The organism is Microbacterium sulfonylureivorans (assembly GCF_003999995.1).
GTDB classification, from domain to species: Bacteria; Actinomycetota; Actinomycetes; order Actinomycetales; family Microbacteriaceae; genus Microbacterium; species Microbacterium sulfonylureivorans.
This window is the reverse complement of the sequence record NZ_RJAD01000004.1, coordinates 110785-165021: the sequence shown is the minus strand read 5'-3', so window position 1 is coordinate 165021 and position 54237 is coordinate 110785. Positions and strand designations below refer to the sequence as shown.

Annotated in this window: 59 protein-coding genes (2 of these 59 cut by a window edge); 30 read left to right on the top strand and 29 right to left on the bottom strand. The window is 71.9% G+C overall.

The window, feature by feature from the left end:
• Positions 1-470 carry the 3' end of a carbohydrate ABC transporter permease gene (locus EER34_RS16665; protein WP_127476753.1) on the top strand. It extends 502 nt beyond the left edge of the window, so only the last 470 of its 972 coding nucleotides appear in the window; its start codon lies beyond the left edge, outside the window; it ends in the stop codon at positions 468-470.
• Positions 471-583: 113 nt separating this feature from the next.
• On the opposite strand, the gene EER34_RS16660 is transcribed toward EER34_RS16665, so the two are convergent.
• Entirely contained in the window at positions 584-1258 is a 675-nt protein-coding gene (locus EER34_RS16660; protein ID WP_127476747.1) for a DUF305 domain-containing protein, read from the bottom strand.
• An 8-nt stretch (positions 1259-1266) separates the two neighbouring features.
• Positions 1267-1983 carry a DUF3105 domain-containing protein gene (locus EER34_RS16655; protein WP_127476745.1) on the bottom strand — a complete coding sequence of 239 codons (717 nt, stop codon included), beginning with the start codon at positions 1981-1983 and terminating at the stop codon, positions 1267-1269.
• A gap of 298 nt (positions 1984-2281) precedes the next feature.
• On the opposite strand from EER34_RS16655, the gene EER34_RS16650 reads away from it, so the two are divergent.
• Complete coding sequence (locus tag EER34_RS16650) at positions 2282-3634, top strand: multidrug effflux MFS transporter (protein WP_127476744.1); 1353 nt, start codon at positions 2282-2284, stop codon at positions 3632-3634.
• Between the two features lies 1 nt (position 3635).
• Here the strand turns inward: EER34_RS16650 and EER34_RS16645 are convergent, their stop codons facing one another.
• Positions 3636-4142 carry a nitroreductase family deazaflavin-dependent oxidoreductase gene (locus EER34_RS16645; RefSeq protein WP_127476742.1) on the bottom strand — a complete coding sequence of 169 codons (507 nt, stop codon included), beginning with the start codon at positions 4140-4142 and terminating at the stop codon, positions 3636-3638.
• An 89-nt stretch (positions 4143-4231) separates the two neighbouring features.
• Between EER34_RS16645 and EER34_RS16640 the strand changes: the two genes are divergently transcribed.
• Genes EER34_RS16640 through EER34_RS16630 form a run of 3 tightly spaced genes read left to right on the top strand, consistent with a single transcriptional unit; the run spans position 4232 to position 7555 of the window.
• Positions 4232-4897, top strand: a complete 666-nt coding sequence (locus EER34_RS16640) for a phosphatase PAP2 family protein (protein ID WP_127476741.1) — start codon at positions 4232-4234, stop codon at positions 4895-4897.
• A gap of 4 nt (positions 4898-4901) precedes the next feature.
• Complete coding sequence (locus EER34_RS16635; RefSeq protein ID WP_127476739.1) at positions 4902-6866, top strand: helicase HerA-like domain-containing protein; 1965 nt, start codon at positions 4902-4904, stop codon at positions 6864-6866.
• Positions 6867-6922: 56 nt separating this feature from the next.
• The gene (locus EER34_RS16630) at positions 6923-7555 is read left to right on the top strand and encodes a DUF305 domain-containing protein (protein WP_127476737.1); all 633 of its coding nucleotides are present in this window, start codon (positions 6923-6925) and stop codon (positions 7553-7555) included.
• Between the two features lie 55 nt (positions 7556-7610).
• Here EER34_RS16630 and EER34_RS16625 read toward each other — a convergent pair whose 3' ends face one another.
• Complete coding sequence (locus EER34_RS16625; RefSeq protein ID WP_164743600.1) at positions 7611-8357, bottom strand: IclR family transcriptional regulator; 747 nt, start codon at positions 8355-8357, stop codon at positions 7611-7613.
• The gene (locus tag EER34_RS16620) at positions 8354-9793 is read right to left on the bottom strand and encodes an APC family permease (protein ID WP_127476734.1); all 1440 of its coding nucleotides are present in this window, start codon (positions 9791-9793) and stop codon (positions 8354-8356) included. Before EER34_RS16620 ends, EER34_RS16625 begins: the two co-directional genes overlap by 4 nt.
• Before the next feature lie 241 nt (positions 9794-10034).
• Here EER34_RS16620 and EER34_RS16615 point away from each other — a divergent pair, with 241 nt between their 5' ends.
• The 8 genes from EER34_RS16615 (at position 10035) to EER34_RS16580 (ending at position 18235) form a co-directional block, all read left to right on the top strand.
• On the top strand, positions 10035-10859 hold the full coding sequence (locus EER34_RS16615) for a hypothetical protein (protein ID WP_127476733.1): 825 nt from the start codon (positions 10035-10037) through the stop codon (positions 10857-10859).
• Between the two features lie 17 nt (positions 10860-10876).
• Positions 10877-12787 (top strand): copper amine oxidase, encoded by a 1911-nt coding sequence (locus EER34_RS16610; protein WP_164743599.1) that lies wholly within the window; start codon positions 10877-10879, stop codon positions 12785-12787.
• Positions 12788-12864: 77 nt separating this feature from the next.
• Entirely contained in the window at positions 12865-13554 is a 690-nt protein-coding gene (locus EER34_RS16605) for a DUF305 domain-containing protein (protein ID WP_127476730.1), read from the top strand.
• Entirely contained in the window at positions 13551-14171 is a 621-nt protein-coding gene (gene lepB / locus EER34_RS16600) for a signal peptidase I (protein WP_127476728.1), read from the top strand. Before EER34_RS16605 ends, lepB begins: the two co-directional genes overlap by 4 nt.
• 83 nt (positions 14172-14254) lie before the next feature.
• Positions 14255-16708 carry an FdhF/YdeP family oxidoreductase gene (locus EER34_RS16595; RefSeq protein ID WP_127476726.1) on the top strand — a complete coding sequence of 818 codons (2454 nt, stop codon included), beginning with the start codon at positions 14255-14257 and terminating at the stop codon, positions 16706-16708.
• Positions 16709-16872: 164 nt separating this feature from the next.
• Complete coding sequence (locus EER34_RS16590) at positions 16873-17352, top strand: MogA/MoaB family molybdenum cofactor biosynthesis protein (protein WP_127476724.1); 480 nt, start codon at positions 16873-16875, stop codon at positions 17350-17352.
• Positions 17352-17780 carry a molybdenum cofactor biosynthesis protein MoaE gene (locus tag EER34_RS16585; protein WP_127476722.1) on the top strand — a complete coding sequence of 143 codons (429 nt, stop codon included), beginning with the start codon at positions 17352-17354 and terminating at the stop codon, positions 17778-17780. Before EER34_RS16590 ends, EER34_RS16585 begins: the two co-directional genes overlap by 1 nt.
• Positions 17780-18235 (top strand): GNAT family N-acetyltransferase, encoded by a 456-nt coding sequence (locus EER34_RS16580; protein WP_127476721.1) that lies wholly within the window; start codon positions 17780-17782, stop codon positions 18233-18235. Before EER34_RS16585 ends, EER34_RS16580 begins: the two co-directional genes overlap by 1 nt.
• Before the next feature lie 10 nt (positions 18236-18245).
• Here the strand turns inward: EER34_RS16580 and EER34_RS16575 are convergent, their stop codons facing one another.
• Genes EER34_RS16575 through EER34_RS16550 form a run of 6 tightly spaced genes read right to left on the bottom strand, consistent with a single transcriptional unit; the run spans position 18246 to position 22269 of the window.
• The gene (locus EER34_RS16575; protein ID WP_127476719.1) at positions 18246-18479 is read right to left on the bottom strand and encodes a MoaD/ThiS family protein; all 234 of its coding nucleotides are present in this window, start codon (positions 18477-18479) and stop codon (positions 18246-18248) included.
• Positions 18479-18751, bottom strand: a complete 273-nt coding sequence (locus EER34_RS16570; protein ID WP_127476717.1) for a DUF6457 domain-containing protein — start codon at positions 18749-18751, stop codon at positions 18479-18481. Before EER34_RS16570 ends, EER34_RS16575 begins: the two co-directional genes overlap by 1 nt.
• Positions 18748-19389: a molybdenum cofactor guanylyltransferase gene (gene mobA, locus EER34_RS16565; RefSeq protein WP_127476715.1), complete on the bottom strand. Its 642-nt coding sequence runs from the start codon at positions 19387-19389 to the stop codon at positions 18748-18750. The genes EER34_RS16570 and mobA overlap by 4 nt, the downstream gene beginning before the upstream one ends.
• Positions 19386-19868, bottom strand: coding sequence for a cyclic pyranopterin monophosphate synthase MoaC (gene moaC, locus EER34_RS16560; protein ID WP_127476714.1), 483 nt, complete (start codon positions 19866-19868; stop codon positions 19386-19388). Before moaC ends, mobA begins: the two co-directional genes overlap by 4 nt.
• On the bottom strand, positions 19865-21112 hold the full coding sequence (locus EER34_RS16555; protein ID WP_240642461.1) for a molybdopterin molybdotransferase MoeA: 1248 nt from the start codon (positions 21110-21112) through the stop codon (positions 19865-19867). Before EER34_RS16555 ends, moaC begins: the two co-directional genes overlap by 4 nt.
• Positions 21109-22269, bottom strand: coding sequence for a HesA/MoeB/ThiF family protein (locus EER34_RS16550; protein WP_127476712.1), 1161 nt, complete (start codon positions 22267-22269; stop codon positions 21109-21111). The genes EER34_RS16555 and EER34_RS16550 overlap by 4 nt, the downstream gene beginning before the upstream one ends.
• 121 nt (positions 22270-22390) lie before the next feature.
• Between EER34_RS16550 and EER34_RS16545 the strand changes: the two genes are divergently transcribed.
• From EER34_RS16545 to EER34_RS16520, 6 genes are all read left to right on the top strand, one after another.
• Entirely contained in the window at positions 22391-22783 is a 393-nt protein-coding gene (locus EER34_RS16545) for a TOBE domain-containing protein (protein WP_127476710.1), read from the top strand.
• A 2-nt stretch (positions 22784-22785) separates the two neighbouring features.
• Complete coding sequence (gene modA / locus EER34_RS16540; RefSeq protein ID WP_164743598.1) at positions 22786-23595, top strand: molybdate ABC transporter substrate-binding protein; 810 nt, start codon at positions 22786-22788, stop codon at positions 23593-23595.
• Positions 23592-24410, top strand: coding sequence for an ABC transporter permease (locus EER34_RS16535; protein ID WP_127476708.1), 819 nt, complete (start codon positions 23592-23594; stop codon positions 24408-24410). Before modA ends, EER34_RS16535 begins: the two co-directional genes overlap by 4 nt.
• Positions 24407-25507: a sulfate/molybdate ABC transporter ATP-binding protein gene (locus EER34_RS16530; protein ID WP_205791783.1), complete on the top strand. Its 1101-nt coding sequence runs from the start codon at positions 24407-24409 to the stop codon at positions 25505-25507. The genes EER34_RS16535 and EER34_RS16530 overlap by 4 nt, the downstream gene beginning before the upstream one ends.
• Positions 25508-25565: 58 nt before the next feature.
• Positions 25566-26165 (top strand): GNAT family N-acetyltransferase, encoded by a 600-nt coding sequence (locus EER34_RS16525; RefSeq protein ID WP_127476706.1) that lies wholly within the window; start codon positions 25566-25568, stop codon positions 26163-26165.
• Between the two features lie 108 nt (positions 26166-26273).
• Positions 26274-27917: an SDR family oxidoreductase gene (locus EER34_RS16520; RefSeq protein ID WP_127476705.1), complete on the top strand. Its 1644-nt coding sequence runs from the start codon at positions 26274-26276 to the stop codon at positions 27915-27917.
• Positions 27918-27944: 27 nt separating this feature from the next.
• On the opposite strand, the gene EER34_RS16515 is transcribed toward EER34_RS16520, so the two are convergent.
• The 6 genes from EER34_RS16515 to EER34_RS16495 are packed head-to-tail and all read right to left on the bottom strand — an operon-like array spanning position 27945 to position 34617.
• Positions 27945-28496: a GNAT family N-acetyltransferase gene (locus EER34_RS16515; protein WP_127476703.1), complete on the bottom strand. Its 552-nt coding sequence runs from the start codon at positions 28494-28496 to the stop codon at positions 27945-27947.
• Between the two features lie 49 nt (positions 28497-28545).
• Positions 28546-28716, bottom strand: a complete 171-nt coding sequence (locus EER34_RS17585; protein WP_164743597.1) for a VOC family protein — start codon at positions 28714-28716, stop codon at positions 28546-28548.
• Between the two features lie 16 nt (positions 28717-28732).
• Complete coding sequence (gene cydC / locus EER34_RS16510) at positions 28733-30403, bottom strand: thiol reductant ABC exporter subunit CydC (RefSeq protein ID WP_476738922.1); 1671 nt, start codon at positions 30401-30403, stop codon at positions 28733-28735.
• The gene (gene cydD / locus EER34_RS16505) at positions 30400-32070 is read right to left on the bottom strand and encodes a thiol reductant ABC exporter subunit CydD (RefSeq protein ID WP_127476702.1); all 1671 of its coding nucleotides are present in this window, start codon (positions 32068-32070) and stop codon (positions 30400-30402) included. The genes cydC and cydD overlap by 4 nt, the downstream gene beginning before the upstream one ends.
• 59 nt (positions 32071-32129) lie before the next feature.
• Positions 32130-33161: a cytochrome d ubiquinol oxidase subunit II gene (gene cydB / locus EER34_RS16500; RefSeq protein WP_127476700.1), complete on the bottom strand. Its 1032-nt coding sequence runs from the start codon at positions 33159-33161 to the stop codon at positions 32130-32132.
• 10 nt (positions 33162-33171) lie between these two features.
• Positions 33172-34617, bottom strand: a complete 1446-nt coding sequence (locus tag EER34_RS16495; RefSeq protein WP_127476699.1) for a cytochrome ubiquinol oxidase subunit I — start codon at positions 34615-34617, stop codon at positions 33172-33174.
• Positions 34618-34883: 266 nt separating this feature from the next.
• Between EER34_RS16495 and moaA the strand changes: the two genes are divergently transcribed.
• Both moaA and fdhD read left to right on the top strand, forming a co-directional pair.
• Entirely contained in the window at positions 34884-35936 is a 1053-nt protein-coding gene (moaA, locus tag EER34_RS16490; protein ID WP_127476989.1) for a GTP 3',8-cyclase MoaA, read from the top strand.
• A 4-nt stretch (positions 35937-35940) separates the two neighbouring features.
• Positions 35941-36831, top strand: a complete 891-nt coding sequence (fdhD, locus tag EER34_RS16485; protein WP_127476697.1) for a formate dehydrogenase accessory sulfurtransferase FdhD — start codon at positions 35941-35943, stop codon at positions 36829-36831.
• 15 nt (positions 36832-36846) lie between these two features.
• Here the strand turns inward: fdhD and EER34_RS16480 are convergent, their stop codons facing one another.
• Both EER34_RS16480 and EER34_RS16475 read right to left on the bottom strand, forming a co-directional pair.
• A complete protein-coding gene (locus EER34_RS16480) occupies positions 36847-37452 on the bottom strand; it encodes a helix-turn-helix transcriptional regulator (RefSeq protein ID WP_127476696.1) in 606 nt (201 codons plus the stop codon).
• A 47-nt stretch (positions 37453-37499) separates the two neighbouring features.
• Positions 37500-37862: a hypothetical protein gene (locus EER34_RS16475; RefSeq protein ID WP_240642460.1), complete on the bottom strand. Its 363-nt coding sequence runs from the start codon at positions 37860-37862 to the stop codon at positions 37500-37502.
• Between the two features lie 101 nt (positions 37863-37963).
• Here EER34_RS16475 and EER34_RS16470 point away from each other — a divergent pair, with 101 nt between their 5' ends.
• The gene (locus tag EER34_RS16470) at positions 37964-39202 is read left to right on the top strand and encodes an MFS transporter (protein WP_127476692.1); all 1239 of its coding nucleotides are present in this window, start codon (positions 37964-37966) and stop codon (positions 39200-39202) included.
• Between the two features lie 25 nt (positions 39203-39227).
• Here EER34_RS16470 and EER34_RS16465 read toward each other — a convergent pair whose 3' ends face one another.
• Complete coding sequence (locus EER34_RS16465; protein WP_127476691.1) at positions 39228-40175, bottom strand: phosphotransferase family protein; 948 nt, start codon at positions 40173-40175, stop codon at positions 39228-39230.
• 89 nt (positions 40176-40264) lie between these two features.
• Positions 40265-40855, bottom strand: coding sequence for a Dps family protein (locus EER34_RS16460; RefSeq protein ID WP_127476689.1), 591 nt, complete (start codon positions 40853-40855; stop codon positions 40265-40267).
• A gap of 190 nt (positions 40856-41045) precedes the next feature.
• Between EER34_RS16460 and EER34_RS16455 the strand changes: the two genes are divergently transcribed.
• Positions 41046-41609 carry an NYN domain-containing protein gene (locus EER34_RS16455; RefSeq protein WP_127476688.1) on the top strand — a complete coding sequence of 188 codons (564 nt, stop codon included), beginning with the start codon at positions 41046-41048 and terminating at the stop codon, positions 41607-41609.
• 83 nt (positions 41610-41692) lie between these two features.
• Positions 41693-42175 (top strand): VanZ family protein, encoded by a 483-nt coding sequence (locus EER34_RS16450; protein ID WP_127476686.1) that lies wholly within the window; start codon positions 41693-41695, stop codon positions 42173-42175.
• Here the strand turns inward: EER34_RS16450 and EER34_RS16445 are convergent.
• Genes EER34_RS16445 through EER34_RS16435 form a run of 3 tightly spaced genes read right to left on the bottom strand, consistent with a single transcriptional unit; the run spans position 42158 to position 45527 of the window.
• Positions 42158-43288 carry a sensor histidine kinase gene (locus tag EER34_RS16445; RefSeq protein WP_127476684.1) on the bottom strand — a complete coding sequence of 377 codons (1131 nt, stop codon included), beginning with the start codon at positions 43286-43288 and terminating at the stop codon, positions 42158-42160. The genes EER34_RS16450 and EER34_RS16445 overlap by 18 nt on opposite strands.
• On the bottom strand, positions 43275-43952 hold the full coding sequence (locus tag EER34_RS16440) for a response regulator transcription factor (protein ID WP_127476683.1): 678 nt from the start codon (positions 43950-43952) through the stop codon (positions 43275-43277). The genes EER34_RS16445 and EER34_RS16440 overlap by 14 nt, the downstream gene beginning before the upstream one ends.
• Positions 43953-44009: 57 nt before the next feature.
• Positions 44010-45527, bottom strand: a complete 1518-nt coding sequence (locus EER34_RS16435) for a SulP family inorganic anion transporter (protein WP_127476681.1) — start codon at positions 45525-45527, stop codon at positions 44010-44012.
• A 164-nt stretch (positions 45528-45691) separates the two neighbouring features.
• On the opposite strand from EER34_RS16435, the gene EER34_RS16430 reads away from it, so the two are divergent.
• The 3 genes from EER34_RS16430 (at position 45692) to EER34_RS16420 (ending at position 47329) form a co-directional block, all read left to right on the top strand.
• Positions 45692-46438: a sulfurtransferase gene (locus EER34_RS16430; RefSeq protein ID WP_127476680.1), complete on the top strand. Its 747-nt coding sequence runs from the start codon at positions 45692-45694 to the stop codon at positions 46436-46438.
• Entirely contained in the window at positions 46435-46842 is a 408-nt protein-coding gene (locus EER34_RS16425; RefSeq protein ID WP_127476678.1) for a DUF3054 domain-containing protein, read from the top strand. Before EER34_RS16430 ends, EER34_RS16425 begins: the two co-directional genes overlap by 4 nt.
• Positions 46843-46963: 121 nt before the next feature.
• Positions 46964-47329, top strand: a complete 366-nt coding sequence (locus EER34_RS16420) for a cupin domain-containing protein (protein ID WP_127476677.1) — start codon at positions 46964-46966, stop codon at positions 47327-47329.
• Positions 47330-47341: 12 nt separating this feature from the next.
• Here the strand turns inward: EER34_RS16420 and EER34_RS16415 are convergent, their stop codons facing one another.
• Entirely contained in the window at positions 47342-48433 is a 1092-nt protein-coding gene (locus EER34_RS16415) for a serine hydrolase domain-containing protein (protein WP_127476675.1), read from the bottom strand.
• 63 nt (positions 48434-48496) lie between these two features.
• Between EER34_RS16415 and EER34_RS16410 the strand changes: the two genes are divergently transcribed.
• The gene (locus tag EER34_RS16410) at positions 48497-49015 is read left to right on the top strand and encodes a PadR family transcriptional regulator (RefSeq protein ID WP_164743596.1); all 519 of its coding nucleotides are present in this window, start codon (positions 48497-48499) and stop codon (positions 49013-49015) included.
• Positions 49016-49075: 60 nt separating this feature from the next.
• On the opposite strand, the gene EER34_RS16405 is transcribed toward EER34_RS16410, so the two are convergent.
• Genes EER34_RS16405 through EER34_RS16390 form a run of 4 tightly spaced genes read right to left on the bottom strand, consistent with a single transcriptional unit; the run spans position 49076 to position 52244 of the window.
• Positions 49076-49990 (bottom strand): ABC transporter substrate-binding protein, encoded by a 915-nt coding sequence (locus EER34_RS16405; RefSeq protein WP_127476671.1) that lies wholly within the window; start codon positions 49988-49990, stop codon positions 49076-49078.
• Positions 49991-50017: 27 nt separating this feature from the next.
• Entirely contained in the window at positions 50018-50749 is a 732-nt protein-coding gene (locus EER34_RS16400) for an ABC transporter permease (RefSeq protein ID WP_127476670.1), read from the bottom strand.
• A complete protein-coding gene (locus EER34_RS16395; protein WP_127476668.1) occupies positions 50746-51423 on the bottom strand; it encodes an ABC transporter permease in 678 nt (225 codons plus the stop codon). Before EER34_RS16395 ends, EER34_RS16400 begins: the two co-directional genes overlap by 4 nt.
• Positions 51420-52244, bottom strand: a complete 825-nt coding sequence (locus EER34_RS16390; protein WP_127476667.1) for an ABC transporter ATP-binding protein — start codon at positions 52242-52244, stop codon at positions 51420-51422. Before EER34_RS16390 ends, EER34_RS16395 begins: the two co-directional genes overlap by 4 nt.
• A gap of 164 nt (positions 52245-52408) precedes the next feature.
• On the opposite strand from EER34_RS16390, the gene EER34_RS16385 reads away from it, so the two are divergent.
• Complete coding sequence (locus tag EER34_RS16385) at positions 52409-53827, top strand: dihydrolipoyl dehydrogenase family protein (protein WP_127476665.1); 1419 nt, start codon at positions 52409-52411, stop codon at positions 53825-53827.
• 40 nt (positions 53828-53867) lie between these two features.
• Positions 53868-54237, top strand: partial view of a DUF427 domain-containing protein gene (locus EER34_RS16380; RefSeq protein ID WP_127476663.1) — the 5' portion only. The gene runs 128 nt beyond the window's last position; the window shows 370 of its 498 coding nt (coding positions 1-370); its start codon is at positions 53868-53870; its stop codon lies off the right edge, out of view.

The following is a 54237-nucleotide window of genomic DNA, read 5'->3' as shown; positions in this document are numbered from 1 at the left end:
CTCAGGGAACGATCTTCGGGATCCCCGTGATCCAGGCGATCGGATCGGCGGGGTACGCGCAGGTGTGGATCGCGCACACGATGTTCGCGCTGCCGCTGGCGATCTTCCTCCTGCACAACTTCGTCTCCGAGATTCCGGGCGAGGTCATCGAGGCAGCGCGCGTCGACGGAGCGGGGCACGGGCAGATCTTCTTCCGGATCATCCTGCCGTTGACCATGCCGGCCATCGCGTCGGTGGCGATCTTCCAGTTCCTGTGGGTGTGGAACGACCTGCTGGTGGCGCTCATCTTCGCCGACGGCAACGTGGCGCCGATCACGAAGCTGCTCGCCGAGATGACCGGAAGCCGCGGACAGGACTGGTACCTGCTGACGGCGGGCGCGTTCATCGCCCTGATCGTGCCGCTCGTCGTCTTCATCTCGCTGCAGCGGTTCTTCGTGAGAGGGCTCCTGGCGGGAAGCACGAAGGGCTGAGGGCACCCTCGTCGCACCGCGCATCCGGGGGGCATGCGCGGTGCGTCGAGTCGTGCGCATCGGGGTGCGCGGGAGGGCGGATGCCTCGACCTGCGCGCGTCGTGGGGCGCGTCTCAGCCGCAGCCGAGACGCGCCTGCATCGACTCCATCGCGTCGATCTCGGCGGTCTGGCCGTCCTTGATCATCTGCGCGACCTGGAGGGCGCGGGGGTCGGTGCCGAGCTCGAGGAGCGCCTCCGCCATCGGGATCGCGCCTTCGTGGTGCCGGATCATGAGCTCGAGGAACAGGCAGTCGGCCTCCTGGCCGGTGGCATCCTCGAGGGCGCGGATCTCATCGGCCGAGGCCATGCCCATCGCCTCACGCGCTTCTTCGTCGGTGAGGGGATCCTCCGCGGTGCCGCCGTGGTCATGGCCCGCCTCGGACGCGTTCATCCACTGCATCATCGGCTCGCCCGACTGCGAGAGCCCCCACTGCACGAGCCAGTCGTACATCTCGCCGCGCTGGCCGGACTGACCGGTGGCGATGTCGTACGCGAGCACGCTCAGCTCGGGGTCTTCCGTCTTGCGGTAGATCTCCATGGCCATCTCGATGGCCTGGGAGTGGTGCACCTGCATGTCGCGCGCGAACCCGGCCTCGGGCGAGGTCGTGGTCGGGGCGCTGCCCCGGCTCTGGGCGCCGAAGGTCGAGAAGCGGCCGATCGCGAAGGCGAGCGCGCCGACGGCGAGGAGGACGAGCGCGATCATCCACCAGCGCCGGACCGGCGCGGTGCGCGACGCGTCGTCGCTCATCGACGGCCTCAGCGCTTGCCGGGCGCGTCGAGCGCGCCGGTGCAGGCGGCGTTCGGCTCGGGGACGTCGGCGCTGCGCCAGTACTCCTCGAAGAACTGCCCGATGCGCTCGTCGTCGGCCGAGTCGACCTTGAGCTGGTGGTTCCAGTTGGTCACCGCGATCGGCGCGTCGAGTCCCTCATAGGGCGAGAGCACGACGTACGTGGACGGCAGCTGAGCCTCGAGCGTCGCGAGCTCGTCACCCGAGACGTCCGCGGGGTTGTAGGTCACCCAGACCGCGCCGTGCTCCATCGAGTGGACGGCGTTCTCGTTGGGGACCTGCTGGTCGTAGATGCCGCAGTTGAGCCAGACGGCGTTGTGCGGGCCGCCGGCCGGCGGGGACTGCTCGTAGTCGACGGTGCCCTCGACGTGCTGTGTGGCGTTCTCGTACGTCTCGACGCCCTCGATCTCGACGCCCTCGCCGCCCGGCGTGTACGCCTGCGGGGGAGCGGGTGCGAAGACGATGGATGCCACGATCAGGCCGATGATGACGACGGCGGCCGTGATGCCGACGACCCACCAGACGAGTTTGCTGCGGCGGCGCTTGGCGAGCTGCTTCTGGTACTCGGCGAGCTTCTCCTGACGCTTCTGCTCGCGCTGCTGCTTGACGGTGAGGGTGATCTCTGCCTGCTTGGCGGGGTTGCCGCTCGTGCGCTTCTCGGAGGGGCTCGGGGGTGTCGGGGTCATGTGCGTGATCTCGGCTCGGGCACCCGGCGTGGCGCCGAGAGGCGCTGCGGGCAGGGACAGGACACGGCAATCCTATGCGAGCGCATGCGAGGGACGGCTGGGAAGCCGCCGACATTGCGCCGGGACAGCACCGCGAGAGGCTGCCTCGCGCTCCGGGTTTCGGGCTGGGGTGAGGCATCCGCTATCATGGACGTCGAATCGATTCGATTTCTCGTCGATCCCCACCCCCACACTGCGCGCCTGAGCCGGACGACCGGCGTCGACGCCTCCCGCCTCGTCGCCGAAACGAAGATCTCCTTTGCTCGATACCGCCTCTGTCCCGACACAGCGCCCCGCAGGCCCCGACACCGCTCCGCGTCCGCAGGGCTCGCCGACCGGTGCCATCCGAACGCTCGGGTCCAATCCCGCCACCGCGCCGATCGTCCTCCACCCCGGAGATTCGATCTCGCACCGCCGGCGGGTGCTCTACATCATCCTGCTCGGCGCGCTCACGGCACTGGGCCCGTTCACGATCGACCTGTATCTGCCGGCCTTCCCTGTGCTGCAGGAGGATTTCGGCACGACCGAGGCCGCGATCCAGCTGACCCTCGCGGGCACGATGATCGGCTTCGCGCTCGGGCAGCTGATCGTCGGACCGCTGAGCGACAAGGTCGGGCGCCGCCTCCCGCTGCTCGTCGTGACCGCGCTCCACGTCGTCGCGAGCATCGCCGCGGCGCTCGCGCCGAGCCTCGAGCTGCTCTCGGTCGCGCGCGTCTTCATGGGCGCGGGCGCCGCCGCGGGCGGTGTCGTGGCTGCGGCGATCGTGCGCGACCTGTTCGGCGGACGCCGCCTCGTCGTCATGCTGTCGCGCCTGGCACTGGTCTCGGGCGTCGCGCCCGTGCTCGCGCCGCTCGTCGGCTCCGCGCTGCTCATCCTCATGCCGTGGCGCGGCATCTTCGTCGTGCTCGGCATCTACGGCAGCATCATGCTCGTCGCCGCGGCCGTCTTCATCCCCGAGACCCTGCCGCCCGCCCGTCGTCACGAGCGCGGCGCGACGACCGTGTGGCAGCGTTACAAGAGCGTCTTCAGCGACCGCGTGTTCATCGGCGTCCTCATCATCGGCGGCATGACCTTCAGCGGGCTGTTCTCGTACCTCTCGTCGTCGTCGTTCCTCTTCCAGGGCCTGTACGACTTCGATCCGCAGCAGTACGGGATGCTCTTCGCGGTGAACTCCCTCGGCGTGGTCCTCGGCGTGCAGGCCGCCTCGCGGCTCGCCGCACGGTACGGGCCGCAGTGGGTGATGGCATGGTCGACGGGCGTGCTCGTGGTCTCGGCATCCGCCATCATCGTCACCGACCAGCTCGGCCTGGGCCTGTGGGGGACGGTCATCCCGCTGTTCTTCTTCATGACCGGGTGCGGCTTCACCTTCCCGTGCGTGCAGGTGCTCGCCCTCGACCGCCACGGCAAGGCCGCGGGCACGGCCCAGTCGATCATCGGTGCGACGAACTTCGGCGTCGCCGGCGTCATCTCGCCGCTCGTCGGCTGGCTCGCCGCCGGCTCGGGCATCACCGCCACGACGATGGCCTCGGTGATGGTGGGCTGCGCCGTCATCGGCGTCCTCGCGCTGTGGCTCGTCGTGCGTCCGCGCACCGTGGCGCGCCTCGCCCCCTGAGTCAGGCGGACGCGCTGTCCGCCCGCACGGGCTGCAGGCGAAACAGGCGCACCGTCCGGCCGGACTGGCGCTCGTAGTTGCGGTAGCCGGGCCATTGCGCCTCGATCCGCGCCCACGTGGCGTCGCGCTCCTCGTCGGGGACGACGCTCGCCCGCACCGGCATCCGGCGCCCGCGCACCGTGATGGCGGCATCCGGATGCGCGAGCAGGTTCGCCGTCCACGCGGGATGCCGCTCCCCGGCGAAGTTGGTGCCGGCGACGATGGCGCGCCCGTGCCCGTCGGGGCAGTACATCAGAGGAGCATCGCGCGGCTCGCCCGACTTCGCGCCGATCGTGTGGAGAACGAGCGAGGGCACGAGCAGCCCGCTCACCTGCACCCGCCCGCCGGACATCCAGGTCACGACGCGCTCGATCGGGGGCAGGAGGAGGGGACCCAGCACCCGGCGGAACAGCCGCGTGCGGGTCAGTGGCGCGACCAGGGTTCGGACGGCATCGAGGACGCGGGGCATGCGCCCATCATCCACCGAACCGCATATCAGCGGGAGACCGACATCGCAACGCGCTGTGTGCGTCTCGCCCCGGCGGGCAGAATGGGGCGATGACGGACGAGCGAACGGCAGGTGTCCGCCCGACGATGGCCTACCTCGCCGTCGGCCTGGTGCTGATCGCGCTGTCCTGCGTGCTCGGGTTCTGGATCTACACCCACGGCGACCCGCCGTTCGCGGTCGACGTGTGGTGGAACGCCGCCGTCGCCGAGATGTGGAGCCCGATCCTCACCGGCTTCTCGAGGGTGATGAACTGGGTGGGCGCGGGATGGTTCGGGATCCTCGTCGTGCCGATCGGGGGCGCGATCCTGCTGATCGTGATGCGCCGCCCGTGGGCGGCCGCGTACTTCCTCGCCGCCGAGGCGGTCTCCGCCGGCGGGGTGCAGGTTCTGAAGCATCTCTTCGGCCGCGTCCGGCCGGAGGACATCATCGTCGTCTCCGACTACGGCTCCTACCCGTCGGGACATGTGGCCAACGCGGCCACGCTGGCGGTGGCCGCCGCCGTGATCTTCCCCCGGCTGTGGGTGATGATCGTCGGCGCGGCGTGGGTCATCCTGATGGCGTTCAGTCGCACGTATCTGCACGCCCATTGGCTGAGCGACACCGTCGGCGGCGCGCTGCTCGGCGCCGGTGCGGCACTGCTCGTCGCGGCTGCGTTCGCCGTTCCGATGGCGCGGGAGCGGGCCGCTGCAGCGGAGAAAGCGGCGTCGCTAGGCTGAGCGCATGACCGCGCCCGAGACGCCCGATCCCGCTGTCGCCGCCGCCGAGGCCGAACTGGCGAGACTCCAGGCCGAAGCCGAGGCGGCCGAGGCGCAGCTGAAGGCGGCGCAGGCGAAGGCCGCTCTCGCCGCCGCTCAGGCCGAAGCCGCCAAGGCCAAGGCGGCCACGAACCCGCCGGCGCAGGAGGCGAACGCCCCGACCGGCGAGGCGAGCCCCGCCACGGCGGCGCCCGGCGGCCGCGAAGCGACCACTCCGGGTGCCGCAGCCGACGAGCAGACCGCCGTGCTATCTGCCGCATCGACGGTCGGCGGCTCCGGAGCGCAGCCGTCCGCGGAGCCGTCGGGCCCGTTGAGCTCGGACGAGATCGCCGCGATCGTGAAGGGCTACTCGTTCGAATCCATCACCCTCGACGTCGGCGCACTCGTCAACGGCGACCCGGTTCCCGACGCGCAGATCCGCATCCCGCTCGGCATGATGAACCGGCACGGCCTGGTGGCCGGGGCGACGGGCACGGGGAAGACGCGCACGCTGCAGGGCCTCGCCGAGCAGCTCGCCGCCAAGGGCGTCCCGGTGTTCGCGGCCGACATCAAGGGCGACCTGTCGGGCGTCGCGACCCCCGGTGAAGGCACCGAGAAGCTGCTGGCCCGCACCCAGGGGATCGGGCAGGACTGGAAGGCCGAGGCATCCGTCACCGAGTACTTCGCCCTCGGCGGGATCGGCAAGGGAGTGCCGGTGCGCGCGACGGTGTCGGGCTTCGGGCCGCTGCTCCTGAGCAAGGTCCTCGGCCTCAACGAGACGCAGGAATCGAGCCTCGGCCTGGTGTTCCACTACGCGGACGCGCAGGGCCTCGCGCTCGTCGATCTGTCCGACCTGCGCGCGGTGCTGACGTACCTGACCGGTGACGAGGGCAAGGCCGAGCTGAAGAACCTCGGCGGCCTGTCGGCGGCGACGGCCGGAGTCATCCTGCGTGAGCTCATCACGTTCGCCGACGACGGCGCAGACGTCTTCTTCGGCGAGCCCGAGTTCGAGGTCACCGACTTCCTGCGGGTCGCGCCCGACGGCCGGGGGATCATCAGCCTCCTCGAGGTGCCCGGCGTCGTCGACAAGCCCGCGCTGTTCTCGACGTTCCTGATGTATCTGCTCGCGGAGCTCTTCGAGCTGCTGCCCGAGGTCGGCGACCCCGAGAAGCCCAAGCTGGTCTTCTTCTTCGACGAGGCGCACCTGCTGTTCAAGGATGCGTCGAAGGACTTCCTCTCGGCGATCGTGCAGACCGTCCGGCTCATCCGCTCCAAGGGCGTGGGCGTCTTCTTCGTGACGCAGACACCGAAGGACGTCCCGTCCGACGTGCTCGCGCAGCTCGGCTCGCGCGTCCAGCACGCCCTGCGCGCCTTCACGCCCGACGACGCCAAGGCTCTGCGGGCGACGGTCGGCACGTACCCGAAGTCGGGCTACGACCTCGAGCGCGTGCTGCAGGAGCTCGGCACGGGTGAGGCGATCGTCACGGTCATGAGCGAGAAGGGCGCGCCCACCCCTGTCGCCTGGACCCGCCTGCGCGCGCCCCAGGGGCTCATGTCGCCCACACCCGATCCGCAGATCGACGCGGCGGTCAAGGCATCCCCTCTCCTCGCGAAGTACGGCACCGCGATCGACCGCGAGTCGGCGCGCGAGATCCTCACCGCGAAGATGCAGGCGGCGGACGACGCGGCCGCGGCCGAGGAGGCCGCGCTCGCGAAGGCCAAGGCCGATGCGGAGCTCGCCAAGCAGAAGGCGGCGATCGACAAGGCGCAGGCCGCTGCCGACAAGAAGGCGCAGCAGGAGTACGAGCGCCTCCTGAAGAAGACGCAGGGGACGACGCGCACGTCACGCAGCGCCCAGAAGTCGCCGATCGAGCAGATCCTGAACTCGAAGTCGACGCAGACTATCCTCGGGGGAGTCATCCGCGGGATCTTCGGGACCGGGCGCCGCTGAACCCGGGCTGCCCGCTCCGCAGGCGGCTGGCGCACTCGATCGGAAGGGTGGTCTCGTTGCGCAGGGCACTCGCCGCCGCCGGCCTCGTCGTGGCGCTCGGCGCAGCGGCGACGGTCGTCGCCCTCGCGGTGACCGCGGGCGCGACGGGTGCGAAGGCGCCGACCGTCCTGGCATCGCCCTCGGGCTCCGGACCGGCCGAGCCCGTCTCGGAGGCCGACTTCTGCTTTGTCGAATCGATGATCTTCTACCGCGTCGAGGCGCGGCGGATGGGCGCGGTGCTCCTCGACGCCGACGGGATCTCGACGGCTGCGCGCGAGGTCGCGACGGACGTCGTGGCGGCGCAGGATGCCGAGATGGCCGACCTGCGGGAGTGGTACGTGGCATGGGCCGCGGCCAAGCCGCTCGAGCGCCCCGACGAGGGGCCGTGCGCGGGTCACGGCGCCCACGCCGACATGCCCGGCGTCCCGACGTGGGCGCAGCGCACCGACCTCGCCGAGGCAGCCGGCGCCGACGCGGAGACGCTCTTCGCCGAGCTGATGCTCGCCCACACCGCTGGCGTGATCGATCTCGCGCAGGACGCGCTCGCCGCGGATCCGCACAGCCTCGTGCGGGAAGCCGCGGAGCAGGCGATCGCGGACGGGCAGCACGACACCGCCGCGTTCGAGGCGCTCGCAGCCCGACCGCGCTGACCTCCGCTCGCCCGCCGAGGCCCTGGCGTCCCGATCCGCGTGCGGACGGGACGGATCACCAACCGCTGAGCGGCTCCACACCCGCGAGGGCCTCGGCGGCGCCGCGCAAGGCGTGCACGTGGCGCGCGGCGACAGACAGTCGCGAGATCGACGTCGAGAGCGTGACCGCGCCGACCGTCTCGGCGCGGTGGTTGCGGACGGGCACTGCGAGGCATCCGCGATCGGGTGACAGCATGGCGACCTGCTCGGTGTAGCCGCGCACGGTGTAGGCATCGGCGATCGCCTGGAGTTCCTCGGCCGAGGGTCGGGCCGTCCAGCGCGGTGCGCGGGGAGCCTCGCGATCGGGGTGGGCGATGAGCCACAGGTGGCCGATGGCCGATCGGGTCGGGTCGCCGAGGAGGGTCGCCGGGTCGGACAGCGGATGCTTCGCATCCTCGTCGAGGATGGTCAGGCCCGCGCTGTGGAACCCGAACAGGTGCACCGCCTCGCCCGTCTCCGCGCGCAGGCGCTCCACCACCGGCGCGTACGCCGGACGACGGTGCGCATCGACGACCGCGGCGAGTTCGAGCACGCGCGCTCCGAGCAGGAAACCCGAGAAGTCCGCCCGCCGGACCAGGTACTCGTCGCGCACGAGGGAGTTCACCACGCGGTAGACCGTGGCGCGGGGGGCGCCCACGGCGCGGGCGATGTCGGCTGCCGTGGAGCCCTCGTCGTGGCGCGCGACCTGCTCGAGGATCTCGAGCGCGAGACCGAGACCCTTCTCGGGCAGTCGGGCGCGGGACGCCGCATCCACTCCGCTCACCGTCCCTCCGCCGGGTCGATGCAGTCCGCGTCGATCGGCCAGTCGTGCACACCCACCCGGGCGGCGAGGCCGGGATGCCGCGTCAGCCGGACCGCTCCGGCGGCGACGACCGCCCCGAGGATCACCGCGGCCCACCACAGACCCGCGGGGTTGTCGGCGGCCGCCGAGACGAGGTAGAACACCAGCACGGCGACGAGGCCGGCCAAGGGCACCGCCGCGAGGACCGCGGAGCGGACGGTGAGCTCGCCGATCCGGGCGAGGAAGACCGGCGCGGCCAGGCAGACCAGGGCATAGGCGAGCACGAATCCGATCGTCGACCCGGGCGACGTCACCATGCGCAGGTCCTGCCGGGACCCTCCGAACGAGTAGACGAGCCCCGGCACCGCGAGCACGAACGACGCCAGCACCACGCCGCCGAGCGCAGGAACTCCCCGCCGCGAGACGCGGCCGAAGATCTCGGGGAGGAGCCCTTCGCGGCTCATCGCGAACGCGAGGCGGGTGGCCGCGTTCGTCATCGCGAGCGCGCAGGCGAGGAACGAGACGGCCACGATGAGATCGACCAGCCACGCGAGGCCGGTGACAGAGGAGAGGGATGCCTGGTCCGGCGCCTCGGCGACGATCGACAGCTGCGCGGCCGTCCCGACGAGCATCACCAGGCCGGTGGCGCCCACGCTCACGAGGATCGCGCGGGGGACTGCCGCGAAGGGCCGTCGAGTCTCGGGGCCGAGGGCGACGCCGCTCTCGAAACCGACGAACCCGATCAGCGAGAAGGCGACGCCGGTCATGATCGCGTCGATCGACGCATGCGACGGATCGGGTGCCAGCAGGCCGAGGTCCCACTCGGTCGCGCTGAGCGCCGCGATCGAGAGCCCCAGCACGGTGAGCACCGCGAACGACTCGATCACGAGCAGCATGCGGGTCGACATCCGCAGACCGCGGGCGATGACCACCGCGATGACGGCGCCGAACAGCACCATCAGTCCGGCGATCATCCACCCGGGAGGCTCGGCGCTCGCCGTGAGGAGCTGCGCCACCCGGCTCGAGCCCGAGCTGAGCGTGTTCATCGCGATCGCGAGATAGCCGATCCCGAGCGCGCTGCCGGCGACGAGGCCGACGTGGGCACCGAGCCCGCGTGCCGCGAACGTGTAGAGAGAGCCGGTGCTCGCCACGCGGCGCGCGAACATGCCGATCACGAGCGCCACCCCGATGACGAGCGTGAGGGTGACGGCGATGTCGAAGAACGCGAGCGACCCACTGCGGGCGTAGAGCGCTCCGGGGTGGATGAGAAGCACTCCGGCGGGCGCGGTCGCAGCGACCGACTGGGCCACGACGTCGACCGTGCGCGCATGACGTCGGCGCAGGCCGGTGAACGGCGAGCTGCCGCCGAGGTCGGACCGGGGCCGACCCTGCCGGATCGCGTCGGCGAGTGCGCTCATGCTTCCTCCTGCTCCGCCGGTGAGGGCGTGCCGCGAGGGTAGCGATGCCGGATTGCGCGGGACGCCGCCGCGTGTTTCGGGCGCGTGTCGCCGACTGAGACCACGGGGCGAGGAGTCGGTCCAGCCGTCTCAACAGGATTTCGCTCGGCGTCCACCCGATCACACAGAGGGGAAACGGCGACGGCGAAGAATCACGACGACGCGGGGCATGCACCGCGACTTCCCCATCGAAAGGAACCCTGTGACTGACACACAGCTCTCGCCAGAGGGAGACTCGCCGCCGCCCTCGCGGCGCCTGGTCAGCCCGCGCGCGCTCGGCGTCGCGTCGGCCGTCGCTGCGGGCGCAGCCGCCGTCGCCCTCGTCTTCGCGACGCAGACCGCCGTGCAGGCGACCTCGTCGCCGCAGAACGCCGCGGCCACCCCGATCGCTGCCGACAGCACCGACGAGGACGCGCCCGAGAAGGCCGAGACGATCGCGCATCCGGCGACGGTCGCCGCCGCCTACGATCAGCTCTCCGGCGCCGAGGTCGAGTACGTCCGCTACCTCGGTGCTCAGGACGCCGCGTTCGCCGCCGGGGGCGACCTGTTCGGTGACACCGGACTCCAGTTCCTCTCGACCGATGTCGCCGACCCGCAGGCGTACACCGACGGTCAGCGCCGCCTGCTGTCGCTCTACTACGACTACGCGACGAACGAGACGGTGAGCATGATCGTCAACGTCACGAAGGGCAAGGTCGAGACCGTCGAGCGTGCGAGCGGCACCCAGCCCGCTCCGACCGACGCCGAGACCGCGCTCGCGTGGGAGCTTCTGCTCGACTCCGACCTGTCGGAGCCGCTCGACCAGGAGTTCGCGACCCTCACCGGCGGTTCGGCGCTCACCCCCGGCTCCGCCGAGGTCGAGCTCACCGCCCACTCGTTCATCACGGATGCCGGATCCTTCGGCGCCGAGTCGTGCGGCGTCGACCGCTGCGTGCAGCTGCTCGCGCAGGTCGACGGGGGTTCGTTCCTGACCACCACCACGTACGTCGTCAACCTGTCCACCAGCACCGTCCTGTCCGTCTCATGACCATGGAGAGAAACCCGATGAAACGCATCCTCAGCGCGGCCACAGCGGTCGCCCTGCTCGCGGGAGGTCTCATCCTCACCGCACCCGTCGCGGCGACGGCGCAGACCGTCACCGAGGCATCCTGCTCCGGCGAGTCGCTCGTCTCGGAGGAGATGGACTCCGGCTCGAGCTGGCAGATGTGCTGGCGGATCGACTCGTACCGAGGACTGGTGCTCGACAAGGTGGCCTACCAGCCGCGCGACGACGCGTCGCCGATCCTCGTGCTCGACTCGATCGCCCTCGCGCAGCTCAACGTGCCGTACGACACCGGCGCCACCGAGTACAACGACGTCACGACCTACCAGGTCGGCGGACGCCGGCTGCAGGCCATCGAGGCCGTCGACTGCCCCGTCGGCGAGGTCCGCACCTCCTGGGTCGACGCGACCCGCGGCGTCATCCCCGCGATCTGCATCGGGGAGGAGGACTCCGGGCTCGCGTACCGCTCGAACATCACCCGCGACGCGCTCTACGCCGCCCAGGGCACCGACCTCGTCCTGCACACGGTCTCGCGGATCGGCTGGTACGAGTACCAGACGCAGTACCGCTTCCACGACGACGGCGAGATCTCGGTGCAGCTCGGCGCGACCGGTGACCTGTCGCCCAACGACTACGTCGACGTCGTCAACCAGGGCTGGCCGATCGCGCCCGGCCAGGAGGACTTCGCCGTCAACCACTACCACTCGGCGTTCTGGCGCGTGGACTTCGGGATCGACAGCGGCTCAGACCTGAAGGTCGAGAAGTTCGCGACCACGCCGACCGGCGAGTACGGCACGACCGGCGACACCGGTCACACGGCGATCCTCGAGACGGCGCTCACCGAGATCACGAACGAGACCAAGACGCTCGGCTCCAACCGCGAGGCATACCGTGTCGTCAACCCCGCGAGCCTGAACGCCGACGGTCACGCGCGCTCGTACGAGATCATCGTGCCTCGCGACCAGGCCTACAACCTGAACCCGGAGACCGACTACGACATCGCGTTCACCAAGGCGAAGTCGGACGAGATCCACGCGAGCCACAACCTGATCCCGTCGAAGGCCGGAGAGATGGTGACCGACTACATCGCCGACGGCGAAACGCTCGAAGACCCGATCGCGTGGGTCAACGTCGGGTTCCACCACATCAACCGGGACGAGGACCAGAGCCCCATGCCGATCCACTGGCAGGGCTTCACCCTCTACCCGCGCGATTTCGCGGCGCAGAATCCGATCATCCCGGAGGGCCGCAAGTGGGTGAACGGCGACATGCGCGGCGTTCCGAACCCGAACATCACGCCGACGCCGACCGCCTCGCCCACCGCCACACCGACGCCGACGACCGAGCCGACGCCCACCTCGGAGCCGACGCCGACCAGCGAGCCGACGCCGACGACAGAGCCGACATCGGAGCCCACGCCCACCGCCGAACCGACCGACGGCGCCACACCGGCGCCCACGACCGACCCGACGGACGACGGCGAGACGCCGCCGGCCAACCCGGTCTCGTTCGGGCAGTCCGAGGTCGCCCCCGGTGCGACGCAGACGGCGACGGCGGCCGGATTCACCCCCGGTGAGACCGTCAGTGCGGTCATGCACTCCGACCCCGTCGACGTCGGCACCTTCGTCGCCGACGAGGACGGCGAGGTGAGCGTCCAGTTCATCGTCCCGGCGGACACGCCGACCGGTGAGCACCGGCTTGTGCTGACCGGCCAGACGTCGTCGATCGTCGCGGAGGGCACCTTCACGGTGGCCGCAGCGTCGCCCGCGGCCGTCCTCGGTGCCCTCGCGTCGACCGGCACCGATGCGAACCGCTGGCTGCTGTCGGGCATCGTGCTCCTCGTCGCCGGCGCCGGCCTCGCGGGCACCTCCTGGTACCTGCGTCGCTCGGCGGGGCTGAAGGCGCACGCCTGACACACCGCGGCCAGGGGGCGGCGTGCTCGCCGCGCCGCCCCCTGGCCACCTCCACCTCCTGACCCGAAAGGACCTCGATGCGCAGTCGTGCTGCAGGAGCCGGAGTCGTCCTCGCCGTCACGGCCGGACTGGCCGGGCTCGCGACGGTGGCGTTCGGCATGACCGCTCCCCGCGACGGCGTGGCGACGACCGCGCCGGTGGCTGCGGCATCCGGTGCGGCGCCGCCCGCGGCGGCGGAGTACCCGTCGGTCGCCGACCACTGCTACATCGAGGGCATGATCCCGCACCACGAGCAGGCGCTCGAACTGAGCCGGCTGGTGCTCGAGGCCGAAGACGTTCGCGAGCGCACCCGGGCGCTCGCCGAGTTCATCGTCGTCGACCAGTCGACGGAGATCGACACGATGCACGCGTGGCAGGATGCCTGGACCCGCGCCATCCCCGTCGACGGCGTGGGAGCCGCCCATGCGGCGCACGACGCGTCTGCCGGCAGCATCCCGACCGGGTGCGGCGACCACGCAGACCATGCGGGGATGAAGGGCATGGCGACCCCTGCGCAGCTCGCCGCCCTCGACGAGGCCGAGGGCGCCGAAGCAGACAGGCTCTTCCTCGAGCTCATGATCGTCCACCACGAAGGGGCGCTCGCGATGGCCACGATCGCGGTCACCGAGGGCTCGAACGCCTTCGTCCGCACGTCGGGCAAGCACGTCCTCGTCGAGCAGGAACGCGAGATCACCGCGATGACCGCGCTGCTCGCCGGGGACCAGTGACCGCGCTGGACGATCGCCCGTCCGCCATCACGGGGAGGGATGCCGCGTCCGCCGTCGCCGATCCTGCTCCGTTCTCCGACGGCGGCGGGACGCGGCATCCGCTCGTCCGCCCACGTCGCCTGCTCGCGCTGGCCGCCGTCGCCGTGCCGGTGCTCGTGGCATCCCTCGCGACGGCGGCACTCGGCGTGGCGACCGTGCGCAACGGGTCGATGACCCCGACGCTGCGCAGCGGAGACACCGTCGTCTACGACCGCTGGACGACGCCGGTGCGAGGCGACATCGTGCTCCTCGTCGACCGCGAGGGGTGGTCGGGCTCGCCGGGCACCGTGCTCGTCAAGCGCATCGTCGGCGTCGCGGGCGACGTCGTCGTCTGCTGCGAGGCCGGCACCGGGCGCCTCGTCGTCAACGACGATCCGGTGGACGAGCCCTTCGTCGACGATGCGCGGCCGGGCGGAAGCACCCCGTTCCGGGTGACGGTGCCCGACGATGCCGTGTGGGTCATGGGCGACAACCGGGAAGCCTCGGCCGACTCTCGCGAGACCGTCTCGGCCCCCGGACACGGCGCGGTCGCCCGCGCCGACCTCCGCGGCACGGTGCGGGCCTGGTGGGCGGGCTGAGTCGCACCGGCCGCATTCTCTGCTGAACCGCTCGCCGAGTCCCCAGCGCCGCCGCGGCGCCGGCGAGAGCCTAGCCTGGAGGCATGGCGACGAAGCCCCCGAAAGCCGACATCGATGAGACGCGCGTCCGCGTCACGAAGCCCAAGAAGGTCGCCGTCGGCGTGCCCGGGGTGCTGCACGCGCTGCAGATCGCGAACGAGCAGATGGGCGTCGCCCGGTCGGTGCAGACCCTCATGCAGGTCAACCAGAAGGACGGCTTCGACTGCCCGGGCTGTGCGTGGCCGGAGGAGGACAAGCGCCACGTCGCGGAGTTCTGCGAGAACGGCGCCAAAGCCGTCGCCGAGGAGGCGACGCTGCGCCGGATCGGGCCGGAGTTCTTCGCGGCGCACTCGATCGACGACCTGCGCGGCCACGACGACTGGTGGCTCGGGCAGCAGGGCAGGCTGACGCATCCGATGATCCTCGACGAGGGCGCCACCCACTACCGCCCGATCTCGTGGGAGGACGCCCTGCGTGAGATCGCCGACGAGATCGCCGCAATCGACGACCCCGACGACACCGTGTTCTACACGTCGGGCCGCACGTCCAACGAGGCGGCCTTCCTCTACCAGCTGCTGGTGCGCGGTGTGGGGACGAACAATCTGCCCGACTGCTCCAACATGTGCCACGAGTCGTCGGGATCGGCGCTCACCGAGACCATCGGGATCGGCAAGGGCACCGTGTCGATCGACGACATCCACGACGCGGACCTGCTGATCGTCGCGGGCCAGAACCCCGGCACGAACCACCCGCGCATGCTGTCGGCGCTCGAGAAGGCCAAGTCGCGCGGCGCGACGATCATCGCCGTGAACCCGCTGCCCGAGGCGGGCCTGATCCGCTTCGACAACCCCCAGACCGTGCGCGGCGTGGCGTTCGGCGGCACGAAGCTCGCCGACCAGTTCGTGCAGATCCGCCTCGGCGGCGACCAGGCGCTGTTCCAGGCGATCGGCAAGCACCTGCTCGAGGCCGAGGCTGCGGGGGGCGGTGTGCTCGATCATGCATTCATCGCGGAGCACACGAGCGGCTTCGAGGCGTACCGGCAGGCGATGGCGGATGCCTCGTGGCGAGATCTCGTCGAAGCCACCGGGCTGCCCGAGAAGGCGCTCCGCCGGGTGGGGGAGGCCGTGCGCACCTCGAAGGCGACGATCGTCTGCTGGGCGATGGGCCTCACCCAGCACAAGCATTCGGTGCCGACGCTGCGCGATGTCGTGAACATGCTGCTGCTGCAGGGCAACATCGGCCGCACCGGTGCCGGGGTGTGCCCGGTGCGCGGCCACTCCAACGTGCAGGGCGACCGAACCGTCGGCATCTACGAGAAGCCGTCGGCCGCGTTCCTCGACGCGCTCGATGCCGAGTTCGGGTTCGCCGCTCCCCGCGAGCACGGCTTCGACACGGTCGAGGCGATCCGCGCCATGCGCGACGGCAGGGTGCGGTTCTTCATGGGGATGGGGGGCAACTTCGTCTCGGCGACGCCCGACACCGCCGTCGTCGAAGCGGCCATGGCGCGCGTCGACCTCTCCGTTCAGGTGTCGACCAAGCTCAACCGCTCCCACGTCGTGACCGGACGCCGTGCGATCATCCTGCCCACGCTCGGCCGCACCGACCGCGACCGGCGCGGCGGCCGCGAGCAGCGCGTCACCGTCGAGGACTCGATGGGCGCCGTGCACTCGTCCCGCGGCCGTCTCGCGCCGCCGTCCGACGAGCTGCTGAGCGAGGTCTCGATCGTCGCGCGCCTGTGCGGGCTGCTGTTCGGGCGAGCGGATGCCCCGGCCCCGGAGACGTCGGCGGCGCCGGTGGATGCCGCCGACGTCGACCGCGGCCAGGTCGAGCGCACGGCGGCCGAGCAAGCGGGCGGCTCCCACCCGGCCGGGGCGCGGCATCCGCTCTCCGCAACGCGGCGTGCGCGCACCGCGCCCCACGCCGACTGGGCCGCTCTCGAGTCCGACTACGCGCTGATCCGCGCGCACATCGAACGGGTGATCCCCGGGTTCGACGACTACGAGGAGCGCATCGACAAGGGTCGCACCCTGCATCTGCCCAACGGGCCGCGGGACGCGCGTCGGTTCGCGACGGCAGACGGCAGGGCGCGGTTCACCACGAATCCGCTCGAGTTCCCCGTGATCCCGCGCGGACGACTGCTGCTGCAGACGCTGCGCTCGCACGACCAGTACAACACCACGATCTACGGCAAGGACGACCGGTACCGGGGCATCCACGGCGGCCGCCGCGTCGTCCTCGTCAACGCGAAGGACATCGCCGAGATGGGCTTCGCCGAGGACGAGATCGTCGATCTGGTCTCCGAGTGGCGCGGTGTCGACGGCATCCTCCAGGAGCGGCGTGCCGAGGCGTTCCGCGTCGTGGCGTACCGCACCCCGCGGGGCAACGCCGCCGCGTACTACCCCGAGACGAACGTGCTCGTGCCGCTCGACTCCGTCGCCGACGTGAGCGGCACGCCGACGTCGAAGTCGGTGGTCGTCCGGCTCGAGCGCCGGGCGTGAGGCGCGACGAAGGCGGGGAGGTGTGCCATGACTCCGCCTGTGCGCCGTCGCGCGTCACACGCGTCCGCGAATTCCCCGCGATGCCCGGCGGGCGTCGACCGGCCAGGCGGAGTAATGACACGCACCCCGCCGGTGACCATGTCGCCGGTGTCTAGGCTGGACCCATGACCCGCGCTGCCGTCATCACGGTCTCCGACCGGTCCGCTGCGGGCGAGCGCGCCGACGAGAGCGGACCGGTCGCGGTCGCCGCGCTGCGCGACGCCGGATTCGACTGCGCCGACGCAGTCGTGGTGCCGGACGGCGCCGACAGCGTCGAGCGGGCGCTGCAGGCCGAGATCATGGCGGGCGTGAAGCTCATCGTCACGTCGGGGGGCACCGGCGTCGGACCCCGCGATGAGACGCCCGAGGGCACCCGCCGGGTCGTCACGCGCGAGGTTCCCGGAATCGCCGAGGAGCTGCGCCGCCGCGGCGCGGCCGAGAAGCCGGCGGGCATGCTCACTCGCGGGGTCGCCGGCGTCGTCGATCCGCACGGGGCCCTCGTCGTGAACCTGCCGGGGTCGCCGAAGGGCGTGGCATCCGGGATGCCGGTGCTGCTCTCCGTCGCGAGCCACATCCTCGATCAGCTCGGCGGGGGCGACCACTGATGTCGGCGGTGCGCCTCGCCGAGATCAGCTCCGAGCCGCTCGACCTCGACGCTCACCTCACGGCGGTCGATGACGCGAGGGCCGGCGCTGTCACGACGTTCGTCGGTCGCGTGCGCGATCACGATCCGGATGCCGCGACCCCCGTCGTGGCGCTCGAGTACTCGGCGCATCCCGACGCCGCGGCGGCTCTGCGCCGCATCGCGGAGGCCGCCGCCGGCGACACCGGCGCGATCGTCGCGGTGTCTCATCGCATCGGCACCCTGGCCGTCGGAGACGCCGCCGTCGTGATCGCGGTGGCCGCGCCGCATCGAGCCGAGGCGTTCGACGTGTGCCGAGCGATCATCGAGACGATCAAGACCGAACTGCCGGTGTGGAAGCGTCAGGTCGAGGCTGACGGCACCGCCACCTGGCTCGGGCTCGGCGGCTGATGCCGGTGCTCGCACTCGCCCGCGTGGAACCGGGCGACCTCCCCGACCTCACCGAGTTCCTGGGGGTCGCGGACCTCACGCTGAGCGGCCTCGACGAGGCGTCGGTGCGCCTCTGGGTCGAACGCGACCGCAGGGGCGCGATCGTCGGCAGCACCGGGTACGAGCTCGCCGGCGAGCATGCGCTGATCCGCAGTGTCGCCGTCGACCCCGCGGTGCGCGGATCCGGACGCGGCACGATGCTCGCACGGTTCGCCCTCGAGGCGGCGGCCTCGGAGGGTGCAACGAGAGGATGGCTGTTCAGCCGCCGTTCCGGCCCGTTCTGGCAGGGCCTGGGGTTCGTCCGCGCCGACCGAGCCGAGCTCGCCGCGGCGCTCGCCGGCACGCATCAGGTCCGCCTCTTCGTGCGCTCGGGCCAACTCGATCGCGAGGTCGCCTGGTCCCGATCCCTTCCCTAGGGTCCGCGACTCAGCCGCCGGCGAACGGCGGAAGCACGTCGACCAGGTCGTCGGGGCCGAGCGGCGTCGCGTCGTCGGCTCTCGATCCTCCGACGAGCACGGCGCAGCGGGGGAGGATCCCTCCCAGCCCGGGGTGCTCGGCGGCCACGGCACGACGCAGGTCGCCCAGGCTGGTCTCTGTGCGGCGCTCGCTGTCGCGGCCGGCGGCCTCCTGCGCGGCGGCGAAGTAGCGGACGACCGGCACTACGGCCGATCCCAGGCCGCGGCGAGGGCGGCGACCGCCTCGAGCGCATCGCGCACGGCGGTCGCATCGCCGCCCGCGCGCCCGGCGGCAAGGCCCGCGACGAACGCGCCGAGCGGTGCGGCCGGGCGGGCGACGCCGTTCGCGACGTCGCGCGTCATGTCGAGCACGGCGGCGACGGGCACGTCGTCGTCGGCGAGGTCGAACCGCTGCCGGAGCGTCGCCGCCCACGCATCGAGGGCCTCGGGCGGAAGGGTGCGGGACTGCTCGGTCATGACGACTCCTCTGCCTGCCGTGCGGCGGCCCGAGTCCGGGCCTCCTCCAGATCCTCCCACGTGTCCACGTCGCGGGTCAGGTCGTCGGGCGCGGGGACGACGGCGATCGCGAGGTCGGCCATCAGGTCGCGCACGGCGCCGTCCCGCCCCGCATCGGGGAGAGCGGATGCCGCGGCCCTCAGGGCGCTCGTGCGGTAGACGCCGGTCAGCCACTGCGGCCGTGACGAGGCATCCCCGAGGCACAGGCCGTCCGTGTCGGAGGGGAGGAGAACGATGTCGGCCACGAGCCGGCGCACCGCGGCGCGCGCGGACGGGAGGTCGCAGGCGAGCAGGATGGTCCACTCGGGGCCGTTCGCCGCGGAGGGCTGTCCGGCCCACGACGCGAGGGCGGTGACGATCGCGGCCGCCGGACCGCCGAACGGCGGGTCCTCGCGCACCCAGTCGACGTCGAGGGCGGGATCGAGGACGGGAGCGACGATCGTGATCGGCCGGGCTCCGGCATCCGTCGCCGCTGTGACGGCCGTGGCGAGAAGGGTGCGACCGTCGACGTCGAACAGCGGCTTCGCTGCGCCGCCGACGCGCGACGCGCGTCCGCCGGCGAGCAGGATCGCGCCGAACGATGAGGCCGCTCCGGTCACCTCACGCCCTCACCGGGACGATGCCAGTCGCCGCTCTTGCCGCCGGTCTTCGCGACGATGCGGACGTTCTCGATGGAGGTGCCCTTGTCGAGCCCCTTCACCATGTCGACGACGGCGAGGGAGGCGACTGACACGGCGGTGAGGGCCTCCATCTCGACCCCCGTGCGGTCGGCGGTGCGGACGGTGGCCTCGACAGAGACCCCGTCGTCCTCCACGGCGACGTCGACGATGGCGCCGTGGACCCCGATGACATGGGCGAGGGGGAGCAGATCGGGCGTGCGCTTCGCGGCCTGGATTCCGGCGATCCGCGCGACGGCGAGCACGTCGCCCTTGGGCACCGTGCCGTCGCGGAGCGCGGCGACGACCTCCGGAGCGCAGCGCACGAAGCCCCGCGCGGTCGCGGAGCGCACCGTGGGCTGCTTCTGGGTGACGTCGACCATGCGCGCGCGGCCGGCGTCGTCGAGGTGCGTGAAGCTCATGAGATCAGCATGACATCGACGAGGTCGCCCGCGTCGACGGAAGACACCTCGGCGGGCACGATGGCGTAGGCCTCGGCGCGTCCGAGTCCGCCGGCGAGGTGCGAGCCGCCGCTCGTGGCAGCCACGACGCGCCACGCGCGCGGGTCGGAGCGGTCGATCGTCACGGGAAGATACTGCGTGCGACCGGGCGGGGTGCGCCACCCGGCTGCGGCGGGCAGGGCGATCACCGGCCGGCCGAGGTCGCTCCGCCCCTGCATGCGCAGCAGCGCGGGCCGCACGAACACCTCGAAGGAGACGGCGGCGCTGACCGGGTTGCCGGGCAGTCCGAAGAGAAGGGTGCCGGATGCCGTCTGCCCGAACCCCTGCGGCTTTCCGGGCTGCATGCGCACCTTCGTGAACGCCATGCTGTCGCCGAGCGTGTTCTTGACGACCTCGTAGGCGCCGGCGCTCACCCCGCCCGTGAACACGACGACGTCGGCGCCGAGCGCCTCGGCGGCGCCGATCGCCTCGCGGGGACCGTCGCCCTCGTCGGAGACGCTCAGCCTGAGGACGACCTCAGCACCGGCGTCCGCGACCAGGGCCGCCAGGAGCTCGCTGTTGGACTCGGGGATCTGGCCGGGTCCGAGCGGGGCGCCGGGCGCGACGAGCTCGGAGCCCGTCGAGACGACCGCGATGCGCGGCATCCGGCTCACGACCACGTCCGGCACTCCGGCGGCCGCGGCGGCGGCGAGCTGCAGGGCGCCGAGAACGCTGCCGGGCACGAGGATCTCTTCGCCCGCGACGACGTCGTCGCCACGGCGCCGGATGTGCGCGCCGTCCGTCCGGGGGGCGCGCAGCACCGAGATCTCGCCGAGCGAGTCGGCGAGGCCGCCGACGGTCTCCTCGAACGGCACGATCGCCGTCGCGGCCGTCGGCACGGGGGAGCCGGTCATGATCCGAGCGGCTTCTCCGGGGGCGAGCGGCGGGTCGAGCGCGGTGCCGGCGGGAAGATCGGCCACGACGCTCAGCCGCACCGGTCTGTCGTCCGACGCCGTCGCCACATCGGCGTATCTCACGGCGAAGCCGTCCATCGCGGAGTTGTCGAACACCGGGATGTCGACCGCCGCGCGCACGGGTTCGCGCAGGGTTCGCCCGCGGGCAGCGGCGAGCGGGGTGCGCACCGGGTCCACCGGTGAGACGGCGCCGAGCACCGTCGCGAGGTGCGCGGCGATGTCGACGAGCTCATCGGAGCCGTTCGGGCTCACGCGTCCACCGTCACGCGGGGCGCGGCATCCCACGCGTCCATGCCGCCGGCGAGGACGGATGCCTCGATCCCGGCGGCGCGCAGCGCGCGGGCGGCACGCTCGGCGCGGACGCCGACCTTGCAGACGACGACGACCGGGCCGGGCCCGGCGAGCGCCGGATCGGCCAGCAGTGCCGCGAGCGGGACCTGCGTGACGCCGGCGAGCACGCCCGCCGCGGTCTCGTGCGGCTCGCGGACGTCGAGCAGGGTCGCGCCGCCGGCCTGCGCCGCGAGCGCGGCGTCGAGGTCGAGGTGCGCGATCGGGTCGGGGTGCGTCGGCAGGGGGTGCGTCGGCACGGCGGTCGGTTCGGGAACAGGCCCACGGGTCGCCGTCTCGGCGGTGGTCGGCGCGGCAGCGCCCTGCAGGAGAACCTCGTCGGTGCGTCCGCGGAGCGCGTCGATCACGAGCACCCGGCCGAGCAGCGGCTCACCCACGCCCGTGAGGAGCTTCACGGTCTCGGTCGCCAGGATCGCGCCGACCTGGAGGCACAGCGGTCCGAGCACCCCGACCTGCTCGCAGGTCGGGACGTCGCCCACGGTCTCGGGGGGATACAGGTCCGACAGCCGCACGGGCGCAGTCCCTGCGGGGGGCGACGACCAGAACACCGTCGCCTGTGCGTGGAACTCCTGCACGACGCCCCACACGAGCGGAACGCCGAGATCCTCGCACGCCGCGGCCACGGCGTCCCGGGTCTCGAACGTGTCGGTGCCGTCGACCACGACGTGCGCGCCCGACAGCAGGTCGCGGGCGTTCTCGCGGGTCAGCCGCGCGCGGATCGCATGCACCACGGTGCGCGGCGACAGGTCGGCGGCCACTCGCACGGCGGAGTCGACCTTGGGCCGTCCGACGTCGGCGACACGATGCATCACCTGTCGCTGGAGATTGGATGCCTCGACCCCGTCGGCGTCGATCACCGTGAGGGCGCCGATGCCGGCCGCCGCCAGAGCGAGCACGGTCGGCGAGCCGAGGCCGCCGGCTCCCACGACCGCGACGTGGGCGGCGGCGAGACGGCGCTGGGCGACCTCGCCGAATCCGGAGAGCGCGGAGTGCCGCGCGGTGCGCACGCGCTCGTCGGCGTCGAGGGCGTCGACGGGCTCCACGAGTGGGGGAAGCGGCATGGGTCCAGGGTATCCGCGCCTCGCGGAGGGTGGCCCGGGCACCGTCACTTGCGGCCGGTTCACCCGCATGTGCGTAGGAATCCTACGTCAGCGCCCGCACATGCGGTGATATCGTGCAGGGATGCCGAGCTACAAGGTCGCCGAAGCCGCACGGCTGCTCGGCGTGAGCGACGACACCGTCCGCCGGTGGATCGATGCCGGGGCCCTTCCCACGACCGGCTCGTCGCCGGCGGAGATCCCGGGCGCGGCGCTCGCCGCCCGCGCGGCCGACCTCGCCGCGAGTCCTCCCGACAGCTCCGATGTGCTCTCGAGCGCCCGCAACCGGTTCGTCGGCCTCGTCACCCGCGTGCAGCGCGACGGGCTCATGGCTCAGATCGACATCCAGGCGGGTCCGCATCGGGTCGTGTCGCTGATGTCGGCCGAAGCGGCGGACGACCTCGGCCTCGAGGTCGGTTCGCTGGCGGCCGCGGTCGTGAAGGCGACCAACGTCATCGTGGAGACCCCGAGGGGATGAGGATGCCTGGAGCACGACGGCCGCTCATGGCGGCGCTCGTCCTGGCCGGACTCGTGCTCGCGGGGTGCGCGAGCGCCGACGTGCCCGCGGGGACGCCGCCGACCGGCGACTCAGGGCCCCCCGCTGACGCGCAGGAGCTCACCGGCGACCTGACGGTCTTCGCGGCGGCATCGCTGGGCTCCGCTTTCGACGAGCTCGCGACGCAGTTCGAGCAGCGGCATCCGCAGGTCGACGTGCTTCCGATCTCGTACGACGGATCGAGCACCCTCGCCACTCAGCTCCTCGAGGGCGCGCCTGCAGACGTCTTCGCCTCGGCCGACGAGACCAACATGCGGAAGGTCGTCGATGCGGGCCTCGCGGCCGACCCCGCGCTCTTCGCCTCGAACACGCTCGTCATCGCGGTGCCGAAGGGCAACCCCGGCGGCGTGAAGGTCATAGAAGACCTCGCGGTGCCGGGCCTGACCGTCGTGCTCTGCGCTCCCGAGGTGCCGTGCGGCGCGGCGTCCCAGTCGCTCCTCGCCGGCAACGAGGTGGATGTGACGCCGGCGAGTCTCGAGCAGAACGTCACGGCCGTGCTCACCAAGGTCGCTGCGGGCGAGGCCGACGCCGGGCTGGTGTACACGACCGACGTGCGCGGCCGTGACGACGTGCAGGCGGTCCAGGCCGCCGGCGCGGAGGAGGTCGTCAACCGGTATCCGATCGCCGCGCTCGGCGACGCGTCGAACCCCGACGCGGCCGCCGCGTTCGCGGACTTCGTGCTCTCCGCGGCGGGGCGGGCCGTGCTCGGAGAGTTCGGGTTCGGGGCGCCGTGACCAGCTCGGCGGCCGGACGCGGACCGATCGGCTTCGTGCCGCGCGTCCTCGCGATCCCGGCGATCGTCGGGCTCGCGCTGCTCACGCTCCCGCTCGTCGCCCTCGTACTCCGGGTCGACTGGTCGACGCTGTGGGCCGACATCACGTCAGCCGAGGCACTCTCGGCGCTCGGACTGTCGCTCGCGACCGGGCTCACCGCGACCGCCGTGTGCGTCGTCCTGGGCGTGCCCCTCGCACTGCTGATCGCGCGCAGCCGTGCGCGGACCGCGGCCGTTCTGCGCGCGCTCGTCACCGTGCCCCTCGTGCTCCCGCCGATGGTCGGCGGCGTCGCGATGCTCTTCCTCTTCGGTCGCACCAGCTTGCTGGGCGCGATGCTGGCCGAGTGGGGCATCCGGATCCCGTTCACCACCACCGCCGTCGTGCTCGCGCAGACCTTCGTCGCCCTGCCGTTCCTCGTCCTCGCTCTGGAGGGCTCCCTGCGCACGACCGGCGTCGGCTACGAGCAGGCCGCCGCAGCCCTCGGCGCCGGGCGCTGGACCATCCTCGGAAGGGTGACGCTGCCCCTCGCGGCGCCGGGCCTGATCGCCGGGGTGGTGCTGTGCTTCGCCCGCGCGATCGGCGAGTTCGGGGCGACCGCGCTGTTCGCCGGCAATGCGCCGGGCGTGACGCAGACGATGCCGCTGGCGATCTACACCGCGTTCAACGGCGCCGGCGTCTCGCAGGGGTCGGCCGTCGCGCTCTCGCTCCTCCTGCTCGTGACCGCCGTCGCCGTGCTCCTGCTCGTGCGCGCCTGGCGGCCGGAGGCCCAGCGATGAGCGCGCTCGATGCGCACGTCGTGGTCGAGCGTGCGGGATTCCGCCTCGACGCCGACGTGCAGGCCGCCGCGGGGGAGGCGGTGGCCGTGATGGGCCCGAGCGGCGCCGGCAAGTCCACGCTGCTCGGAGTGCTCGCCGGGCTGGTCCCGCTCGACGAGGGGCACGTGCGGCTGGGTGAGCGCGAATTGGATGCCGCGCCCCGCCCGCGTCGGCGCACGACGCCGTCTCGCCGGGGGATCGTCCTGCTCGGGCAGGAGCCGAGGCTCTTCCCGCATCTGTCGGCCCACGCGAACATCGCGTTCGGCCTGCGGGTGCACGGGGCGACGAAGGACGTCGCGGCCGCCGAGGCCGACGAGTGGCTGTGGCGCGTCGGGCTCGACGGGATGGGTGCGCGGCGGCCGGCTGAGCTGTCCGGAGGGCAGCAGCAGCGCGTCGCGCTCGCGCGTGCCCTCGCGACGAGCCCTGCGGCGATCCTCCTCGACGAGCCGCTGACCTCGCTCGACACCGAGACGGCAGGCGATGTCCGTGCGCTCCTGCACGACCAGTTGGCGGCGACGCGCACGACCGCGGTCGTCGCGACCCACGATGCCGTCGACGCGGTGTCGCTCGCGAGCCGCCTGATCGTGCTCGAGGGCGGCCAGGTCACCCAGTCCGGCCCGGTGCGCGAGGTGCTGGCCTCGCCGGCGACGCGCTTCACCGCGGCGGTCGCGGGCCTCAACCGCGTCGCGGGAGCCGTGCACGCCGGGCGGTGGGAGCGCGACGCCATGGTGCTCCCGGCCGGGGACGAGGCATCCGCGGTCCTCAGCGGCTCGGAGGTCGCGGCCGTGTTCCGGCCCTCGGCGGTCGCGATCGAGCGGGCCGAGGCCGACACCTGGACGGGGGTGCTGCGGCTCGCGCCGACCGTGGCGGACGGGGAGTGGCTGGCGCGGGTCACGCGTCTCGAGCAGACGCCCGCGGGCGTGCGCGTGCGCACGGCCGACCCCGAGGTCGCCGTCGACGTCTCGGCCGACCGCGTGGCGGAACTGGGCCTCGCGCCGGGCGTGCCGGTGCGGCTGCGCGTGGCCGGCTCGGACGTGCGCTTCGTCACGTCGTGCTGACCGACGGCGCAGGCACCCTGCCGCTCGCGCGAGCCATGGGGCCTCCTAGACTCGTCGGGTGGCCCGCATCCGTCCCTTCCGTTCCGGCGATGAGCCGGCGCTCGCCGACATCTGCCTGAAGACGGCGGACGCCGGAGCCGACGCGACAGGCGTGCTCGACGACGACGACCTGTGGGCCGAGATCTTCGTGCTGCCGTACGCGGCGCGTCATCCCGAGCTCGCGTTCGTGGCGGAGTCCGACGACGGGCGCGTGGTCGGATACATCGTCGGCGCGCCCGACACCCGCGCGTTCGAGGAGTGGTTCCGCACCGAGTGGTGGCCCGAGCACGGGGCGCGGTGGCCGAAGCCCGCGGCCGAGGGATCCCGGCAGGACGGGATCCTGCTCTACGCCTACGGCCGCCGCGGTGGCGCCGAGCCGTACGGCGACGAGTACCCCGCGCACCTCCACATCGACCTGCTCCCCGAGGCCCAGGGCCGCGGACTCGGCCGTGAGCTCATCGCGACCCTGATCGAGGCGCTGCGCGCGCAGGGCGTCCCGGGGCTGCATCTCGTGGCCTCATCCGACAACGCCGGCGCGATCGCGTTCTACCCGCGGGTCGGCTTCGCCCCGCTGCCCTCGCACGACGGCGCGCAGGCGTTCGGCACGACCCTGGACTGAGCCCCGCGGCCCTTTCCGTTGGCCACGCGAACAGGATGCGATGCGGACACGGACGGGGTCGTGCGTCAACCCCTTCGTCCGCAGGCGGCGCCCGCGTAGCCTGCCGGGATGGACGACCTCTCCGCGCCCACCGGCCGCGAGCCCGCGCTCGTCGCCGTCCCGCGACCCGACGGCACCGCCCCGCGAGCACTCGTGATCGGCGCGACGGGTTACATCGGCGGCCGTCTCGTGCCGCGCCTCCTCGCCGCCGGGTACGACGTCCGGGTGCTGGCCCGCGACCCGTCGCGCGTGGCCGCGTTCGGGTGGGGGAGCAGCGTCGAGATCGTCGCCGGCGACGCGACGGATGCCGCCGCCGCCGCGCGCGCGGTGCGCGACGTCGACGTCCTGTACTACCTGGTCCACTCGATGTCGGCGGGCAGGGGGTTCGCCGACGCGGACCGCACCGCCGCCGAGACGGTCGCGTCCGCGTCGGCCGAGGCATCCGTCCGCCGTCTGGTCTATCTCGGGGGGCTCCATCCCGACGGGGTGAAGCTGTCGCCGCATCTGCGTTCCCGCGTGGAGGTGGGGGAGGTCTTCCTCCGCAGCGGCGTGCCCACTCTGGTGCTCCAGGCCGGCGTCGTGATCGGCTCGGGCTCGGCGTCGTTCGAGATGGTCCGCCACCTCACCGAGGTGCTGCCGTACATGCCGGCCCCCAAATGGGTGCGCAACCGCATCCAGCCCATCGCCGTGCGCGATGTCCTGCACTATCTGCTCGGCGCCGCGCGCGTGCCCGCCGACGTGAACCGGGCCGTCGACGTCGGCGGACCCGACGTGCTGCGGTACGGCCAGATGATGAACGGCTACGCGGTCGAGGCCGGGCTGCACCAGCGCCCGATCGCCGCCCTTCCGGTCCTGACGCCGCGGCTCGCCTCGCTCTGGGTGAATCTCGTCACGCCGATTCCGGCATCCATCGCCCGCCCGCTCGTCGAGTCGCTCCAGAACGAGTGCGTCATGAAGGATCACGCCATCGACGACCTCGTCCCGCCGCCCGAGGACGGGCTCACCGGGTACCGGGCGGCCGTGCGCCTGGCGCTCGGCCGCGTGAAGGGCGACGCGATCGAGACGAGCTGGCAGGACTCCGAGGTGCTCGGGGTGCCCAGCGACCCGCTGCCGAGCGACCCGGACTGGTCGGGCAGAGTCGTCTTCACCGATGCCCGCACCGCGACGACGTCCGCGCCGCCGGACGCGCTGTGGCGGGTCATCGAGGGCATCGGGGGAGAGAACGGCTGGTACTCGTCGCCGCTGCTGTGGGCGGTGCGCGGCTGGATGGACCGCCTGGTCGGCGGCATCGGCCTCGCGCGGGGACGCCGGTCGAAGGCGCGACTGGGCGTGGGCGACGCGCTCGACTTCTGGCGGGTCGAGGCGATCGAGCCCGGCTCGTTCCTGCGCCTCCGGGCCGAGATGAAGGTGCCGGGTCTCGCGTGGCTCGAGCTTCGGGCGACGCCGGATTCCTCGGGCTCCCGGTACGACCAGCGCGCCGTGTTCTTCCCGCTCGGTCTCGCCGGACGACTCTACTGGCTGGCCGTGCTGCCTTTCCACGGCTTCATCTTCGCGGGGATGGCGAGCCGCATCGCGGCCGCCGCCGAGGCGGCGTCGACCGGGCAGGACGAGGGCGAGACCGCGGTGCCCGAGGTGCGCGAGGCCGATGCCGATGCCGGAGGCGAAGCTGACGACCCCCGTCCCGAGCCCGACACCGCGGGCGCAGCGCGGTGACGGGCTGCTGCGGACCAGGCATCTTCGTCACCTCGGCGAGAGCCGTTCCCTGAGGTCGCGGACCCGGCGTCGCTCCAGGAGGGTGAACCCCGTGCCGTCGATCCGGCGTTCGTCGGTCATCGTGGCGCCGTCCTCGCGCCAGCCGTGTCGCTCGTAGAAGGACGCCGCGCGCTCGTTGCGGTCGAGCACCCACAGGTGGGCCTTGCGGAAGCCCGAGGTGCGCAGTCGCTGCTCCGCCGTGACCAGCAGGGCGTGCCCCACCCCGCGCGACCAGAACTCCGGACGGGCGTAGATCGCGTAGATCTGCCCGTCGCGAGGACGGTCGTCGTCGATCGAGCTTCCCAGGGCCGCCCACCCGGCGACGACGCCGTCGACCTCGGCGAGGAGGTCGCATCCGCGCGGGTCGCCGTGCATCTCGTCCCACCGCTCGCGTCGGCGCTCCGCCTCGCGGTCGGCGTCCATGCCGTCGAGGATCTCGGATGCCATCAAGCCGGCGTAGGCGGCCCGCCACGTGTCGACGCGCACGCGGGTGATGCTCGCGGCATCGTCGCGGGAGGCGGTCCGGACCGTGAGGGTCATGCGTGAAACGGTAGCCGAGGCATCCGCTCGGTGTCGTGCCGGTGCGGGGTCAGGCGTCCTGCACGACCTGGACGAGATGGCCGTCCGGATCCTCGACCCACGCGATGAGAAGGCGCCCGAGCCACGGGCTCGGCTCCTTCACGGGTCTCGCGCCGAGTTCGATCAGGCGCTGGAATCCGGCAGGCGCGTCGTCGGTCCTGTCATCCCCCCAGCGTGGCATGGCGGCACGCCTCCGGCTAGGCGACGAGGCGGCCCCGCTCGATGCGCACCACGCGGTCGACCAGCCCCTCGGGCACCGCGACGTGGGAGATCAGCACCACCGCCTGGTCGTCTCCCACCGCGCACAGCAGATCGGTGAGCAGTGCATCGGATGCCTCGGGGTCGACGCCCGCCGTCGGCTCGTCGAGCACCAGCACCGGGAAGTCGCGGAGCAGGGCGCGGGCGAGCGCGATGCGCTGCGCCTGCCCGCCCGACACGAGGGATCCTCGCTCGCCGACCCGGGCATCCAGACCGCCGCGCTCGCGGAGCCAGTCCGCGAGCCCCACACGCCGGAGCACGGCCTCGAGATCGGCGTCGCTGGCCGTGTCGCGCGCGAACAGCAGGTTCTGGCGGATGTCTTCGTCGAACAGCATCGGTCGCTGCTCGCACAGCCCGACGGTGAGCCGCACGTCGTCCCCGGCGACATCGTGCACCGACCTCTCGCCCACGTCGTATCCGCCGTCGGTCTCCAGGAAGCGCACCAGAGCGTGCGCGAGCGTCGTCTTCCCCGCACCGCTCGAGCCGATCACGAGCAGGCGCTCGCCGGGACGGATGTCGAGATCGACGTCATGGAGCGAGGCATCCGCATCGCCCGGCCAGCGCACCGACGCGCCCCGCAGGCGCACGCCGTCGCCGAGCGCGGGCGCGACGCCCGTGGGGGGAACGGTCTCGTCGACGAGCTGCGCGGGCGGCTCGGCGGGGACGGCGCCGGCGATGCGGTCGGCGGAAGCCTTCACCTGGCGCCACGCGGAGGCCGCGAGCGGCACCGCGGCGAACACCTCGAACACCGCCATCGGCACCAGGACGACCACCGCGAGCGAGGGGCCGTCGAGCGCGCCGGAGGCGGCCCCGGGCGCCGCGGCGACGACCGCGAGGATCGACGCCGCCCCGGCGAGGAGCGAGACGAGTGCGGCCGTGCCCGCCTGGGCGCCGGCGCGGCGCACGACGGCCCGGCGGAGAGCGGCGTCGGCGTCGGCGATCCGCGCGCGGCTCCGGCTCTCGGCGCCGAAGGCGGCGAGAACCTCGAGGCTGCCGAAGTGGTCGAGCACCGCGTCGGCCAGCCGGGCGCGCAGCGGAGCGATGTCGCGCTCGGCGCGTGCCCCGGCGGCCCATCCCCACAGGGTGGCGGCGAGCCCGGCCGCGACGAGGCATCCGAGAAGTGCGACCGCCGCCGGCCACCAGATGACCGCCACGAGGACGACCGCGCCCAGTGCGACCGTCGCCGACGACACGAGCGGCTGAACCACCCGGAGCGGGAGGTTCTGCAGGTCGTCGACGTCGTCGACCAGGGCTCCGAGCACCGAGCCGCGCCGGGTGCGAGACAGCCCGTCGGGGGCGAGCGGCACGAGCCGTCTCACGAGCGAGGCACGGGTCGTCGCGAGCTGGCGCAGAGCGGCGTCGTGTCCGGCGAGGCGCTCGAGGTAGCGGAAGCTCGCCCGTGCCAGCGCGAAGAACCGCACGCCGACGACGGCGGCCGAGAGGTACAGCACCGGGGGCTGCTCGCTCGCGCGGACGATGAGCCACGCGCTCACCGCGAGCAGGGCGACGGCGGATGCCTCGGACGCGAAGCCCGCCGCGAGGGCCGGCCAGAAGCGGCGCGCCGGGGGGAGCGCGCCGCGCAGCACGCCGCCCGAGCTCACGGCGGTCACGCGCTCACCTCGCTCCGCTCGAGACGCACGACGTCGTCTGCGATCGCGCGGGCGCTCGTGCGATGCGACACGAGCAGCACGGCCGCACCGGCGTCGGCGAGGGCGCGGACGCCCTGCCAGAGACGGTCCTCGGTGTCGGGGTCGAGTGCGGCGCTGGGCTCGTCGAGGGCGACCACCCCGGCGCGCCCGCGCAGGCGTCGGTAGAACGCACGGGCGACCGCCACGCGCTGCGCCTGACCGCCCGACAGCCCGGCGCCCTGCACGCCGAGTTCGCGAGCGGGATCGAGATCGTCGGCGCACGCGAGATCGAGTGCACGACGCACCAGAGCGGGGTCGGGCTCGGTGTCGCCGAGCGCGACGTTGACCGCGATCGGGCCGGCGATCAGCCCCGGCCGCTGCCCAGCCCACGCCAGCCACGCCGCCGGTGCCAGCGAGCGCACATCGGCATCTCCGTAGGCGGCGTCACCCTCGAACCGCGCCGCGCCGCGCAGCGCCGCGAGCAGGCTCGACTTGCCCGCCCCGCTGGGTCCTTCCACCAGGGTCACGGTGCCGGGTGCCGCCTCGAGCGACACCGGTGGCAGCATCCGTTCGCCTCGCTGCACGCGGACGGCATCGAGGCGCAGGACACTGCCCCCGGGTGCGGGCTCGGCGTCGGAGGAGCGGGGCGGTGCGGCGCGCGCGGCGTCGAGCACGGCGAAGACTTCGTCCGTCGCCGCCACGCCTTCGGACGCGGCATGGAACTGCACGCCGACCTGCCGCAGCGGGAGGTACGCCTCGGGCGCGAGCAGCAGCACGAACAGGCCGACGCCGAGTGCGAGAGAGCCGTCGATGAGCCGGAAGCCGATCGACACGGCGATGATGGCGACCGAGATGCTGGCGAGGAACTCGAGCGCGAACCCCGAGAGGAACGAGACCCGAAGCACCCGCATCGTCTCGCGGCGGTACTCGCCGGTGACCTGCTCGATGGATGCCGCGGCCCGCTGCTGTCGACCGAAGACCTTGAGCGTCGAGAGACCCTGGACCGTATCGGCGAAGCGCGCGGCCAGGCGCTGGAGCGTCTGCCACTGGCGCTGCTGCACCGACCGGGTCGCGAGCCCGATCAAGACCATGAACACGGGGATCAGCGGGAGGGTGAGGAGCACGGTCAGGCCCGAGATCCAGTCCTGCCACCACATCACCGCGACGATGACGGGCGTCGCCACGACGGTCTGAACGAGCTGCGGGAGGTAGCGTCCGAAGTAGGCCTCGAGCGCATCGAGCCCGCGGCCGGCCGTCACGGCCAGCTGCGCCGAGTTGCGGCGGTCGAGCCAGTCCGGGCCGAGTTCGCCGACCGCGCCGATCAGCGCGGTGCGCAGCTGCGTCTGCACGCGCGAGGCCGCACGGGCGGCGACGGCCTCACGGGTCCAGAGGAGCACCGCGCGGGCCGCGACGACAGCCGCGAGGGCGCCGAGCGTCGTGGCGAGGTCGGGGAGCGGCATCCCGTCGATCGCGCCGGTGATGGCGCGCGTGAGCAGCCAGGCGAACGCGACGACGGCCGCGGTCTGGGCCACGGCGATCGCGCCGATCGCGACGAAGAAGCCGCGCGAGGCGCTCGCATACCGCAGGAGTCGTGGATCGACGGGCTTCCCCGCCGCGCGGGGCGGCCCTGTGCTCTCCGGTTCGCTCATCGCCCTTCGACCCTACCCATCCGCACCCGTCCGCTTTCCCGCGCGGCGCGCGGCATGGGTCAGTGGACCGCCGCGGCCGCCTTCTCGATCCGGGTGCGCGAGACCCGCTTGCGGAAGATCCAGTACGTCCAGCCCTGGTACAGCAGCACGAGAGGCAGGAAGATCGCGGCCGCCCACGTCATGATCGTGAGCGTGTAGTCCGTGCTCGACGCGTTCTCGATCGTGAGGCTGTTCGCGAGGTCGTTCGACGCGGGCATGACGTAGGGGTACAGCGCGAACCACAGTGTGAGCACCGCGGCCACGATCGTGGCGGCCCCGAACCCGAACGCCCAGCCCTCGCGATCGCGCAGATTGAAGACGAGCGACATCACCAGGGTGATGGCGGCGATCGCCGCGCACGCGATCACTCCGGCCATGAGCGGAGCCCCGTGACCCGCGGCGATGAAGATCGTCCACACCAGGAACGCGGCGGCGACGACGACCGTCAGCAGACCCGAGCGGCGCGCGAGACGCCGGGCGTCTTCGTGCACCTGGCCGTCGGTCTTGAGCGCGACGAAGTACACGCCGTGCGTGAAGAACAGCAGGAGCGTCGTGAGGCCGCCGAGCAGGCCGTACGGGTTCAGCAGCGTCAGGAGCGAGCCGGTGAACTCGTGGTCGGCGTCGAGTGGCACGCCCTGCACGATGTTCGCCACCGCGACGCCCCAGAGGAGTGCGGGCACGGCGGATCCGATGACGATCATCGTGTCGAACCCGCGCTTCCAGCGCAGGCTGTCGCGCTGATGGCGGTACTCGAACGAGACGCCACGGAGGATCAGTGCCAGCAGGATCAGCAGCAGAGCGAGGTAGAAGCCGCTGAACAGCGTGGCGTACCACTCCGGGAAGGCCGCGAAGAGGCAGGCGCCGGCGACGATGACCCACGTCTCGTTGAGGTCCCAGACCGGACCGATGGTGTTGATGATCTGCCGGCGGCCGATGTCGTCCTTGCCGAGGAAGGGGAGCGACATCCCGACGCCGAAGTCGAAGCCGTCGAGCACGAAGTAGCCGACGAACAGGAAGCCGACGATCCAGAACCAGAGGTATGCGAGGTCCATGTCGATGCTCCTAGTAGACCGTCGTGGGGGTGTCTTCGACCGCCCGCTCGCGCGGATCCGGGTCGTCGGGACCGGGGAGGGGATCGGGTCCCTTCTTGGAGGTCTTGATGATCAGCCCGATCTCGACGACGGCGAGCGCCGCGTAGATGAGCGTGAAGCTGACGAGCGAGATGAGCACCGTCCACCCCGGCACGCTGGGCGAGACGCCGTCCTCGGTGAGCATGAGGCTGAACACGATCCAGGGCTGGCGCCCCATCTCGGTGAAGATCCAGCCGACGAGGATCGCGAACAGCGACGCCGGCCAGGCCCAGACAGCGAGCCTCCACGCCCACTGCGGGACGGCGCGCTTGGCCTTCTTGCGGGTGAGCCAGAGGCCGACCACCGCGGTGAGCGCCGCGATCCCGCCGAGGCCGATCATCCAGCGGAACGACCAGTACGTGACCCACAGGATCGGGGCGAAGTTGCCGTCGACCTGGTCGGCGAACTGCGGGAACAGCTCGTTCGTGTAAAGGGCGTTCAGGTCGTTGATGCCCTCTACGCAGCCGTCGAGCGAGTGCGTCGAGAGGAGCGCCAGCAGGTACGGCACCCGTATCGAGAACAGCTCGCTCGAGCCGTCCGGAGTGCCGAGGGTGAAGATCGAGAACGAGGCATCCGCTCCGCAGACCGTGTCGAACGTCGCCTCGGCGGCGGCCATCTTCATCGGCTGCGTCTGCACCATGACGAGGCTGAGCTGATCGCCGGAGAGCGCGACGCCGCCGAAGGCGATGACCATGCCCCACAGGCCGTAGCGCAGTGAGGACCGCATCATCTCGACGTTCTGCCCGCGCATGAGCTGCCAGGCCGAGATCGAGATGATCACGCCGGCGGTCATCATGAAAGCCGCGAACAGCGTGTGGGGGAGCGCCGCGAGGGCGACGGGGTTGGTGAGCACCGCGAGGAAGTCGGTCATCTCCGCGCGCGAGCCGTCTTCGGCCATCGTGAAGCCGACCGGATTCTGCATGAAGGCGTTGGCCGCGAGGATGAAGTACGCCGAGAACCAGGCGCCGATGGTCGCGATCCAGATGCTCGCGAGGTGCAGCGCCTTGGGCAGTCGGTCCCATCCGAAGATCCACAGGCCGATGAAGGTCGCCTCGAAGAAGAAGGCCATCAGGCCTTCGAAGGCGAGCGGTGCGCCGAACACGTCGCCGACGAACCGCGAGTAGGACGACCAGTTCATGCCGAACTGGAACTCCTGGACGATGCCGGTGACGACGCCCATCGCGAAGTTGATGAGGAAGATCTTGCCGAAGAACCGCGTGAGGTGGAGCCACTTCACCTTGCCCGTGCGATACCAGGCGCTCTGGAAGATCGCGACGGTGAGGGCCATGCCGAGGGTGAGCGGCACGAACAGGAAGTGGTACAGCGTCGTGAGGCCGAACTGCCAACGGGCCAGGAGCAGAGGGTCCAGCAGATCCACGATGCGTTCTCCGATCGCCGAGCTGATCGTGTGGTCTGACCACATTAGCATGTGGTCTGACCACAGGTCGCGGCGGCCGGGATGATGACCGCCCTGCGACTCAGCGTCCCAGGATTCCGCACTGACCGCACCCCTTCCCGCCGTGAATAATGAGCGTGCACGCGGCCCGCCGCCTCGCGCCGCGACTACCCTCGAACCATGGCGACAGAGTGCGAGCGGCAGGGGACGGTCGCGTGACCGCCATCCCGGTCACGATCGCACCGCGGATGCCGCGGCCCGCAGCTCATGCCTCCGACGCCGCCGCGGCCCCGGGTGACCCGCTCGTCGACACCCACGGCCGCGTGCACCGCGACCTGCGGATCTCGCTCACCGACCGCTGCTCCCTGCGCTGCACCTACTGCATGCCCGAGCAGGGCAACGAGTGGCTCGCCAAGTCGAGCATCCTGACCCTCGACGAGATCGTCGCGATCGCCCGCGTCGCCGCATCCGACGGCATCACGACCTTCCGACTCACCGGCGGCGAGCCGCTGCTGCGCGCCGACATCGTCGAGGTCGTGCGACGCCTCGCGGCGATCTCCGGGCCCGACGGGCGTCCGGTCGACATCGCGATGACCACGAACGGCATCCGGCTCCCCGACGTGCTGCCCGCGCTCGTCGACGCCGGGCTCCGCCGCCTCAACATCTCGATCGACACTCTCCGGCGCGATCGATTCCACGAGCTGACCCGCCGCGACCGGCTCGACGACGTGCTCGACGGGATCGCGGCGGCCGCGGCATCCGGTCTCCGCCCTCTCAAGCTGAATGCCGTCGCCATGCGCGACGTCAACGACGACGAGCTCGTCGACCTGGTCGAGTTCGCCACGGCCCACGACGCCCAGATGCGGTTCATCGAGCAGATGCCGCTCGACGCCGGGCACACGTGGGACCGCTCGCGCATGGTCACGCAGGACGAGATTCTGGCCACGCTCTCGTCGCGGTGGTCGCTCGAGCCCGTTCCCGGGCGCGGCGGCGCGCCGGCGGCCCGGTGGCTCCTCGACGGCGGCCCGCACACCGTGGGCGTCATCGCGTCGGTCACCGCCCCGTTCTGCGGCGACTGCGACCGGCTGCGACTCACCGCCGACGGACAGCTGCGCAACTGCCTCTTCTCGACGACCGAGTACGACCTGCTCCCGGTCCTCCGCGCCGACCCGGCTGCCGGGCTCGACGTCGACATCGACCGGATGCTGCGCTCCTGCGTCCGCGGAAAGCTCCCCGGTCACGCGATCAACGACCCGAGCTTCCTCCAGCCCGTGCGCGGCATGAACGCGATCGGCGGCTGAGGCCGTGGGCAGGCTCACCGTCCATCGCCCCGTCGTGAAGGTGGTCCTCGGTGCCGACGGCACGACGCAGCGCCGGCGCAGCGACACCCTCGCCGTCGAGGAGCCCCTCGAGATCCGGATCGCGGGCGCGCCGTTGGCGATCACCATGCGCACGCCCGGGCACGACGTCGAGCTCGCTGCGGGGTTCCTCGTGTCGGAAGGCGTCATCGCCCGCGGCGATCAGTTCCGTGCGGCGATCCACTGCGGCGGCCCCGGCACCGCACCGATCCCAGCCGGGGCGACCAGCCTCCTCGGTGCCCCGACCTCGGCCGAGAACACCTACAACGTGCTCGACGTGGCGCTCGCGCCGGGCGTCGCGCTTCCCGCCCCCGACCTCGCACGCAGCTTCTACACGACGAGCTCGTGCGGGCTCTGCGGCAAGGCGTCGATCGACGCGGTCGAGACCGTGTCGTCGTACGACGTGGCGACGGATGCCGCGACCATCGCCGCGGCCGACCTGCTTTCGCTGCCGGATCGACTCCTGGCGGAGCAGGCGGGGTTCGGCAAGACGGGCGGGCTGCATGCGGCCGCCCTGTTCGACGCCGCGACCGGCGAGCTCCTCGTCGTGCGGGAGGATGTCGGACGCCACAACGCCGTCGACAAGGTCGTCGGCTGGGCGCTGCTCGATGACCGGCTGCCGCTGACCGGCACGGTGCTGCAGGTGTCGGGTCGAGCGAGCTTCGAGCTCGTCCAGAAGGCGGTGATGGCGGGCATCCCGATCCTGTCGGCCGTTTCGGCGCCTTCGTCGCTGGCGGTCGAGCTGGCCGAGGCCTCCGGACTCACGCTCGCGGGGTTCGTGCGCGGGGCCTCGATGAACCTGTACGCGCGAGCCGATCGGGTGCTGACGGGCAGCTGATCAGGGTCGCGTTCGTCAGTCCTGGACCGCGAGGTGCACGACGCAGTGCGACGGGTCGCACGACGGCGCGATGCCGTCGACCCTGAGCGGTCCGCCGGCCTGGGCGAGCACTCCGTCCATGAGCCCGACATGCACGCCGCACAGCGTGCCCCGATGCTCGGCTGCGGCGCCGTGCGGGCACGGCGTGAGATCGACGGTGAGGGCGCCCTCGTCGACGAGCGGGTCGAATCCCGCCGTGCCCAGATCCTCGACGAGCGCGTCGAGCTGGTGCAGGGCATCGGCGGACAGTGTCTCGCCCGCGTCGGTCGGATACACCGTGCGCAGCAGGTCGCCGCGGCGCGCGGCATCCCTCGCCTTGCGAACGGCGACGGGGCTGGATGCCGCGGGCTCGCCGGTCGCAGCCGTGTAGAGCACCCGCGGCCGGCCCCGGGTGATGCGGCGCTCGGTCTCGGCGATGACGTAGCCGGCGTCGATCAGGCGCTGCAGGTGCTCGCGAACGGTGTTGGGGTGGAGCCCCGTGGCGTCGACGAGCTCCGCGATCGGCCGCCGCGGACGCTGCTGCACGAGGTGCATGATCTCGACGCGCGAATAGCTCGAGATCGCGCTGTAGCCGGCCGCCATACCCCCATTATGCCGAGGGTGGTGACGGGCGACGCCTCGCCGCCGGATCAGAAGACGAAGAGCTGCCCCATGACGATGATCGCGATGAAGAAGAGGGCGAGGATCGCCGTGATGATCCCCAGCGTCTTGCCCGACAGCTTCGCGACCGCCCAGCCGACGAGGAACGGGAGTGCGAAGAGCAGGATCGCGACGATCCACCAGAAGGCGACGTAGCCCGCGGTCGTGGCCTCGGAGAGACGGCCGCCGAACAGCTGCTGCGAGTTCGGGTGGGTCGCATACTTGATCGCCGCCGAGATCGGAACCGCGACGAACGCGAAGATGATGAGTCCGATGAGCGCCCCCCAGAGCCCCGGGCTGCCGTTGCCGCTGAGAACTCCGCCGTGCGGTTCCTGCTGGTGTCCTGATGCCATGGGCATGACTTTATCGGCCCGCAGGGTGGTGCCCGCGTCATCCGAAGAGGATGAGACGGCTCGTCTGAGAAGGTGGATGCAAGAGCGGTGGACGGAGACCCATGGGCGAGCGCGGCGACGGGCTGTTCCGGCGTCCGGCGTTCGTGCGGTACTTCTCGGCGGTCGCCGTCGGCGCCTTCGGAACCGCACTGACGGCCGTCGCGCTGCCGGTGCTGGTGGTCGACGTGCTGGAGGCGAGTCCCTTCGAGGTGGGTCTCGTGTCGGCCGCGCAATTCGTCCCGTATGCGGTTCTCGGGCTCGTCGCCGGCGCCTACGTCGACCGCTGGAGGCGCCAGCGGGTGCTCGTCTGGGCGAGCATCGGCCGGGCGGTGTCGCTCGGGCTCGTCCCGGTGCTGTGGGCGCTGGGGGCGCTGCAGCTCTGGGTGCTCATCGCCCTCCTGCTGCTGTTCGGCTCGTTCGCCGTGTTCGGCTTCGCCGCCACGCAGTCCCTCCTTCCGCAGATCGTCGATCGCCGGGCTCTCCTCGCCGCCAATGCGCGGCTCGATCAGGCGGAGGCCGCGGCGCAGACGGCGGGGCCGGCGCTGGGCGGCGCACTCGTGGGCCTCCTCGGTGCTCCGCTCGCCCTCGCGGTGGACGCCGTGACCTACGTCGCCGATGCCCTGCTCATCGCCGGCGCCCGCATCCGCGAGACGGTCGAGCGGGCCGGGGTGAGACGCTCGCTGCGGCGGGAGGTGTCCGAGGGTCTGCGGTGGATGTATCGGCACGCGACGCTCGCGCCGCTCGCCTGGTCGACACACGTCTGGTTCTTCGCGAACGCCGCCGCGCTCACGGTCCTCGCGGTGTTCGCGCTGCGCAGCCTTGAACTCGGCGCCTTCGTGTTCGGCCTGCTGTTCGCGGCCGGGGGCGCGGCGACGCTCCTGGGAGCGACTCTCGCCACGGTCGTCGGGGCGCGCATCGGGTCGGGGCGGGCCATCATCGTGGCACGCGGGTTCTATCCGATCGCGTGGGTGCTGATCGCGTCGCTGCCGTCCGGCGAGGCGGATGCGGCCGCGCTCGTCGTGCTGTTCGCCGCGTTCGCGGTGCAGGGGTTGGCGGCGGGTGTCGAGAACGCCAATGAGATGAGCATCTGGCAGACCGTCACGCCGGACGCGCTCCTCGGCAGGGTGAACGGCACGCGGCGGTCGGCCAATCGCACGATGGCGGCTGCGGGCGCGCTGGCAGGAGGTGTGGCGGCGACATTCGTCGGGGTGAACGCCGTGCTCTTCGGAGCGGCAGCCGTCTTCACTGTCGCGTTCCTGGTCGCCCTGCTGTCGCCGCTGCGCACCGCCCGCACCGATTGACGCATCGGACGGCGGAGCGCATCCGTCAGGCCAGACCTGCTTCGACCCGCGACTGCAGCCAGAGCGCGGCGACGAGCCCCTGCTCGCGCTGGAAGTCGCGCAGCGTCGGCAGGGCCGGGATCACCGGGAGCGCCGACGAGCACAGGAAGTAGCCGGCCGCCGCGGCCACGAGCGAGGTGACGTCTGCCGGCGGGGCGATCGCGGCGAGCGACGACTCGCGGAAGGCGTCCTCCGGTGCCGGGGTTCCCGGGAAGAGGCACACGCTCGGCACCGCGAGCGTCCAGTCCACCCACGGTGCGCCGATGCAGACCTCGGTCCAGTCGACGATGGTCACCGTGTCGCCGTCGAGAAGCATGTTGTCGGCGCGGAGGTCGCCGTGCACGAGCGCGTCGCCGGCCGAGGCATCCCGCCACCGCGACGCGATTGTCCGCACGAGGTCGAAGTTCGCGGAGATCCACGGGTCGAGCTCGACGCCCGGGTCGCCGGGAGCGGCTTCGTTCCACCGATCGAGGCTGCGGTCGCTCGCCTCCGCGAACGTCGCCGCGGCGATCGGCGAGGGGGTGAAGGATGCCGCGACCTCCTCGTACGCCCGGATCATCCGCGCCCGCTCGGCCCGGTCGGACGGCCGTGGCGCGTGTCCCGGAACATGGTCGAACAGCACCACCACCCAATCGCCGTCGTCGTGGGCGGCGAGCATGCGGGACGCGAAGGGACGCTCGCCGAGGCGCTCCAGATTCGACCGCTCGCGACGGAGCAGCTCGGAGCTGCCCGGTCCGGTGTCGGTGGCCACAGCCTTCGCGAACACCGTGCGCCCGTCGGCGAGCGTCAGGGTCGAGGCGAGGCCGGGGGAGAAGCCGCCGAGCGCCGTGGTCGCCTCGACGATCCGCGCGCCGGCGAGCTCCTCGATGCGGGAGCGGACCGCAGAGGGCAGATCCGACCACGCGAGACGGCTGCGGCCTCCGTGCACATCCATCGGATCAGGGTAGCGACCCGGTGAAGTGGTCCGGGGATGGCACTGCCCGCCGTCCGGGGGGAGGCGGGCAGCGTCGAGCGCCTAGGGGGTCACCGCTTGGGGGTGCGGTTCTCCGCGCTCACCATCCACGAGAGCTGCTCCACGCGTTCGAGGATCGCGTGGAGGATGTCGGCGCTCGTGGGGTCTTCGTCGTCGACGTCGTCGTGCACGTCGCGGCACGTCGTGGCCACGGCATCCAGTCGCTCCGTCATCAGGTCGACGACCTCGCTCGTGGCGATCTCGCCCTGGGGGAACTCCGGCAGCGTCGTGGTCTGGGCGACCAGGTCGCTGCGCCCGTCCGGCAGCGCGTGGAGCGAGCGCATGCGCTCGGCGACGGTGTCGCCGAAGTCGCGGGCCGCCTCGATGATCTCGTCGAGCTGCAGATGGGTGTCGCGGAAGTTGCGGCCCACGACGTTCCAGTGGGCCTGCTTGCCCTGCAGCGACAGCTCGATGAGGTCGACCAGCACCTTCTGGAGGTTCTCGCTGAGGGACTCCGATGCCGTGAACCCCTGCTCAGCGTTCTGCTCGCTGGTCAGCTCGGCGCCGACACCGCCGCGGGCGCTGCGACGCTTGTTGCGCGCCGTCGAGGCGGTGGAGGCGGACTTCGTCGTGCTCGTCTTCTTCGCAGTGGTCGTGGCCAAGGGGTTCTCCTGTCGTCGGAACACTTCGACCGTACGCACCGAGCCCCCTCTCGCGTACGGGGATTGCCCTGCGCGCGGTCGAGTGCTACCGCGTGGTCTCCTCGCCTCGCCGGTCCCGAGGTGCTCGCGCCGGAGGCCGCCTAGGATCGACGAGGGGACGCGCAACGGCGAGCCCGGCGAGGAGACCCGAGTGAGCGACAACGACGGCCGCACGACGTGGGTGCTGGTGGACGGCGAGAACATCGACGCGACGCTCGGCGGGTCGATCCTCGGACGCCGCCCGCAGCCGGATGAGCGTCCGCGCTGGGACCGGCTGATGTCGTTCGCGTCGCGCAAGTGGAAGCAGTCCGCGCGCGGCCTGTTCTTCCTCAACGCGACGACCGGCATCCCGATGGCCTTCGTCCAGGCGCTGAAGGCCATGGACTACCAGGTCGTCCCGCTCTCCGGCGGGCCGGACGAGAAAGTCGTCGACATCGCCATCCAGCGCACTCTCGGCGCCCTCGCCGACCGCGCCGACGACGTCATGCTCGTCAGCCACGACGGTGACTTCCTCGACGACGTCGCCGCGCTGATCGACGGCGAGCGCCGCGTCGGCGTTCTCGCGTTCACCGAGTTCCGCAACGCCGGCTTCTCGTCGATCCCCGGGCTCGAGCGCTTCGACCTCGAGTACGACGCCCAGGTCTTCGACGCACCGCTGCCGCGCGTGCGCGTCATCCCGATCGACGAGTTCGACCCGGCGGCGTTCCTGCGCTGAGCGCGGCTTCCGCATACGCTCCCGCAACATCGCTCCCGCTGGACTGGACCTGCCGGTCCGTCAGCCGGCGGGAGGCGGGAGCCATGTCGGACAGCGCACGCGCAGCACGGAGCCGGACCACTCGGGCGGTCGCCGCCGTCGCCGCGATCGTCGCAGTGGCGGTCCTCACCCTCGGGCCGCGCGCCCTGGTGGCGCCGGCGCGCGGCGAGTTCATGCGGCTGATGGATGTCGTGACCGCGCCCCTGCTGGTGTGGATCCCGTACGGCGACGCCGAGCGGATCCTCAACACCCTGCTGTTCGTCCCGCTCGGTGCGACGATCGCGCTGCTGCTGCGCAAGCGGTACTGGGTGCTGGCCGTGCTCGCCGGACTCGCCCTGTCCGCCGCCGTCGAGTACGCGCAGGCATCGATCCCCGGTCGTGTCCCGGACCCCGAGGACGTGTTCTGGAACACCGCAGGCGCCGTGATCGGCGTCGTCGCCGTCACGATCTGCCGGTTGACCGTCAGCGCCGTCGAGGCCATCCGCCGTGCGTCGACTCGCGCCGCTCGGTCAGCGGCCGGGCGGTGACCCGGGGAGCGTCACCCGCACGCCGAGCCCGCCCTCCGGCCGCGCCGCCACCTCGACCGCCCCTCCGTGGGCGCGCGCGATCGATTCCACGATCGCCAGGCCGAGGCCCGAGCCGTCCTCGCCGCTCGCACTGCGGGCGCGGCCCGCACCCCTCACGAACGGCTCCAGGAGCGTCGTCGCCACGCGGGGGTCGATGAGGGCGCCGGTGTTCGCGACCGTCAGCACGGCCGAACCGCCGGCTCCCGGCGCTGTGGTGACCGAGATCCACCCGCCCTGGACGTTGTGCACGACGGCGTTGTGCACCAGGTTCGCGGCGAGCCGGCCGAGGAGCGTGCGATTGCCGAGCGCGGGCGCCGGGCCGAGCGCGGAATCGATCCGGATGCCGCGGGCCTCGGCATCCGCCCGCTCGTCGTCGATGGCCTCGGCCCCGATCGTCGCGAGGTCGACGGGCTCGCGGTCCCACGTGCCGCCCCGCCCGGCACGGGCGAGGGCGAGGAGCGCTTCGGTGATCGCGATCGCGCGGTCGTTCGTCGCGCCCACGCGCCGGAGCAGCTCGTCGACGTCGCGGCCGTCGGGATCCGCCTCGGCGACCTCGACCATGGTCCGGATGATCGCGTGCGGGGTCCGCAGCTCGTGCGAGGCGTTGGCGGCGAAGCGGCGCTCCTCGTCGAGCGTGTGCTGGACGCGTCCGAGCATCGCGTCGAAGGCGTCGGCCAGGTCGGTGAGCTCGTCACCGGGTCCGGGCAGGGCGATGCGATGGTCGAGCGACCCGTCGCGCGCGCGGCGCGCGGCATCGGTGATGCGGTCCAGCGGCCGCAGCATCTGCCCGGCGAGGAGCCATCCGCCCAGGAGCCCGATCACGACCAGGAGTGCCAGTGCCCACCAGGCGTACTTGACGAACACCTCGACGAGGTTCGTGCGATTCGGCGCCCAGCCGCCGCCGACGACGTAGACGTTGCCTTCGGGCACGAAGCGGAGCAGCAGGAAGCCGACCGCGAACAGGGCGATGCCGGCGATGACGAGGAATCCTGCGTAGCTCAGCGCGAGCTTGATCCGCACAGACAGCCCGCGCGGGCGGTCGGCGGGGGCTCCGGATGCCTCAGCCGGCGGCATCCGCTGCCTCGCTCACGCGGTAGCCGACGCCCGCGACCGTCTCGATCACCCAGGGCTCGCCGAGGCGCTTGCGCAGGGTCGAGATGGTGATGCGGACGGCGTTGGTGAACGGGTCGGCGTTCTCGTCCCACGCCCGCTCGAGCAGGTCCTCGGCGCTGACGACGCCGCCTCGTGCCGACAGGAGGACCTCGAGCACGGCGAACTGCTTGCGGGTGAGGGCGACGTACCGCCCGTCGCGGTACACCTCTCGGCGGAACGGATCGAGCCGCAGCCCGCCGAACTCGATGACCGGGGGAGCGCCGGCCGCGGGTCGGCGGCCGAGGGCGCGCAGCCGCAGCACGAGCTCGCGCAGGGCGAAGGGCTTGGTGAGATAGTCGTCCGCGCCGCTCTCGAACCCGGTCTCCTTGTCGTCGAGGCGGTCGGCGGCCGTCAGCATGAGGATGCGCGGCCCGGCAGGCGTGGCGGCGACGTGCCGCGCGATCTCGTCGCCGTTCGGGCCGGGGATGTCGCGATCGAGGACGACCACGTCGTACTGGTTCACCGCGAGCTGCTCGAGCGCCGTGTCGCCGTCGCCTGCGAGGTCGGCGGCGATCGCCTCGAGCCGGAGTCCGTCGCGGATGGCCTCGGCGAGGTACAGCTCGTCCTCGACGATCAGCACGCGCATGCCGACAGCCTAGATCGCGGGCTGTATCGCCGGCATATGCGAAACGTGCGGGGCGGTTCAGTCCCCGCCCGACAGCTCGCCGCTCAGTCGCCCGTGGAACGCGGTTGTCGCCGCGTTCATCCCTTCGAGCTCGACGGCGGTCCCGCGTTGCCCGTACTTCGTGACGATGGCGTCGAGGGCGGCGACGGTCGAGGCATCCCACACGTGCGATCGCGACATGTCGATCACGACCCTCGCAGGGTCGGCCGCGTACTCGAACTGCGTCGTGAGGTCGTTGCTCGATGCGAAGAACAGCTCGCCGTCGACGCGGTACCGCGCCACGTCGCCGTCGACGGTGCGGGTGACCGTCGTGAAGTGGGCGACCCGGCGGGCGAAGAGCACCATCGCCGACAAAACGCCGGCGATCACCCCGATCGCGAGGTTATGCGTCCAGACGGTGAGCCCGACGGTGACGAGCATGACGGCGGTCTCGCTGAGAGGCATCCGCTTCAGGGTCGACGGCCGGATGCTGTGCCAGTCGAACGTCGAGACCGAGACGACGATCATCACGGCGACCAGCGCCGCCATCGGGATGATCGCGACGACGTCGCCGAGCACCACGACCAGCACCAGCACGAACACGCCCGCCATGAACGTCGAGATGCGCGTGCGAGCGCCGGACGCCTTCACGCCGATCATCGTCTGGCCGATCATCGCGCAGCCCCCCGTCCCGCCGAAGAAGGCCGAGGCCAGGTTCGCGACCCCGAGCCCCCACGCCTCGCGCGTCTTGCGGGAATGCGTGTCGGTGATGTCGTCGACGAGCTTGGCAGTCATGAGCGACTCGAGCAGGCCGACGAGGGCCACCGCGAAGGCGTAGGGCGCGATGATCTGCAGCGTCTCCCATGTGAGCGGGACGTTCGGGATCAGCAGCTCCGGCAGGCTCCGGGGCAGCTCGCCCTGGTCGCCGACGTCGGGCACGGCGATGCCGAACACGGCGACGACGGCAGTGAGGAGCACGACCGCGACGAGCGGAGCGGGGACCGCTCGGGTGATCCGCGGCCACAGATACAGGATGCCGAGTCCGGCGACGACGAGCACGTAGACCGCCCACGGCACGTCGATGAGCTGTGGCAGCTGTGAGACGAAGATGAGAATCGCAAGCGCGTTCACGAACCCGACCATGACGCTTCGCGGGATGAACCGCATGAGCTTGGCGACGCCGAGCACCGCGAGCACGATCTGGATGACGCCCGCCAGCACCACCGTCGCGATGAAGTAGTCCATGCCGTACTCGCGCGCGACGGGGGCGATCACGAGGGCGACGGCACCCGCGGCGGCTGTGATCATCGCGGGTCGGCCGCCTGTGAAGGCGATGACGACCGCGAGCACGAACGAGGAGAAGAGTCCGACGCGCGGGTCGACTCCGGCGACCACCGAGAACGCGATCGCCTCGGGGATGAGCGCGATCGCCACGACGAGCCCGGCGAGCACCTCGCGGGTGAGCAGTCGCGGACTCCGCAGCGCCTGTACGACCGTCGGCTCGATGCGGTAGCGCGACGGCGCGTCGACGGGAGGGGGAGGGACGGGCGATGCCATGGGTGCGCTCCGATGCTGGGGGCGGGCGCTCGCCGTTGCGCGCGTCGGCCGGGAGGATCCGGCGGAGGGAGAGCCGCGACCGCGGCGGGGCGAGTCTACCCTCGGGCGCCGCCTGCGGCGGGCGCGGAGGTGGACCACAGGCGCCGGAACGTAGGCTTGATGCCGTGGCATCCGTCCTGAACATCTCGGCGTATCTGTTCACGCGGATCGACGACCGCGAGACACTGCGCCCGCTGCTGCGCGCGCGTGCCGTCGCTGCCGGGCTCAAGGGCACGATCCTCCTCGCCGAAGAGGGCATCAACGTCTTCCTCGCCGGCGCGCCCGGCTCCGTGCGCGGCTTCGTCGCCGACCTCCGGCTCGACCCCCGCTTCGCCGCCCTCACCACGAAGGAGAGCTGGTCGGACGAGCAGCCGTTCGGCAGGATGCTCGTGAGGCTCAAGCGCGAGATCATCCGCATGGACCACCCGACCATCCGTCCCGAGTCGGGCCGCGCGCCCGCCGTCGCCCCGGCGACCCTGCGGCGGTGGCTCGACCAGGGCCACGACGACTCCGGTCGCGAGGTCGTGCTCCTCGACACCCGCAACGCATTCGAGGTCGACTACGGCACATTCGCCGGGGCGATCGACTGGCGGATCGAGCGGTTCACGCAGTTCCCCGGCGCAGCCGCCGATCACCGCGACGATCTCGTCGGCAAGACCGTCGTGAGCTTCTGCACGGGCGGCATCCGGTGCGAGAAGGCCGCGATCCACCTGCGCGAGAGCGGGGTCGACGCGCTCCAGCTCGACGGCGGCATCCTCGGCTACTTCGAGCAGGTCGGCGGTGCGCACTGGACGGGGGAGTGCTTCGTGTTCGACGAGCGCGAGGCTCTCACGCCGTCGCTCGAGCCGCGTCTCGTCGGTGCCGCGTCATGAGCGGGCCCTCCTCGGCTTCGCCGGTGTCGTCGCGCGCCGTCGCCGGCGCCTTCGCGCTCGACGTCGTGCTCGTCGTCGTGTTCGCCGCGATCGGCCGAGCGAGCCACGGCGAGGACGCGCTCGCCGGCCTCTGGATCACGGCGTGGCCGTTCCTGGCCGGCCTCGTCGCCGGGTGGCTCATCACTCAGGGATGGAATGCGCCGACGGCCCCCGCGCGGACGGGGCTCGGCATCTGGGCGATCACCGTCGCGGGCGGCATGCTGCTGCGCGCGGCATCCGGTCAGGGCATCGCCGTCGCCTTCGTCATCGTGGCCGCGATCACGCTTCTGCTGTTCCTCGTGGGGTGGCGGGTGATCGCGCGCCTGGTGTCTCGGGCGCGCGTCGCGAAGTCATCGCCGCGCTGAGCCGCCGTCGCCCTGAGCCGCCGCCGCGGTGTCCGCTCCCTTCGGGAGGCGCATGCCGCCGAGTGCGGCGCTCCCGAGCGACGGGGTGACGTCGTCGCACTCCGTGGCTAGCGTGAAGCGCATGAGCGACGACATCCGGAACATCTCGGCCGCACTCGCCCGCGTGCCGGGTCCCTGGCAGCCCCACCGGCTCGTGAGCGTCAACGACTACGACGTGAAGGTGGTCAAGATCCAGGGGGAGTTCGTCTGGCACACCCACCCCGACACCGATGAGCTCTTCCTCGTCATCGAGGGCGAGCTCACCATTCAGCTGCGCGATCGCGACGTCGTGCTCGGGCCGAACGACGTCTTCGTCGTCCCGCGCGGCGTCGAGCATTGCCCGAAGGCCGTGGATGAGGTGCACGCGCTGCTCTTCGAGCCGAAGGGAACCGTCAACACGGGCGATGCCGGCGGAGAACTGACCTCAGCGCTGCACGAGCTCGAGTGACGGACCCACCGCTCAGCGCATCGAGCCCAGCACCTTCTGCAGCAGCCGGATGTGGAGCTGGAAGCTGTCCGTCATCTCCGCGGTCGAATGCAGGTTCAGCACGATCGTGATGTCGCGGGCGGGGTCGGAGAACAGGTGCACGCCGGTCACGCCGAGGTGGCCGATCGTGCGGGGCAGCCCGAACAGGAGCGGGAAGAACCCGGCATACCGCAGCTCCATGAGGCCGGCGCCGTAGTGGATGCCGGGGCGGAACCGATGCTCGATCCGCGTCATCCGCTCCCGCGACGCGTCACCGAGGAGGGCTCCGCCGTGCCACGCCGCGGCGAACCGGTGGAGGTCGTCGACCGTGGAGACGACTCCGCCCCCGCCCCAGTCGCAGCTCAGGCTGCGCGCGCGACTGAGGTCGACGCCGTCCACGAGGATCGGAGCGATGCCGAGGGCGGCGCCGGGGTCGGGATCGACGGATGCCGTGCCACCGGGCATCGTGTGGAACAGCAGGCACGAGGCATCCATCCCCGCGGGGCCCAGGATTCGATCGTGCAGCTGGGTGCCCAGCGGCGCTCCGCCGGCCTCCTCGATCACGCGTGCGAGCAGCACGTACCCGGTGTCGGAGTACGAGAAGCGCTCGCCGGGTGCGCCGACCGGTCGCTGGTGCTCGCGTGAGAACGCGAGGAGGCGCCCGGCCGTGTAGAGCTCGTCACGACGCCGCGTGACACGGCTCGTGAACGACTCGCCGGTGTCGTTGGGTCCGTCGAAGTAGTCGGCGACGCCGCTGGTGTGCGTGAGGAGGTGGTGCGGGGTGACGGATGCCGCGGCATCCCGCCCCTCTCGAGCGAACAGCCGGTCGGTCTCGCCCGCCGGGAGAAGCGCGGTGATCGGCACGTCGAGGTCGAGGGCGCCGGTCTCGGCGAGCTGCAGCGCGAGCGTGGCGGTCATCATCTTGCCCACACTCGCCGCATGGAAGCGGCGATCGCGGTCGCCCGCGGCGAACTCCAGGCCCGGCGCCCGCACGAGCACCTGAGGGTCGGGAAGGGATGCGCGCCTGCGCGCGAACCGGTCGGTGACCTTCGTCAGATCGGCGGCGATGTCGGTGTGTCGAGCCATGATCCTTATTCCCCTGAGATATATCTAAGGGAAACATTGGCAGAGATCGCCGCGGAGGTACAGATGCAGTTCATGATCCTGGGCCTGCTCATGCTCGCGCCGATGTCGCTCTACGACGTGCACAAGCAGTTCCTGGCGGGGCCGTCGCTGTTCTACAGCGCGAGCTTCGGAAGCATCCAGCGCGCGCTGCGGCAGCTCGCCGCCCAGGATCTGGTGACGGTGACGGATGCCGCGGACTCCGCGCGGGGCCGGAAGGTGCATGCCCTCACGCCCGCCGGCGTCGTGGCGTGGCGCACCTGGATGCACGAGCCGATCGGCGGGGCGAACGCCGAGACGGCGATGCTCGCGAAGGTGTTCCTGCTCGGTCTGCTTCCCGCCGGCGCCGACCGCGATGAGGCGCTCGAGGTGCTGCAGCAGAGCGTGGCCGCCGCGCTGGCCGGGCTGCGTGACGTCGCACGCGGACTCGATGCGACCCCCGTGCCGTCGGCGTATGCCGACGCCTTCCGCTACCAGCGGGCCACCCTCGACTACGGGCTGCGCTCGCACGAGCTCGCACTCGCCTGGCTCGAGGAGCTGGGCTGAGGTCGCACAGACGCCGAAGGGCCGGACGGCGAAACCGTCCGGCCCTTCGGGTGGATCAGATCAGTCGAGACCGTTCTCGGCGAGCCACGCGGTCGCGATGTCTTCGGCCGACATCTGGTCGACCGTGGACTGCACGTTGAGCGCGACCAGACCCTCCGGGGTGAGGGCGGCACTGACCGCGTTGATGACGTCGGCGATCTCGTCGGCGACGTCCTCGCTCACCACGGGGACCACGTTCGACGCGAGGAAGAGTCCCTCGGGGTCTTCGAGCGTGACGAGGTCCTTCGTCTTGATGAGTGGGTCGGCGCTGTACACGTTCGCCACCTGGATGTTGCCGGCGACGAGTTCGTCGACGGTCGTGTCGGCGGTGGCCTCGAAGCCGACCGTCACGCCGTAGACCGACTCGAGCCCGGAGGGACCGTATGGGCGCTCCTCGAGCTCGGGGGCGCCGCCGAGCACAAGACCCTCGATGCCGGCGAGGTCTCCGATCGACACGAGGTCGTTCTCCTCGGCGAAGGCCGCGGTGACGTTGTACGAGTCCTGGTCGGTCGCGGGCGACTGGTCGAGCACCGTGAGCCCGTCGGGCAGCGCCTCCTGCAGGGCGGCGTACACGTCATCGGACGTGGTGGCGGTCGTCTCCGGGTCGAAGAACTGCAGCAGGTTGCCGGTGTACTCGGGGAAGAGGTCGACTGCCCCGCTCTCGAGCTCCGGCATGTAGGCATCGCGCTGACCGATGTTGAAGCTGCGCTCGACCTCGAAGCCGGCGCCCTCGAGTGCCTGCGCGTAGATCTCGGCGATGATCTCGTTGGAGTAGTACGCCTGCGAACCGACGACGATCGTCGAGGAACCGCCGGGCTCGTCGGTCGATCCGTCGTCGCCTGTGAGCGGGTCGCTCGAGGCGCAGCCGGCGAGGGCGAGCGCCGCGACCGCGGTCGCGCCGAGCGCCAGGGTGAGGCGGGTGCGTGCTGTGGACATGGTGGGACCTCCGGTGTGGGTGAGGGGTCAGGCCGGCGCGTTCGCGACGGTACGCGTGCGAGCCGCGGTGGGACGAGGGGTGGAACGCCGGGGCGCGGAGACTCCACGAGGGACGACAACGCGCTGGAGCAGTGCGAACATTCCGTCGAGCAGGAGGGCGAGCGCGATCACGACGATCGAGGCGCCGAGGATCTGGGGGAAGTCGCGGAGAGGGATGCCCTGGATGATGTAGAAGCCCAGGCCGCCCAGACCGATGTAGGCCGCGATCGTGACGGTCGCGACGACCTGCAGAGTGGCGGCCCGCAGCCCGCCGATGAGCAGGGGCAGCCCGAGCGGGACCTCGATCTTCCAGAGGATCTGCCACGGCGTCATGCCCATGGCGCGCCCGGCGTCGATGACGCTGCGGTCGATCGCCTCGAACCCGGCGTACGCGCCGGCGAGGATGGAGGGGATCGCGAGCACCACGAATGCCGCGACGGCCGCCTCGGTCTTGAGGGTGACGCCCACGAGCAGGTACAGCAGAACGATGAGTCCGAGCGACGGCAGCGCGCGCGCGGCGCCGGAGACGGCGACCGCGAACTCGCGGCCGCGCCCGGTGTGCCCGATCAGCCACCCCGCCGGAATGGCGATGACGGCGGCGATCAGGACCGAGCCGAAGGTGAACGCCAGGTGCTGGGCGATGGCGGTGGGCAGCGGCAGCGATCCGGTCAGCCGCTCGGGGGAGAAGATCCAGGCGAAGGCCTCGAGGAAGTAGTTCACGCGGTCACCGCCGCTCGGAGGGCGCGCTCCGCGCGCGTCGGCCGCCGCCGGTTCCACGGCATGAGGGCGCGTCCTGCGACGATGAGGAGCAGGTCGATGATCAGGGCGATCACCACGACCGCCACGACTCCCGCGAGCACCTCGGGGATGATCCGTCGCTGTGAGCCGTTGGTGAAGAGGTAGCCGAGGTTCTCCACCCCGATGAGGATGCCCACCGTGGCGAGCGAGATCGTCGAGGACGCCGTCACGCGCAGACCCGCGAGCAGCACGGGGCCGGCGAGCGGGAAGTCGACGGTCCAGAACCGCCGCCAGGCGCCGAAGCCGACCGCCACGGCGGCCTCGCGCGTGACGGGGTCCACCGACGCGAGGCCGTCCGCGACCGATCGCGTCATGATCGCCACGGCGTAGATGGTCAGCGCGACGATGAGGTTGAGCTCCGACAGGTACGGAACGCCGAACGCCGCGGCCAGCACGGCGAAGAGCCCGAGCGAGGGGATCGTGTAGAGCAGCCCGACCGTCGTCAGGGTGGGCCCGCGCAGCGCGGAGTAGCGGAACGCCGCCCAGCCGATGGGAAGCGCGATCGCGAATCCGAGCACGATGGCGACGAGGCTCTGCCGCAGCTGGTCGAGCGAGAGGCTCCAGATGAGATCGAGGTTGTCGAGGACCCAGGTCATGAGTCGTCTCCGACCAGAACCCCCTGCGTGCGGCCGGTGTCGTCGACGAGCACGACGCCCCGCGGGGTCTCTTTGCGGCGGAGGGCCCGCGTGCCCTTCCTCGAGCCGATGAAGTCCGCGACGAAGTCGCTCGCCGGGTTCTCGAGGATCTCGTCCGCGGTGCCGAGCTGGGCGATCTTGGCGCCCTTCTCGAGGATCACGATCTGGTCGCCGAGCAGGAACGCCTCGTCGATGTCGTGCGTGACGAAGACGATCGTCTTGTCGAGCTCGCGCTGGAGGCGGAGGGTCTCGGCCTGCAGCTCTTTTCGCACGATGGGGTCCACCGCGCCGAACGGCTCGTCCATCAGGAGGATGTTGGGGTCGACGGCGAGACCGCGCGCGACGCCCACCCGCTGCTGCTGGCCGCCCGAGAGCTGGCTCGGATACCGGTCGGCGAGCGAACGGTCGAGGCCGACGACATCCATCAGCTCGAGTGCCCGCTCGCGGGCCGCCTTGCGGGCGACGCCGCTCAGCACCGGCACCGTCGCGATGTTGTCGGCCACCGTGAAATGGGGAAGCAGGCCGGCGTTCTGCAGCACATACCCGATGCCGCGACGCAGCTTCACGGGGTCGCGCCCGGCGATCGGCTCGTCGTCGATCGCGATGACTCCGCTCGTCGGCTCGACGAGGCGGTTGATCATGCGCAGGAGGGTCGTCTTGCCGCACCCCGACGACCCGACGAGCACGGTCGTCCGGTGCGCGGGCAGCACGAGGCTGAAGTCGTCGACCGCGACGGTGCCGTCGGCGAAGCGCTTCGTGACGGATCGGAACTCGATCGCCATGCTGTCCTTTCGGCGGGTTTCCCAGCCTTCCACAGGTCGGGGACATCGGCGTGGATCGGGGAGATGCTTGACCGCGGCGGTCGTCTGTGCTGTCTTCGGCGCCGACGGCGGAGCGGATTGTCAAGAGCGACCCACGTGTCACGCAGCGCCGCTACCGTGGGCGCATGAGCACCCGTGAATACGACCTCATCGTCATCGGCGCCGGCCCCGTCGGAGAGAACGTCGCGGATCGCGCGAAGCAGGGCGGGCTGTCCGTCGTCGTCGTCGAGAGCGAGCTGGTGGGCGGTGAATGCTCGTACTGGGCATGCATGCCGTCCAAGACGCTGCTCCGCAGCGGGGCGGCGATCCGGGCCGCACGCGACGTCGACGGCGCGAAGCAGGCCGTCACCGGCTCGGTCGACGTCGCCGCCGCCCTCCGACGCCGCGACGCGATCGTCTACGACTGGAACGACACGTCCCAGGTCGAGTGGCTGCAGAGCGTCGGCATCGACCTCGAGCGGGGTCACGGCCGACTGACCGGCGTGCGCGAGGTCACGGTCGAGGCCGCCGACGGCTCTTCGACGACCCTCGTCGCGCGGCACGCGGTGGTGGTCTCGACCGGATCGGCGGCGCTCCTCCCCGACATCCCCGGTCTGAGGGATGCCTCGCCCTGGACGAGCCGCGACGCCACCGGCGTGCGCGAGGTGCCGGCATCCCTCGCGATCCTCGGCGGCGGGGTCGTCGGCAGCGAGATGGCGACGCTGTTCACCACGTTCGGCGCCGACGTCACGGTCATCGCGCGCTCCGGCCTGCTCGGCGGGATGGAGCCCTTCGCCGGCGAAGCGGTCGTCGCCGCGCTGCGGGAGGCCGGCGCCGACGTGCGCACCGGCGTCGAGGTCGAGCGGGTCGCGCGCGAGGCCGACGGCGACGTCGTGCTCACTCTCTCGGACGGCGTCGAGGTGCGCGCGGCGGAGGTGCTGGTGGCCACCGGCCGCGTTCCGCGCACGGGCGATGTCGGGTTCGAGACGGTCGGCCTCGAGCCCGGGGCCTGGCTCGACGTCGACGACACCCTCCGCGTGCGCGGACTCGACTGGCTCTACGGCGTCGGCGACGTCAACCACCGGGCGCTGCTGACGCACCAGGGCAAGTACCAGGCTCGCGCCGCCGGTGACGTCATCGCCGCCCGGGCCCGCGGCGACGAGGTCGACGACGCACCGTGGGGCGCTCATGTCGCCACCGCCGACCACGCGAGCGTGCCCCAGGTCACGTTCACCGATCCGGAGGTGGCATCGGTCGGCCACACCGAGGCGTCGGCGACGGCGGCGGGCATCGGCATCCGGGTGCTCGACTACGACCTGTCGTGGATCTCGGGCGCGAGCACGCATGCCGACCACTACAAGGGCCGGGCGCGCGCGATCGTCGACGACGAGCGCCGCGTGCTCGTCGGTGCGACCTTCGTCGGGCCGGACATCGCCGAGCTGCTGCACTCGGCGACGATCGCGATCGTCGGCGAGGTGCCGCTCGACCGGCTGTGGCATGCCGTTCCGTCGTACCCGACGGTGAGCGAGGTGTGGCTGCGCTGGCTGGAGGAGTACGGCCGCTGACGACGACCCCGGCCGGTCTGAGGGCGCTTACGCTCGGATGATGGCCCACCCCACCCCCGATCCCGTCGCCCCCGGCCAGGAGTCGGTGTGGGACTATCCCCGTCCGCCCAGGGTCGAGCGGGTCGATCGGCGCGTCGTGATCCGCCTCGGCGGCGAGGTGATCATCGACACCGGCGACGTCGTGCGGGTGCTCGAGACCAGCCATCCGCCCGTGTACTACCTGCCGATCGCCGACTTCGCCGAGGGGGCCCTCGTGCCGACCGTCGGCGGCTCGTACTGCGAGTTCAAGGGGGCGGCGCGGTACTTCGACGTGCGGGGAGGGGATGCCTCGGCGCCCAAGGGCGCCTGGAACTACCCCGAGCCGGCGCCGGGGTTCGAGCTCCTCGCCGACCGGGTCGCGGTGTACGCCC

Bases quoted from the DNA above. Each gene is read 5' to 3' on its own strand.
- EER34_RS16660 (WP_127476747.1), bottom strand. From the start codon at position 1,258: ATGAGCGACGACGCGTCGCGCACCGCGCCGGTCCGGCGCTGGTGGATG.
- EER34_RS16655 (WP_127476745.1), bottom strand. From the start codon at position 1,983: ATGACCCCGACACCCCCGAGCCCCTCCGAGAAGCGCACGAGCGGCAAC.
- EER34_RS16645 (WP_127476742.1), bottom strand. From the start codon at position 4,142: ATGCCCCGCGTCCTCGATGCCGTCCGAACCCTGGTCGCGCCACTGACC.
- EER34_RS16640 (WP_127476741.1), top strand. From the start codon at position 4,232: ATGACGGACGAGCGAACGGCAGGTGTCCGCCCGACGATGGCCTACCTC.
- EER34_RS16635 (WP_127476739.1), top strand. From the start codon at position 4,902: ATGACCGCGCCCGAGACGCCCGATCCCGCTGTCGCCGCCGCCGAGGCC.
- EER34_RS16620 (WP_127476734.1), bottom strand. From the start codon at position 9,793: ATGAGCGCACTCGCCGACGCGATCCGGCAGGGTCGGCCCCGGTCCGAC.
- EER34_RS16610 (WP_164743599.1), top strand. From the start codon at position 10,877: ATGAAACGCATCCTCAGCGCGGCCACAGCGGTCGCCCTGCTCGCGGGA.
- EER34_RS16605 (WP_127476730.1), top strand. From the start codon at position 12,865: ATGCGCAGTCGTGCTGCAGGAGCCGGAGTCGTCCTCGCCGTCACGGCC.
- EER34_RS16595 (WP_127476726.1), top strand. From the start codon at position 14,255: ATGGCGACGAAGCCCCCGAAAGCCGACATCGATGAGACGCGCGTCCGC.
- EER34_RS16590 (WP_127476724.1), top strand. From the start codon at position 16,873: ATGACCCGCGCTGCCGTCATCACGGTCTCCGACCGGTCCGCTGCGGGC.
- EER34_RS16585 (WP_127476722.1), top strand. From the start codon at position 17,352: ATGTCGGCGGTGCGCCTCGCCGAGATCAGCTCCGAGCCGCTCGACCTC.
- EER34_RS16580 (WP_127476721.1), top strand. From the start codon at position 17,780: ATGCCGGTGCTCGCACTCGCCCGCGTGGAACCGGGCGACCTCCCCGAC.
- EER34_RS16570 (WP_127476717.1), bottom strand. From the start codon at position 18,751: ATGACCGAGCAGTCCCGCACCCTTCCGCCCGAGGCCCTCGATGCGTGG.
- moaC (WP_127476714.1), bottom strand. From the start codon at position 19,868: ATGAGCTTCACGCACCTCGACGACGCCGGCCGCGCGCGCATGGTCGAC.
- EER34_RS16550 (WP_127476712.1), bottom strand. From the start codon at position 22,269: ATGCCGCTTCCCCCACTCGTGGAGCCCGTCGACGCCCTCGACGCCGAC.
- EER34_RS16545 (WP_127476710.1), top strand. From the start codon at position 22,391: ATGCCGAGCTACAAGGTCGCCGAAGCCGCACGGCTGCTCGGCGTGAGC.
- modA (WP_164743598.1), top strand. From the start codon at position 22,786: ATGCCTGGAGCACGACGGCCGCTCATGGCGGCGCTCGTCCTGGCCGGA.
- EER34_RS16530 (WP_205791783.1), top strand. From the start codon at position 24,407: ATGAGCGCGCTCGATGCGCACGTCGTGGTCGAGCGTGCGGGATTCCGC.
- EER34_RS16520 (WP_127476705.1), top strand. From the start codon at position 26,274: ATGGACGACCTCTCCGCGCCCACCGGCCGCGAGCCCGCGCTCGTCGCC.
- EER34_RS16515 (WP_127476703.1), bottom strand. From the start codon at position 28,496: ATGACCCTCACGGTCCGGACCGCCTCCCGCGACGATGCCGCGAGCATC.
- EER34_RS17585 (WP_164743597.1), bottom strand. From the start codon at position 28,716: ATGCCACGCTGGGGGGATGACAGGACCGACGACGCGCCTGCCGGATTC.
- cydD (WP_127476702.1), bottom strand. From the start codon at position 32,070: ATGAGCGAACCGGAGAGCACAGGGCCGCCCCGCGCGGCGGGGAAGCCC.
- cydB (WP_127476700.1), bottom strand. From the start codon at position 33,161: ATGGACCTCGCATACCTCTGGTTCTGGATCGTCGGCTTCCTGTTCGTC.
- moaA (WP_127476989.1), top strand. From the start codon at position 34,884: ATGCCGCGGCCCGCAGCTCATGCCTCCGACGCCGCCGCGGCCCCGGGT.
- EER34_RS16480 (WP_127476696.1), bottom strand. From the start codon at position 37,452: ATGGCGGCCGGCTACAGCGCGATCTCGAGCTATTCGCGCGTCGAGATC.
- EER34_RS16475 (WP_240642460.1), bottom strand. From the start codon at position 37,862: ATGGCATCAGGACACCAGCAGGAACCGCACGGCGGAGTTCTCAGCGGC.
- EER34_RS16470 (WP_127476692.1), top strand. From the start codon at position 37,964: ATGGGCGAGCGCGGCGACGGGCTGTTCCGGCGTCCGGCGTTCGTGCGG.
- EER34_RS16465 (WP_127476691.1), bottom strand. From the start codon at position 40,175: ATGGATGTGCACGGAGGCCGCAGCCGTCTCGCGTGGTCGGATCTGCCC.
- EER34_RS16450 (WP_127476686.1), top strand. From the start codon at position 41,693: ATGTCGGACAGCGCACGCGCAGCACGGAGCCGGACCACTCGGGCGGTC.
- EER34_RS16445 (WP_127476684.1), bottom strand. From the start codon at position 43,288: ATGCCGCCGGCTGAGGCATCCGGAGCCCCCGCCGACCGCCCGCGCGGG.
- EER34_RS16440 (WP_127476683.1), bottom strand. From the start codon at position 43,952: ATGCGCGTGCTGATCGTCGAGGACGAGCTGTACCTCGCCGAGGCCATC.
- EER34_RS16435 (WP_127476681.1), bottom strand. From the start codon at position 45,527: ATGGCATCGCCCGTCCCTCCCCCTCCCGTCGACGCGCCGTCGCGCTAC.
- EER34_RS16425 (WP_127476678.1), top strand. From the start codon at position 46,435: ATGAGCGGGCCCTCCTCGGCTTCGCCGGTGTCGTCGCGCGCCGTCGCC.
- EER34_RS16420 (WP_127476677.1), top strand. From the start codon at position 46,964: ATGAGCGACGACATCCGGAACATCTCGGCCGCACTCGCCCGCGTGCCG.
- EER34_RS16415 (WP_127476675.1), bottom strand. From the start codon at position 48,433: ATGGCTCGACACACCGACATCGCCGCCGATCTGACGAAGGTCACCGAC.
- EER34_RS16410 (WP_164743596.1), top strand. From the start codon at position 48,497: ATGCAGTTCATGATCCTGGGCCTGCTCATGCTCGCGCCGATGTCGCTC.
- EER34_RS16405 (WP_127476671.1), bottom strand. From the start codon at position 49,990: ATGTCCACAGCACGCACCCGCCTCACCCTGGCGCTCGGCGCGACCGCG.
- EER34_RS16395 (WP_127476668.1), bottom strand. From the start codon at position 51,423: ATGACCTGGGTCCTCGACAACCTCGATCTCATCTGGAGCCTCTCGCTC.
- EER34_RS16390 (WP_127476667.1), bottom strand. From the start codon at position 52,244: ATGGCGATCGAGTTCCGATCCGTCACGAAGCGCTTCGCCGACGGCACC.
- EER34_RS16385 (WP_127476665.1), top strand. From the start codon at position 52,409: ATGAGCACCCGTGAATACGACCTCATCGTCATCGGCGCCGGCCCCGTC.